General features: G+C 63.4%; 41 protein-coding genes, 2 tRNA genes, 2 pseudogenes and 1 other annotated feature. Of the genes and pseudogenes, 23 read left to right on the top strand and 22 right to left on the bottom strand.

Going from position 1 to position 48,552, the window contains the following annotated elements; translation table 11 throughout:
• The 3 genes from AC099J_RS30300 to AC099J_RS30310 form a co-directional block, all read left to right on the top strand.
• Positions 1-195: hypothetical protein (locus AC099J_RS30300; RefSeq protein WP_479619038.1), on the top strand; the 195-nt coding region annotated here is incomplete at its 5' end.
• A 1,484-nt stretch (positions 196-1,679) separates the two neighbouring features.
• Entirely contained in the window at positions 1,680-2,195 is a 516-nt protein-coding gene (locus AC099J_RS30305) for a hypothetical protein (protein WP_479619039.1), read from the top strand.
• A gap of 1,549 nt (positions 2,196-3,744) precedes the next feature.
• Complete coding sequence (locus AC099J_RS30310; protein WP_479619040.1) at positions 3,745-4,056, top strand: Rap1a/Tai family immunity protein; 312 nt, start codon at positions 3,745-3,747, stop codon at positions 4,054-4,056.
• On the opposite strand, the gene AC099J_RS30315 is transcribed toward AC099J_RS30310, so the two are convergent.
• From AC099J_RS30315 to AC099J_RS30325, 3 genes are all read right to left on the bottom strand, one after another.
• Positions 4,053-5,039 (bottom strand): tyrosine-type recombinase/integrase, encoded by a 987-nt coding sequence (locus tag AC099J_RS30315; protein WP_479619041.1) that lies wholly within the window; start codon positions 5,037-5,039, stop codon positions 4,053-4,055. The two genes, AC099J_RS30310 and AC099J_RS30315, sit on opposite strands and share 4 nt — an antisense overlap.
• 129 nt (positions 5,040-5,168) lie before the next feature.
• Positions 5,169-5,261: transfer RNA gene (locus tag AC099J_RS30320), tRNA-Leu, on the bottom strand.
• A gap of 67 nt (positions 5,262-5,328) precedes the next feature.
• Positions 5,329-5,402, bottom strand: a tRNA-Cys gene (locus AC099J_RS30325).
• A 225-nt stretch (positions 5,403-5,627) separates the two neighbouring features.
• On the opposite strand from AC099J_RS30325, the gene AC099J_RS30330 reads away from it, so the two are divergent.
• Positions 5,628-6,299, top strand: a complete 672-nt coding sequence (locus tag AC099J_RS30330) for a glutathione S-transferase family protein (RefSeq protein ID WP_479619042.1) — start codon at positions 5,628-5,630, stop codon at positions 6,297-6,299.
• A gap of 31 nt (positions 6,300-6,330) precedes the next feature.
• Here AC099J_RS30330 and AC099J_RS30335 read toward each other — a convergent pair whose 3' ends face one another.
• Positions 6,331-7,257: a LysR family transcriptional regulator gene (locus AC099J_RS30335; protein WP_479619043.1), complete on the bottom strand. Its 927-nt coding sequence runs from the start codon at positions 7,255-7,257 to the stop codon at positions 6,331-6,333.
• Between the two features lie 105 nt (positions 7,258-7,362).
• On the opposite strand from AC099J_RS30335, the gene hpaH reads away from it, so the two are divergent.
• Genes hpaH through AC099J_RS30355 form a run of 4 tightly spaced genes read left to right on the top strand, consistent with a single transcriptional unit; the run spans position 7,363 to position 11,485 of the window.
• Complete coding sequence (gene hpaH, locus AC099J_RS30340; protein WP_479619044.1) at positions 7,363-8,166, top strand: 2-oxo-hept-4-ene-1,7-dioate hydratase; 804 nt, start codon at positions 7,363-7,365, stop codon at positions 8,164-8,166.
• Between the two features lie 9 nt (positions 8,167-8,175).
• Complete coding sequence (locus tag AC099J_RS30345) at positions 8,176-9,648, top strand: aldehyde dehydrogenase family protein (RefSeq protein ID WP_479619045.1); 1,473 nt, start codon at positions 8,176-8,178, stop codon at positions 9,646-9,648.
• 14 nt (positions 9,649-9,662) lie between these two features.
• Entirely contained in the window at positions 9,663-10,538 is an 876-nt protein-coding gene (locus AC099J_RS30350) for a DODA-type extradiol aromatic ring-opening family dioxygenase (RefSeq protein WP_479619046.1), read from the top strand.
• Entirely contained in the window at positions 10,535-11,485 is a 951-nt protein-coding gene (locus AC099J_RS30355; protein ID WP_479619047.1) for a fumarylacetoacetate hydrolase family protein, read from the top strand. The genes AC099J_RS30350 and AC099J_RS30355 overlap by 4 nt, the downstream gene beginning before the upstream one ends.
• Positions 11,486-11,558: 73 nt before the next feature.
• Here AC099J_RS30355 and AC099J_RS30360 read toward each other — a convergent pair whose 3' ends face one another.
• Complete coding sequence (locus AC099J_RS30360; RefSeq protein ID WP_479619048.1) at positions 11,559-12,416, bottom strand: alpha/beta fold hydrolase; 858 nt, start codon at positions 12,414-12,416, stop codon at positions 11,559-11,561.
• A gap of 270 nt (positions 12,417-12,686) precedes the next feature.
• Between AC099J_RS30360 and AC099J_RS30365 the strand changes: the two genes are divergently transcribed.
• The 4 genes from AC099J_RS30365 to AC099J_RS30380 all read left to right on the top strand — a co-directional run bounded on the left by AC099J_RS30365 (position 12,687) and on the right by AC099J_RS30380 (position 16,318).
• Positions 12,687-13,508, top strand: a complete 822-nt coding sequence (locus tag AC099J_RS30365; RefSeq protein WP_479619049.1) for a universal stress protein — start codon at positions 12,687-12,689, stop codon at positions 13,506-13,508.
• A gap of 24 nt (positions 13,509-13,532) precedes the next feature.
• Positions 13,533-14,885, top strand: a complete 1,353-nt coding sequence (locus AC099J_RS30370) for an MBL fold metallo-hydrolase (RefSeq protein ID WP_479619050.1) — start codon at positions 13,533-13,535, stop codon at positions 14,883-14,885.
• Between the two features lie 127 nt (positions 14,886-15,012).
• Positions 15,013-15,426, top strand: coding sequence for a c-type cytochrome (locus tag AC099J_RS30375; protein ID WP_479619051.1), 414 nt, complete (start codon positions 15,013-15,015; stop codon positions 15,424-15,426).
• A gap of 121 nt (positions 15,427-15,547) precedes the next feature.
• Entirely contained in the window at positions 15,548-16,318 is a 771-nt protein-coding gene (locus tag AC099J_RS30380; protein WP_479619052.1) for a sensor histidine kinase, read from the top strand.
• A gap of 104 nt (positions 16,319-16,422) precedes the next feature.
• On the opposite strand, the gene AC099J_RS30385 is transcribed toward AC099J_RS30380, so the two are convergent.
• Positions 16,423-17,241 carry a universal stress protein gene (locus AC099J_RS30385; protein WP_479619053.1) on the bottom strand — a complete coding sequence of 273 codons (819 nt, stop codon included), beginning with the start codon at positions 17,239-17,241 and terminating at the stop codon, positions 16,423-16,425.
• Between the two features lie 40 nt (positions 17,242-17,281).
• Positions 17,282-17,440: a hypothetical protein gene (locus tag AC099J_RS30390; protein ID WP_479619054.1), complete on the bottom strand. Its 159-nt coding sequence runs from the start codon at positions 17,438-17,440 to the stop codon at positions 17,282-17,284.
• Positions 17,441-17,636: 196 nt separating this feature from the next.
• Here AC099J_RS30390 and AC099J_RS30395 point away from each other — a divergent pair, with 196 nt between their 5' ends.
• Both AC099J_RS30395 and AC099J_RS30400 read left to right on the top strand, forming a co-directional pair.
• Positions 17,637-18,383: a winged helix-turn-helix domain-containing protein gene (locus AC099J_RS30395; protein ID WP_479619055.1), complete on the top strand. Its 747-nt coding sequence runs from the start codon at positions 17,637-17,639 to the stop codon at positions 18,381-18,383.
• Positions 18,384-18,401: 18 nt separating this feature from the next.
• Positions 18,402-20,210 (top strand): PAS domain-containing sensor histidine kinase, encoded by a 1,809-nt coding sequence (locus tag AC099J_RS30400; RefSeq protein WP_479619056.1) that lies wholly within the window; start codon positions 18,402-18,404, stop codon positions 20,208-20,210.
• Here AC099J_RS30400 and AC099J_RS30405 read toward each other — a convergent pair.
• From AC099J_RS30405 to AC099J_RS30425, 5 genes are all read right to left on the bottom strand, one after another.
• Positions 20,196-20,972: a Crp/Fnr family transcriptional regulator gene (locus tag AC099J_RS30405; protein WP_479619057.1), complete on the bottom strand. Its 777-nt coding sequence runs from the start codon at positions 20,970-20,972 to the stop codon at positions 20,196-20,198. The two genes, AC099J_RS30400 and AC099J_RS30405, sit on opposite strands and share 15 nt — an antisense overlap.
• A gap of 170 nt (positions 20,973-21,142) precedes the next feature.
• Positions 21,143-21,622 carry a hypothetical protein gene (locus AC099J_RS30410; RefSeq protein WP_479619058.1) on the bottom strand — a complete coding sequence of 160 codons (480 nt, stop codon included), beginning with the start codon at positions 21,620-21,622 and terminating at the stop codon, positions 21,143-21,145.
• Positions 21,623-21,776: 154 nt separating this feature from the next.
• Positions 21,777-22,178, bottom strand: a complete 402-nt coding sequence (locus AC099J_RS30415; protein ID WP_479619059.1) for a TraR/DksA family transcriptional regulator — start codon at positions 22,176-22,178, stop codon at positions 21,777-21,779.
• Positions 22,179-22,268: 90 nt separating this feature from the next.
• On the bottom strand, positions 22,269-23,258 hold the full coding sequence (locus AC099J_RS30420) for a methyltransferase (protein WP_479619060.1): 990 nt from the start codon (positions 23,256-23,258) through the stop codon (positions 22,269-22,271).
• Positions 23,259-23,562: 304 nt separating this feature from the next.
• Positions 23,563-23,799 (bottom strand): hypothetical protein, encoded by a 237-nt coding sequence (locus tag AC099J_RS30425; RefSeq protein ID WP_479619061.1) that lies wholly within the window; start codon positions 23,797-23,799, stop codon positions 23,563-23,565.
• 441 nt (positions 23,800-24,240) lie between these two features.
• Between AC099J_RS30425 and AC099J_RS30430 the strand changes: the two genes are divergently transcribed.
• The 4 genes from AC099J_RS30430 (at position 24,241) to AC099J_RS30445 (ending at position 27,019) form a co-directional block, all read left to right on the top strand.
• Positions 24,241-24,660, top strand: a complete 420-nt coding sequence (locus tag AC099J_RS30430; RefSeq protein ID WP_479619062.1) for a TraR/DksA family transcriptional regulator — start codon at positions 24,241-24,243, stop codon at positions 24,658-24,660.
• 66 nt (positions 24,661-24,726) lie between these two features.
• The gene (locus AC099J_RS30435; RefSeq protein ID WP_479619063.1) at positions 24,727-25,230 is read left to right on the top strand and encodes a hypothetical protein; all 504 of its coding nucleotides are present in this window, start codon (positions 24,727-24,729) and stop codon (positions 25,228-25,230) included.
• Entirely contained in the window at positions 25,227-26,552 is a 1,326-nt protein-coding gene (locus tag AC099J_RS30440) for an SDR family oxidoreductase (RefSeq protein ID WP_479619064.1), read from the top strand. Before AC099J_RS30435 ends, AC099J_RS30440 begins: the two co-directional genes overlap by 4 nt.
• 2 nt (positions 26,553-26,554) lie before the next feature.
• Positions 26,555-27,019, top strand: a complete 465-nt coding sequence (locus AC099J_RS30445; protein ID WP_479619065.1) for a DUF2269 family protein — start codon at positions 26,555-26,557, stop codon at positions 27,017-27,019.
• A gap of 434 nt (positions 27,020-27,453) precedes the next feature.
• Here the strand turns inward: AC099J_RS30445 and AC099J_RS30450 are convergent, their stop codons facing one another.
• The 4 genes from AC099J_RS30450 to AC099J_RS30465 all read right to left on the bottom strand — a co-directional run bounded on the left by AC099J_RS30450 (position 27,454) and on the right by AC099J_RS30465 (position 31,373).
• On the bottom strand, positions 27,454-27,705 hold the full coding sequence (locus AC099J_RS30450; RefSeq protein WP_479619066.1) for a hypothetical protein: 252 nt from the start codon (positions 27,703-27,705) through the stop codon (positions 27,454-27,456).
• A 52-nt stretch (positions 27,706-27,757) separates the two neighbouring features.
• Entirely contained in the window at positions 27,758-27,958 is a 201-nt protein-coding gene (locus AC099J_RS30455) for a hypothetical protein (protein ID WP_479619067.1), read from the bottom strand.
• Between the two features lie 1,534 nt (positions 27,959-29,492).
• The gene (locus tag AC099J_RS30460) at positions 29,493-29,930 is read right to left on the bottom strand and encodes a helix-turn-helix domain-containing protein (RefSeq protein WP_479619068.1); all 438 of its coding nucleotides are present in this window, start codon (positions 29,928-29,930) and stop codon (positions 29,493-29,495) included.
• A 1,095-nt stretch (positions 29,931-31,025) separates the two neighbouring features.
• Positions 31,026-31,373 (bottom strand): hypothetical protein, encoded by a 348-nt coding sequence (locus tag AC099J_RS30465; RefSeq protein WP_479619069.1) that lies wholly within the window; start codon positions 31,371-31,373, stop codon positions 31,026-31,028.
• Between the two features lie 218 nt (positions 31,374-31,591).
• Between AC099J_RS30465 and AC099J_RS30470 the strand changes: the two genes are divergently transcribed.
• Complete coding sequence (locus tag AC099J_RS30470; RefSeq protein ID WP_479619070.1) at positions 31,592-31,858, top strand: hypothetical protein; 267 nt, start codon at positions 31,592-31,594, stop codon at positions 31,856-31,858.
• A 147-nt stretch (positions 31,859-32,005) separates the two neighbouring features.
• On the opposite strand, the gene AC099J_RS30475 is transcribed toward AC099J_RS30470, so the two are convergent.
• Entirely contained in the window at positions 32,006-32,464 is a 459-nt protein-coding gene (locus tag AC099J_RS30475) for a helix-turn-helix domain-containing protein (protein WP_479619071.1), read from the bottom strand.
• A 29-nt stretch (positions 32,465-32,493) separates the two neighbouring features.
• Here AC099J_RS30475 and AC099J_RS30480 point away from each other — a divergent pair, with 29 nt between their 5' ends.
• Positions 32,494-33,378 carry a hypothetical protein gene (locus AC099J_RS30480; RefSeq protein ID WP_479619072.1) on the top strand — a complete coding sequence of 295 codons (885 nt, stop codon included), beginning with the start codon at positions 32,494-32,496 and terminating at the stop codon, positions 33,376-33,378.
• A 113-nt stretch (positions 33,379-33,491) separates the two neighbouring features.
• Here the strand turns inward: AC099J_RS30480 and AC099J_RS30485 are convergent, their stop codons facing one another.
• The gene (locus AC099J_RS30485) at positions 33,492-34,496 is read right to left on the bottom strand and encodes a formylglycine-generating enzyme family protein (RefSeq protein ID WP_479619073.1); all 1,005 of its coding nucleotides are present in this window, start codon (positions 34,494-34,496) and stop codon (positions 33,492-33,494) included.
• A 731-nt stretch (positions 34,497-35,227) separates the two neighbouring features.
• Here AC099J_RS30485 and AC099J_RS30490 point away from each other — a divergent pair.
• Together AC099J_RS30490 and AC099J_RS30495 are read left to right on the top strand one after the other, a co-directional pair.
• Complete coding sequence (locus AC099J_RS30490; RefSeq protein WP_479619074.1) at positions 35,228-36,217, top strand: DUF4419 domain-containing protein; 990 nt, start codon at positions 35,228-35,230, stop codon at positions 36,215-36,217.
• A 322-nt stretch (positions 36,218-36,539) separates the two neighbouring features.
• Positions 36,540-37,092: pseudogene (locus AC099J_RS30495) on the top strand (transposase); the annotation flags it as partial.
• Positions 36,809-36,925: a sequence feature (AL1L pseudoknot), on the top strand. Its footprint overlaps the pseudogene before it by 117 nt.
• A 113-nt stretch (positions 37,093-37,205) precedes the next feature.
• On the opposite strand, the gene AC099J_RS30500 reads toward AC099J_RS30495, so the two are convergent.
• Together AC099J_RS30500 and AC099J_RS30505 are read right to left on the bottom strand one after the other, a co-directional pair.
• Complete coding sequence (locus AC099J_RS30500) at positions 37,206-38,198, bottom strand: diguanylate cyclase (protein WP_479619075.1); 993 nt, start codon at positions 38,196-38,198, stop codon at positions 37,206-37,208.
• Positions 38,195-44,179 carry a PAS domain S-box protein gene (locus AC099J_RS30505; RefSeq protein ID WP_479619076.1) on the bottom strand — a complete coding sequence of 1,995 codons (5,985 nt, stop codon included), beginning with the start codon at positions 44,177-44,179 and terminating at the stop codon, positions 38,195-38,197. Before AC099J_RS30505 ends, AC099J_RS30500 begins: the two co-directional genes overlap by 4 nt.
• A 732-nt stretch (positions 44,180-44,911) precedes the next feature.
• Here AC099J_RS30505 and AC099J_RS30510 point away from each other — a divergent pair.
• Positions 44,912-46,012 (top strand): YihY/virulence factor BrkB family protein, encoded by a 1,101-nt coding sequence (locus AC099J_RS30510; RefSeq protein ID WP_479619077.1) that lies wholly within the window; start codon positions 44,912-44,914, stop codon positions 46,010-46,012.
• A 361-nt stretch (positions 46,013-46,373) separates the two neighbouring features.
• Here AC099J_RS30510 and AC099J_RS30515 read toward each other — a convergent pair whose 3' ends face one another.
• Together AC099J_RS30515 and AC099J_RS30520 are read right to left on the bottom strand one after the other, a co-directional pair.
• Positions 46,374-47,543 carry a baeRF3 domain-containing protein gene (locus tag AC099J_RS30515; RefSeq protein ID WP_479619078.1) on the bottom strand — a complete coding sequence of 390 codons (1,170 nt, stop codon included), beginning with the start codon at positions 47,541-47,543 and terminating at the stop codon, positions 46,374-46,376.
• Between the two features lie 220 nt (positions 47,544-47,763).
• Positions 47,764-48,552: pseudogene (locus AC099J_RS30520) on the bottom strand (NADP-dependent phosphogluconate dehydrogenase); the annotation flags it as partial.

Genomic DNA, 48,552 nt, shown 5'->3' on the forward strand with positions numbered 1-48,552 from the left:
CATCAAGAAGGAGTCCAAACCGAAGAAGTTATCCACACCATGAGCCCCGCTGGGCTCGATCCAGGGTGGGTCAAGGTTCGATGGAAATGGTGGGTCAGGAATACGTGGAAATCAACAACCATGAACGCAATGTTCACCCAAGCCTTCGCTGCTATCTCCATCTCTTCTCTGCCATTAAGAAGCTGGCATCCGTAGCAAACAAGGTCCCTGAGAATGCCACTCTTAAGTCACCCCACACGGTTGCCGCTCAGCGTTCAGCGAAACTATATCGACACCTTCGGGTGGTACCAATGTCCTTGTAGAAACATTACACACCCGAGACAGATCTGACTAAGACAGTGTTCCTAAAGCGGAATAATCCCACTCCAGTCATTCATGTCGATGCTAAATCAGACAGTGCTGATCCAATGGTCAAGTCGTCTCCATCACCTCTTCTCCACAATTCACCAAACCTATATCCACCCGATATGCACAAGACTTCACTACCGACTGGGGACTTATTCTGTCAGTACGTCTAAGGACACTCTCTGACTACTTCTACTCCGTTTGTGCGTGTCACCGAAACGATCAAACCGCTGGTGACAATCTGCCCGCGACGGATGCACCCGCGAGTCTTGCCTGTCTCAGTTGGGCTGCTCCGTCCTAAACCAAGGATTCACAAGAGCTTAAGACCATCCTCTTCCTAGGAATACTGACCTTATTCATCGCCCTGCCCTTTGGAACTTTAGTTGTGCGTCAGTGAGATCGACCCAGCCAACACCATGGCAATGCAACTTCCCATGATCCTACGTTGAACCATGAGGCCCGCACGTGCAACTGGAATCCAACCCTGGCGCGCACCTGGAACCCGAGCACCAAACACACAAGGCCAGTTAACAGGGGCCGTCGCCGGCCCTCCTGTGGGATCGTTTTCGCCCTACTGCAGTTTATGGGTAGCCAATTCAAAAGGCTCCCATTTCTTGCCCCGCAATATCCCCATCGCAAATCGCACCCCAGTTCAATGCACCTAAGCATTCCTGCTGGCTTTCAAGCGGAACAAGACTGATTGGCGACGGGCCCGCAATGGCAAGTTCTTCAAGTCACCTATAGATAGTACCTCCAAGGGCGCGACAGTCATCTACGGCAGGACTGAATGTGCATTAGGTATTGACTGGTCCCAACTCCCTTAGCCATGCCTGAGATCATGGCTCGAGTTCAGGAAGTCACCAATCACGAGAAGTCAGCGTACGTCGGATAGAAGTCCTGGGAACTTCTCCCAGACTTCTCAGACATTTGAGACCGATATACTGAGTAGTCTCAACTTTCAAAATCGGCTATATCCAACCGATACACCAAGCCCCATTCATGGGGCGTTTTCTTTGCCCAACACAAACTAGCTCATGACCATCCTATGCATCTCAGATTCCGAAAGGGCCCAAGACGCCACTCACCCTTTGGATCGATGTGGAACGGTCCGCAACCCGACGAAAAACGAGGCCCAGGGTTCAACCCGCGAGGACCACGTCACTCACCTGGAATCATCATCGACTGTTACAGCTTGTGATCAGATTCAAGAACGCTTGAGGACCCAATCAGCCGAACCCGCGTGGTTCACAGTAGCGATCTCACTTCACAATTCCATCAGACATTCCTTCCAGGGGATCGGTACTGATATGTAAATTTCCTCAGGAACATCAACCATGCAACCGCTGCAGCATCACCCCCGTACCAAGAAACAAATCAAGGACATCCTCCATGGTTTGCTGTACAACCCCATCGACAAACAGATGAAGAAGCGTCTGGACGCGATCATCACCAAGAACACTGTGCTGGGAGGCTACTCCCACAAGTCGTTCATGTTCAAGAATGTGCTCTATAACTGCGACGACAGCCCACTGCCGGCCAAGATGAACGTCCTCGTTTCGGCCATGGAGTTCGAGATGCTTGACTATCTTGCCGAAGTCAAACACTTGAATAAAAAAGAACTCTCCCTAGTGATCGGTTATATCAATCAAGTCCTGCAATCATCCAATGACTTGTGCGATTACCTTCGCTTATTGCCAGATGCCGTGCAGGACCCCATTCGGCAATTGAATGACACATGCCCCTGCAAATCCGAGAAACTCGATGAAGACACGGTTGTGATGCTGCGGGAAAAAAACCAATCTTCTATTGAGATGATGCGCGCCCGTATGGTGATAAATCTTCTAATCTAGGCACCTGCGAGCCTTAGACAGAAAGCGGTGCATTACTCAAACCTAAAAGTACTCGCAGTCGATAAGACATCAATACCGCAGCGCCCATTTCCCACGCCCATCGAACATCTAACCGGCGCCGGTGTACGTTAGACCTTGACCGCGTCCATCACACACTGAGGTGCGGTCTAGGTAATGCAAGACTGGAGCCAGATCAATGTAACCAACGTTTGACTGGTTCGGTACAGTAATCTGGTGCGAACAGCATGCGCGTAGGAAACACCGTTGCGCGGAGTTGCATCAGCGAGGCCGAATTCACTGGTGCACATCAGATGTTCATGCCACGATAGCTGTAATAGATCAGTGCTTTGTCTCCACATTGTAGGTAGTCGCTACGTTCAGTACTTTACGGTTTCCCTTAAGCTGCAAAGATCTGGTGACGTGGGGGTGGTGGAAACCATTCCCGAAGTTACCCGGACCTCTGAGTCGCTGAAGCGGATGGGATTGGCTCCGCGCTGCTTCTGAAATAGATTAATTAACGAAGGATACTAATCAACGCAACAAACTACTACTGCTAATCTCCTTGTGAGGCACGACCGCCTAGAAAAAGCCAATTCCTCTTCAATCCTCCCCATAATTCTATGATTGCGATAAAATTTTCAAAACTATGTGATCTTCCCCGACGGAATGGTTATCAATACTGACAAGGGCAATACTCTCGCCAATCACCTAAATGAGAACGGTTATGTTTATGTCAGTCTGCGGAAGGACAATGGTGGGAAGACAATAGCGGTTCACCGCCTAGTCGCCCTCGCCTATATCCCTACCCCAGACGACAAACCGTTCGTCAACCACTTGGACGCTAATCGCAGCAATCCAAGACGGGAAAACAGTGGTGCACACAGGCAGAGCACATTAGGTATGCCTACACGCTAGGAAACATGAGCCAGAAGAAGAACTTCACAGAAGAAGAGACTGATTGGCTCCTGGATCAATTTATATTAGGGCGAATGAATATGACCGCACGCAGCCAAGATGGGAGTCGGTCTATCCCGACTTACTATCAATATTCGGAACCGCGTCCACAAGACAAATCGTCTGATTGAGTTTGAGATGGCGCTTGCGAAGCTAAAGAAGATCCGAAATACCGAAGCCAACTCCTCGAAGCGGCAACCAGTAGCGCAGTTAGATTTCGATGGCAATGTGCTGGCACATTACCCAAGCGCAACAGCCGCCGCTCGTGTTTTGAATAAAAGATCGTCCGGAACGATATGCAACGCCCTCAACCCAGCACTCCCACAAAGCGTTGCCTACGGATTTAAATGGAAATACGCGTAGTGGTACTGAGTCGGTGACAAAAGTCTCAACTCAGCAGTTTGACGTCACCGAACTTATCTGACCCTGCCTTCTACGGCAACAGCCTGGCTTTTGCCACCAGAAAAGAGGCCAAGAACCTCATGGACCGCTGGACCCTGGTCGTAGACTGGCGCGTTGTCGAATCCGACCAGCCGGTCAACTACCGCATCACCGAAGCCGGTGTGGTCGAAGCAGTAACCGAAACCATCCCATCATGAAAAAGACCCTCACCGCTCTGGCCCTGGGCCTGGCACTCAGCTCGACCAACGCCGCCATCTTCACCGGCAATCGGCTGCACGAATGGCTCAATGACAAGGAGATGCAACCAATGGCAGCCTCGTACATCGCGGGTGTCTTCGATGCCGGCGAGGCCACTCGGTTCTGCTTACCCCCTCGTGTGTCGGTGCGGCAGCTGTCGGACACCGTTCAGATGTTCCTGAAGGAGAACCCTACCATCCGGCACGAAGCGGCCGTCGATATGGTCGACACCGCGCTGTCGACCGCATGGCCCTGCAAGCCGCTCTAGAGCAAGTCCGCCATCTGTGTGGCCGTGGGGTTGAAGTACACCATGGCCTGCTTCGGGTTCTTCCACCCGAAGATCTTGCACAGGAACAGCACCTGCATGCCCGGCAACATGGCCACCCGAGTGGCTGCGGTGTGCCTGGCATCGTGGAAGGTGAAGCCAACCAGGCCAGCTCGCTTGCGGTACTTCATGAAGTAGGCCGACAGGGAGCTGGCCGTCATCCCCATCACCGTCGTAGCATCCCAGCCCTTCATGCGCTCCAGGATGCGTTGGCCCACCTTGGACAGCGAAACATTCCTGCCCGGTCCCGTCTTGGACTTGTGCAGCACGATGTGATCACCCTTCACGTCTTCCTTCTTGAAGGCGCAGATCTCCGACTCCCGCATCCCGGTCGACAGCGCCAGCAGAAAGGCATGTGCCACTGCGTTGCCCACTGTCCTGACCTTGCTTGGGTCGTACCGCAGATGCCGCAGCATTACCCGGATTTCCCGGAAGCTGATGACCCTCTCACGATGGTCAGGTTCGCTGGGTCCCACCACATCACGCATCGGGTTGACCTTGATCCACTGCCACTCCCGCCGTGCGATCTCAAAGACGTTGCCCAGCAGCGTCATGTCCCTGAGCACCGTGCCGGCCTTGTTCTTGGCCAGCCGTGAGTCCCGCCAGATCACCAGGTCCGCAGTGGTCACGTCCTGGAGCTTCTTGCTCAAGGGCAGCTTGTGCCGCTTGTAGGCATGCAGCCTGATCAGCTCCTTGGGGCCACCCTTCTTCTTGGGGCTCACCTTGACGCCGTATTCATCCAGGGCTTCCTGCAGCGTCCTGATGCTCCCCACCGTCTGACCGGCCGCAGCAATGATCTCGTTGCGCCTGCGGGCCTGCCAGTCCTCAGCTGCCCGCTTCGTTGGGAACGTGCCGGCATCCCGGACACCCCGCACCATGAGCTGCACACGCCAAGTGCCTTCGTTGGTTTTGGTTGGTACAGCCATGTGGGGAAATTTCTGGGTAAAAGTGGGGAAGCGATGTTCCCACAACTACCCCTGACGAAGAAAAGCCCCTGGGCTAGGGGCTTGATTTTCCTCACTTTTCTTTCCGCGAAGAACCTGAAAGTAGCTTTTTGGTGCCCCGAACCGGGCTCGAACCGGTACGCCCCCTTGCGGGAAAGCGGCGGATTTTAAGTCCGCTGTGTCTACCAATTTCACCATCGGGGCCTGGCCGCGCCGGGACGGCCAGCAACGAAAAGCCCCTGTGGCCGGCGGCTTCAGGGGCTTCGAAATCTGGAGGCGCGACCCGGAGTCGAACCGGGCTGGACGGATTTGCAATCCGTTGCATAACCGCTTTGCTATCGCGCCGAGCGTAAAAAAATGCGCTGTCGCGCACCTTTCGAATCTCTCTCGACCGGAAGGTTACCGGCCAGTCGAGCCCGCGATTCTATACCAGCTGCGTGCGCGATTGGCACGGCGCGCGGCGCGCCCTGCACCAGCCACCATGCTGCATTACATTGGCCGCCCGACACCCCAACCACCACGCCCGCCCCCACGGCACATTGCCCACGCCGGCCAAGGAGACTGTGCCCGATGCTGACCCTGTACCACTGCGTGAACGCGCGCTCGTTCCGCCCCTTGTGGGTGCTCGAGGAACTGCAGGCCAGCTACACGTTGAAAGTGCTGCCCTTCCCGCCGCGCGCGCTGCAGCGCAGCTTTCTGGCCATCAACGTGCTGGGCACCGTGCCCTTCCTCCAAGGCGACGGCGTAGCCATGACCGAATCCGCCGCGATGTGCCAGTACCTGGCCGAGACGCTGGACCCGGGCCATCAACACCGTCTGCATGTGCAGCCGGCCGAGCGCGACTACCCGGCCTACCTGAACTGGCTGCACCACGGCGAGGCCACCCTCACCTTTCCGCAGACGCTGGCGCTGCGCTACAGCCGCTTCGAGCCTGTGGAGCGGCGCATCCCGCAGGTCGCGGACGACTACACCAAGTGGTTCCTGGCCCGGCTGCGCGCCATCGATGCCCTGCTGACACAGCGCGAGCACCTGTGCGCCGGCCGCTTCACGGCGGCGGACGTGTCGGTCGGCTACGCGCTCATGCTGGGCGCGATCCTGGGAATGGTGGAGCGCTACCCGGCGGCCGTGCAGGCCTACTGGGCCCGGCTGCAGCGGCGCGAGGGCTTCCAGCGCGCCCTGGCCGCGCAGCACGACGCGGCCGTGGCGCAGGGCGTGTCGGTGCGCTCGTCGACTGAGACCTGACGCGCGCGGCCTGGCCCGCATCAGGCGGCCGTCAGGCGGGCTGCGTACCGCCGGCCGACCACTTTGGCAACCAAAACGCCAGATGCTCGGCAAAGCCCTGGGCTGCTGGCGACAGGCCACGCACAGCCGAGTGGTACAGGCAGACCGTGCGGATGGCTTCCGGCTCGACCACCCGCCGCATGACCAGCCCGAAATACGCCGCCAGCGGCTGTACATAGGCCGGCGCCAGCGTTGCCACGCGGCCCTGCGCCGCCAGGCCCAGCGCGGTGGAGATGTGGTCCACGATGTCGACCGGCGCGATGCGCGCGTCGTCGGGCGATCCCAGCCGCATCATCTCGACGCTGCGCTCGTGGTCGCGCCCGGCAGCCAGCAGCGCGTGCTCCCGCAGCGCCTCCCAACGGACGGACTTGCGCCGCGCCAGCGGATGCGTGGGTGCGCACCACAGCACCCAGGGGCTGGTGAACAGGGCCTGGCGATCGACGTCTGCGCCGACCGGCCGGTCGGGCCCCACGGCCAGGTCGACATCGCCACGGGCCACGCTCTCGACCAGGCCGTCCACCGGCAGGTCGCGGACGCGGACCACGACCTTGGGCTGATCCCGCGCGTAGGCGTGCATGGCGGCAGGCAGCGCCACGCTGGCGAGCACCATCGGCGCGCCGATGCGCACGACGCCGGCCGCGCGGTTGCGCACATCGGCCGCCGCGCTCTCGCTGTCGCGCACGTGGCGCAGCACCGTCTCGGCCGAGGGCAAAAAGTCGCGCCCGGCGCTGGACAGTGCGACGCGGCGCGTCGTGCGGTCGAACACGCGAAAGCCAAGCACAGCCTCCAGCTCGGCCACCAGCTGGCTGACCGCCTGCGCCGTCAGACCCAGCCGGTCGGCTGCCGCGTTGAAGCTGTGCGCCTGCGCCACCGCCACGGCAGCTTCCAGCTGGCGCAGGGTGAAGCGGGTCAAGGGCATGGGTTTGATTATCAACCGCTGCTTGTTAAAGACAGAGATTCGATTGCTTGTCTGCCCACCCCTGCGGCCCGCACACTCGCCGCACACCCACTACGAGACACATCCATGCTGGAGACATCGGTTCACGCCGCCCTGGCGCAAGAGCTGCAACACGCGGAACAGACGCGCACGCAGGTCGCACAATTTTCCAGACGCCACCCCGGCATGACCATGGCCGACAGCTATGCCATCCAGCGCGAGTGGATGCGGCTGCAGCGCGAGCAAGGTCGGCGGGTGATCGGCCACAAGATCGGCCTCACGTCGCGTGCGATGCAGATCGCCTCGCAGATCACCGAGCCGGACTACGGCACGCTGCTGGACAACATGCAGCTGCGCGATGGCAGCGAGGTGCAGGCCGCGCGCTTCATCGTGCCACGCCTCGAAGTCGAGTTCGCTTTCATCCTGGCCAAGCCCTTGCGCGGCCCGAACGTCACGCTGTTCGACGTGCTGAACGCCACCGACTACGTGGTGCCGGCGCTGGAGCTCATCGACGCGCGCATCGAGCAGTTCGACCGCGACACCCAGGCCCCGCGCAAGGTGCTGGACACGATTGCCGACAACGCGGCCAACGCCGGCATCGTGCTCGGTGGCCGCCCGATGCGGCCCGACGCGGTGGACTGGCGCTGGGCCGGTGCGCTGCTGTTCAAGAACGGGCAGATCGAGGAATCAGGCCTGGGCGCTGCCGTGTTGAACCACCCCGGCAACGGCGTGGCCTGGCTGGCCAACAAGCTCGCGCCGCATGGCGAGCACCTGGAGGCCGGCGAGATCGTGCTGGGCGGCTCGTTCACACGGCCGGTGGCCTGCGCGGCGGGCGACGTGTTCCATGCGGACTACGGCCGGCTCGGCTCCCTCTCCCTGCGCTTCATCTGAGGACCACCCATGACCGACATGCTGGACATCGCAGGCGTCACCGTCTCGCCCGACCACTACATCGCCGGCCGGCGCATTGCATCTGCAAAGCGTTTCCAGCTGCACTCGCCGATCGACCAACGCCTGTTGGGCCGCATCAGCGAGGGCATGCCCGAACACGTGGACGCCGCCATCGATGCCGCGCAGGCTGCGTTCCCGGCCTGGAGCGCGCTGACAGCCGCCCAGCGCAAGCCCATGCTGGACCGTTTCGCGGATGAGATCGGCCGGCGTGCCGACGCCTTCTGCCTGCTGGAGAGCACCGACGCCGGCGTGCTGCTCTCGCGCATGCGCCACGGTGTGGTGCCGCGCGCGATGCTGAACATCACCTGGTTTGCGCAGCACGCACTGGGCCTGCAGAACCGCCCCATCGAGACCGAACAGGCGCACCACATCGTCAAGCACGATCCGGCCGGCGTCGTGGTCATCATCACGCCGTGGAACGCGCCGCTGATGCTGTCGACCTGGAAGCTCGGCCCCGCACTGGCGGCAGGCAACACCTGCATCCTGAAGCCGCCGGAATGGGCGCCGCTGACCTGCTCGCTGCTGGCCGATGCGGCCCACGCCGCAGGCCTGCCGCCCGGCGTGTTCAACGTGGTGCAAGGCACCGGCGCCACCACCGGTGCGAGGCTGGTCAGCGACCCGCGCATCGCCCGCGTCTCGTTCACCGGCAGCGTGCCCACGGCCAAGTGGATCGCGCAGGCGGCCGGCGCCAACCTGGTGCCCTGCAGCCTGGAGCTGGGCGGCAAGAGCCCCTTCATCGTGCTGGAAGATGCCGACCTGGACAACGCCGCCGCCACCGGCGCGCTGATGTACCGCAATGCCGGCCAGGTGTGCCTGGCGGGCACGCGCTTTCTGGTGCACGCGAACATCGCCGAGCGCTTCGTCGCCACCATGCGCGGCTATGTGGAAAAACTGGCCGTGGGCGACCCGCGCGACGAGTCGACCGAGGTCGGCCCCATCATCCACCCGCGCCAGCTGGAGCGCGTGCAGGGCTTCGTGCAGCGTGCCGTGGCCGGTGGCGCCAGGTTGCTGTGGGGCGGCGAGCCGCACCCGTTCGGCGCGCAGTACTTTCAGCCGACCATGGTCACCGGCCTGCAGCAGAGCGACGAGATCGTGCAGAACGAGGTGTTCGGCCCGGTGCTCACGCTGCAGACCTTCCAGACCGACGACGAAGCCCTGGCGCTTGCCAACGGCACGGACTACGGCCTGGGTGGCGTCTGCTACGGCGAGACCGAGCACGCCACGGCTGTGGCCGAGCACGTGCGCACCGGCTTCATCTGGGTCAACAGCTTCGGCATCCGCGACCTGGCCGCACCGTTCGGCGGCATCAGGCGCAGCGGCGTGGGCCGCGAGGGCGGCGACTGGAGCTTCGAATTCTTCTGCGATGTCAAAGACGTCGTGGTGCCGAAAAAGCCCTTCCGCGCCAGTTTCAGCAAGCGATGAACAGGAGCCACACCATGGGACAGATCGTCGGCGCGGCCCTTGTGTCGCACCACCCCGGGTTGATGCAGTGCGAAGAGTTCCGCCGCGCCATGGGCGCCGGTGAAGACTCCGACCTGATCGCCGGCTATGCGCGCCTGCGTGCGCACATCGCGGCGGCCAGGCCCGACGTCGTGATGATTTTCGACAGCCACTGGTTCACCACCGGCTACCACCTGATTGACGGTGGTGCGCGCTACAGCGGCACCTACATCTCGGACGAGATGCCCTGGTACCTGCACGGCGTGCCCTACGACTACCGCGGCCACCCGCCACTGGCGCTGGACATCGAAGCCGTCTCGCGCGAGCGCGGCGGCTACAACCGCGCCATCCAGCACCCCGAGCTGGGCCGCCAGTACGCCACCGTGAACCTGGTCAAGCACCTGCGGCTGGAGCTGTCCGACACGCCGGTCGTCACCGTCAGCTCGTGCCAGAACTGCACCTGGCAGCACTTTGTGCAGTCCGGCGAGACCATTGGCGATGCCATCGGCCGCAGCGGCCTGCGGGTGGTGCTGCTGGCCTCCGGCGCGCTGAGCCACAAGTTCAACGGCATCGACTGGAAGCCCACGCACCCACGCATCTTCCACGAGAGCAATGTGTCTTCGCCCGAGAACATCGCGAGCGACAAGCAGGCCATCGCGCTCATGGAAGAGGGCCGGCACGACCAGATCCTGGAGTGCTGGGACGAGGACTACCGCAAGAAGCCCTGGGAGGCCTTCGGCGCCCACTACCTGCAGATGCTGGGCGCCATGGGCGGCAGCGCGTGCCGCGCCAAGGGCACGCCGCTGTCGGCCTACGAGAACGCGCGCGGCACCGGCAACATCCACATCTGGTTCGATACGGAGGCAGCATGAATTTCGAATTTCCCTTCCACCAGTTGCCCGCCGTGATGGTCGGCCCGCGCGTCGAGCGCCGCCGCGTGCTGGTGGGCGGCAGCGCCTATTGGGGCACCATCGTCGAGGACGGCGCCAACGCCGGCCAGTTGCGGCTGGACGACGGCCGCCTGCTGGACGCCGAGGCGCAGGCCTACCTGCCACCGGTGAACCCGAGCAAGATCATCGCGGTGCACATCAGCTACAGCTCGCGCAGCTTCGAGACGCGCAACAAGCCCAAACCGACCGAGACGCCGACCTACTTCACCAAGCCGCCGACCGCGCTGAACGGCCACAAGGGTCAGATCCTCAAGCCGGCCGACTGCAAGTACCTGAACTACGAAGGCGAGTACGCCGTGGTGATCGGCCGCACCTGCCGCAATGTGACGCCCGATGAAGCCTGGGACTTCATCGAAGGCTTTTGCCCGGCACTCGACATGGGGCTGCAGGACTTTCGCGACACCGACCAGGGCAGCATGCTGCGCGTGAAGGGCGCCGACACTTTGCTACCCATCGGCCCCGGCATCGTGCGCGGCGTGAACCTGTTCGCGCAGACGCTGCGCACCTACATCGACGGCCTGGTGGTGCAAGAGGCGCACATCGGCGAGGAGACGATCTGGGGGCCGCACTACGTGATTGCCGACATCGCGCGACACATCACGCTGGTGCCCGGCGACGTGATCCTGATGGGCACGCCCTGCCATTCGCGCAGCGTCGACCCGGGGCATTTCGTGGAGTGCGAGATCACCGGCATCGGCCGTGTGGGCGGCACGGTGGTGGCCATCGACGCGCCGCGCGCCGCCGCGCTGGGCGTCGGCCACATGCCGACCGACACCCCCGAGGTGCGGCGCGTGGCGCTGGGCTTTGACGAGCGCGTGCCCGAGCAGTTCAAGGACAACCTGCGCCGCGCGAAGCACCACCACGCGTGAGGGCTGGCGTTGTGGGTGCAACGCAGGCGGCGCCTTGCGCGGCCGTGCGCGCAGCCCCTGCATGCGCCCTTGGTCAGCGGCCTACCGAGCGGTCCAGGAAGGCAATGATCCGCGCCGTCACCTCGTCGCGGTTGGTCTCGTTCAGCAGCTCGTGCCGCGCCTGCGGATACAGCTGCACATCGACATCACGCACGCCGGCGTCGCGGTAGCGCTGGCCCACCAGCTGCACCGCCGCGCCTGCGGGCCCTGCAATCGGGTCGGCGTCACCGGACAGGATCAGGATCGGCAGGTCCGCGCGCACCTGCGCAATGGCGGCCGGGTCTGCCGCACGCCGCAGCGAGTCGATGCCCGCAAGAGGTTGCGCGACGAAGCCACACGCCGGATCGGCGCAGTACTTGTCGACCTCGGCCGCATCACGGCTCAGCCATTCGAAGCCGGTACGGTGCTCGAACGCCTGGTTGAACGCACTGAGGTCGACCGGCCCCTCGGCGCTCAGCGCGGTGGCGATCCCCGCAGGCTCGCTCGTGCCCAGCAGCACAGCGGCCTGCACATCGGCAGAGTGCTCCAGCAGGTACTGCTGCGTCGCAAAGGAACCCATGCTGTGACCGATCAGCACGAGCGCCAGGGCAGGATGGTCGGCGCGGATGCGCAGCCCCAGTTGGTGGAGATCGTCCACCCAGCCCGGCCAGCCGTCGCGGCCCCAGTGGCCGTAGGCGCCGGCGGCCGTGCGCCCCGAGCCACGGCCATCCGGGGCGTGGACCAGGTAGCCGGCGGCGGTCAGCGCTTCGCCCAAGCGCCGGTAGCGGCCGGCATGTTCACCCAGGCCGTGCTGCAGCTGGACCACTGCGCGCGGCCTGCCGGCCGGCGCCCAGCAGTAGGTCTGCACAGCAATGCCGTCGCGTGAAATGAAGCTGATGGTGCTGTCGTGCACGGCGTGTCTCCTTGGCGCGCGGGCACGGCGTGCCTCGGCGGCGCGATTGTAGGAACGCACGGGCGAGCCAGCGCCATCGCCCACGCTGTCAGGGGCTTTTCGGTTGGGCAGGCTGCCAGCACGCATCGTTCGCCGCGCTGCATCCACCGGCGCCACGCACCGCGCTCGTCACAGGCCCCTCGCCCGTCGTCCACCCAAGAATTGATGCAGCGCAAGACCATGGCCGGCAGGGCCCCCTACCGTAGGGACGTCCTGTTGACCCACGACGCCATGCCCACGCCCCGCAAGATCCTTTTGCACCTGGACCACACCGCGCGGATGGGCGCGCGCATCGAGGTCGCAAGAGCGCTGGCCGAATCGCTCGACGCAGAGGTCGACTGCCGCGTGTGTTCCATGTCCGAGCTCATGCTGTACCCGTTGTCGATCGGTGCCGCAGGGCCGGTGGTGGAAACCATGCACAAGACGCAACAGGCCAGTCACGACAAGTTGTACCGCTTGTTCACGGCGCATGGCGGCGGCTCGCCGCGGCTGAGATGGATCGAGCCCGATGGTGCCGGCCCCAGTGTCTTTGCGCGGCACGCCTATTACGCCGATCTGATGGTGCTGGGCCAGCGCGACCAGCACGATCCCATGGACCATCTGCTGCCACCTGACTTCCTGCCCGGCTTGCTCATCCACAGCGGCCGGCCTGCGGTGGTGCTGCCCTACGCTTGCACGACGACACCGATCGGCCGCTCCGTGCTCGTGGCGTGGAACGAGAGCAGCGAATCAGCGCGGGCGCTCCATGCTGCGCTCCCTTGGTGCCGCACGGCTGGCAGCGTCCACGTCGTGGTCTATGGCGAGGATGTCGCCCAACAGCTCGCGCGGGTCGATGTATTCATGCGTTCGCATGGCATCGCGAAGATCACCCTGCACCGTGGGGGCGGCCAAGACGACATCGGCAACCGGTTGCTGTCCCTGGCGGCGGACCTGGGTGCGGACCTGCTGGTCATGGGCTGTTACGGCCACAGCAGGGCGCGTGAGTGGGTGCTGGGCGGCACCACGCGAACCATTCTGGACAGCATGACGCTGCCGGTCCTGCTGGCGCACTGACCCATCTTTTGAAGGGCCACCGTGATGCGAATCGATTTCCTGGGCGGCACCAGCACCGTCACCGGCTCGAAATACCTGCTGACCCATGCAGGTCGTCGGCTGCTGCTGGACTGCGGCCTGTTCCAGGGCTTCAAGCAGCTGCGACTGCGCAACTGGGACACGCTGCCGGTCGACCCTGCCAACATTGACGCGGTGCTGTTGACGCACGCCCACCTGGACCACAGCGGCTTCGTGCCGCGACTGGTGCGGCTCGGCTTCAAGGGCCCGGTCTACGCCAGCCAGGCGACCCGCGAGCTGTGCGAGTTGCTGCTGCCTGATTCCGGCCGCTTGCAGGAGGAAGACGCTGATTTCGTCAACCGCCATGGTCAGACCAAGCACAAGCCAGCTTTGCCGCTGTACACGGAGCAGGATGCCCGTGCGGCACTGAGGCGCTTCCAGGACCTTCCGTTCAACGAGGAATGTGCGCCGTGGCCCGACTGGTCTTGGCAGTTGTTCAGAGCGGGCCACATCCTGGGTGCGGCCAGCGTTCGCATTGGCTGGCCGGGCGCGAGCCTGCTCTTCTCCGGCGATCTGGGCCGCAGCGACGATCTGCTGATGCGCCCGCCCGAGCCAGCCCCGCCGGCCGACTATGTGGTGGTGGAGTCGACGTACGGCAACCGCCAGCATCCGGTGACAGACCCGCTGACAGATCTGGCCAGCGTGGTCAGCCGCACGGCAGCACGCGGCGGAGTCGTCGTGGTTCCAGCCTTCGCGGTTGGCCGGGCACAGACACTGCTCCATGCCATTCAGGTGCTCAAGGAAGCGCGACGCATTCCCGACATGCCGGTCTACCTGAACAGCCCCATGGCGGCGGACGCGACGCGCCTGTACCAGCGCCACGCCGACGAACACCGGCTGAGCGCGGAGCAATGCACCGCAATGCAGCGCCAGACCATCATCGTCAACACCATCGAAGAATCGCGTCGACTCAACAGCCTGAGCGTGCCGTCCATCATCGTCTCAGCCAGCGGCATGGCAACCGGGGGCCGCGTGCTCCACCACATCAAGGCCTACGCACCCGAAGCCAGGAACACCATCCTCTTCACCGGCTTCCAGGCGGCGGGGACGCGCGGGGCAAGCATGCTGGGTGGCGCGGATGCCGTCAAGATTCACGGCACCTATGTTCCCCTGCGCGCGGAGGTCGCCAACCTGGACAGCTTGTCGGCCCACGCCGACCGCGCTCAGTTGCTGACCTGGTTGGGCGCCCAGCATGCACCGCGGCGCGTGTTCATCACCCACGGCGAGCCGGCTGCGTCGGACGCGCTGCGCTTGGCCGTCCAGGAGCGGTACGGCTGGACCTGCACCGTACCGGACCACCGCGATGCACTGGAACTCTGATCGATGGCGCCTCGCACGTGCTGGCCGGCGTATCGATGCCTGACCGGCACAGCGTCGGGCCCACCACAGCGGCAGCCGCTCGTGTACCAGCGAACCTGACCCGCGCCAACACACTGGAGACACTGGGATGACAACCGACGCGCACCGTGCGACTGGACTCGCCACTGCCTCAAGGAGGCGTTTCGTCCGTCTGGGTCGAATGCGAACATGGCTGAACCCCGAGGTCGGCCATCGTGTCGCGGCACTTTTTCTGGCGGGCGTCTTCCTCTCGCAGGCGGCTGGCGCCCAGACGCGTGGCCAGTTGCTCTACGAGACGCACTGCGCCGAGTGCCACACCGTGCAGATGCATTGGCGCGAACAGCGGCTGGTACAGAACTGGGACGGCCTGCGCGGGCAGGTTCAGCGCTGGCAGTCGATCGCGGCGCTGGGTTGGACCGAGCAAGACATCCGGGATGTCGCACGCCATCTCAATGAGCGCTACTACCAGCTCGTGGAACCGACGGTCCGCAGTGCCGTCGACGTCCAGGTGTCCAGGCACTGATCTACCGCAAGCCGTGCGCTCGCCCTGCGCCTAGACTCGTCTCAAGCACTGTCCCTGCGCTCGCTCAGCGACGGGCTGCCGAGCACTCCCTGGCACGCGCACCCGATACCGAAAGGCACCCATGACGCACCAACCTCACAAGCGCGGCCAGTCGACCCTGTCGCTGAGTCTGTCGGCCCGCTTGCAGCGCGCGCGCATGGAGGAGCGGTCCCATCTCGCACAGGAACTCCACGACGAATTGGGCGCTTTGCTGATGGCGGCCAAACTGGACGTCGCCAGCCTCAAGACGCGGTGCAGTCCGATGAGCGCCGATGTCCAGTGCCGCTGGCAGCACCTGACCGAGTTGCTCGACGCGTGCGCTTCCCTGAAGACGCGTGTCGTCGAGGGGCTGCGTCCATCTGCGTTGACGGATCGGTGTCTTGCAACCGCGTTGGCCCGCCTGACCGATGACTTTGGTCGCAGCGCCAATGTCGCGGTCGTGATGCATCTGGAAGACACGCCGTTGGATGAAGCCGAAACGTTGGGCGTCTACAGATTCGTGCAGGAGTGCCTGACCAATATCGGCAAGCACGCGCATGCGACGCAGGTGACGGTCGAGCTGCTCAACGGGCCGCACCGGCCTGTCGTGGCCGTGTCGGACGACGGCGTCGGGTTCGATCAGCGCAGCATCGCGCCATTCGCCCACGGACTCACGGGCATGCGCCATCGCATCGACGTTCTGGGGGGTCACGTCACCATGACCAGCGCTCCAGGGCGCGGCACGCGCGTGGTGGCAACACTGGCGCAGCGTGGGCATGGCCGCAGCGACAGAGCGAAGCCGCTCGCGTCCTGTCTGCCATCGTTGTTGAGGGACGGCCTGCAGAACATGCGCGTACAGCCATCTCCGACTTGACCACCGCCCACCCGGTCCCAACCGATCTGCCCTGATCGCTGGCCATCGCGGGCCGGGCGGCTTCGCGCAGGACCCACGCGTGCGTGGGCGATCTGTGCCCACACTCAGTGGGCCATCAGCACAGGAATCGTCATGGTTCGCAGGATGGTGCGACTGGCTCCGCCCAACACCCATTCGCGTGCACGGGAATGGCCGAAGCAGCCCATCACCAGCATGTCGGCGCCGAAGTCGGCCGCCCGGGACAGCAGATCGTTCCCGACATCCCCTTCCGCGCCCTCGCTCGCATGCACCACAAGGTTCACGCGGTGGGCCGAGAGGTAGTGCTGCAGGCGCTGCAGCGACACGGTCGCCTGCTCTCCGTAGCAGACGGCGTGCACACTTTGCGCCCTGCACAACCAAGGCAACGCTGCGCTGACGGCACGCGCGGCCTCGCGCGTCTCCTTCCACGCAATCAGGACCCGGTGGCCGACGGTGTGAAAACTGCCCGCGAAGGGGACCAGGAGGACTGGGTGGCCACTTCGAATGACCTGGTGGGACACGAAATCGGTCGGGGTCTCCATGGCCGATGCCACCGCATCGTCACGTTGCCCGAGGATCAGAAGGTCTGCGTACATCGCGCGGCTCTCGAAACCGCCGATCGTGTCGCCGGGCACTGCCTCGCTCCGCATGCGCCCCGATGCGGCTGCGGCGTCGGCGAACCGGCGGATGGCCGCGGCCTTGCATTCCTCATCGAACCGCTCCAGGCCAAGGGCACCTGCAGACCCTTCCAGCCCCATGGGATAGCGCAGCATGGACGGCGTGACGCTGTAAATGCCGGTCACCGTGGCATGGAACGTCTCGGCCATGTGGGCAGCCAGTCGTGTGCGCTCGGTGCACCGCTCCGAGCCGTCCAGATGCAACAGGATCGATTTGATATCCGACATGCGTTTGCCCCTTCCATGTTGTGCCGAACGGCCGGCGGGTTCAATGGCGTCCGGTCTGGCGGATCTGCTCCAGGCACAGCAGCAGCCGGTGGTGGGCCTGGAGGTCGGCGTCGACCGTGAACGTGACGAGATCCTCGGAGTCCACGAGCAGCACGGCAGCGTTGCCGCTGTGCGAGGTGCTACGGTGTGTACTGGACATCGCGTTCTCCTTCAGCTGCGCAAACTCTACGTTGCCTGGCCTGGGCGACATTGACGCCGCGCAATGTCTAGGCAGCAACACCAGCCTGGGAACACCAGTCATACCGTTTGTGCAAGCCAATAGTTGGCAGTTTCTTCGTTTATGTGGGTATGCCTCCCTATACTGCCTGGCCTTTCCCCCAACCAGCACCAGACCTTTGGGCACCGCAATCCACATCGCTGTTCTCGATGATGAAGTCGACATCACGACGCTGCTGGCCAAGTACCTGCGTAGCCACGGGTTCCGTGTGACGCCGGTGCACACTGGCCCGGCGCTGATGGCGCTGCTGGCTGCCGACCCCCCCGCGCTGGTGCTGCTGGATCTGGGGCTGCCGGGTGAGGACGGAATCGCTGTCGCCAGGGCCGTGCGCGAGCGCAGGGCCTGCGGCCTCGTGATCGTGACCGGTCGCGGCGACATCGTGGACAAGGTGGTGGGCCTGGAAGTGGGTGCGGATGACTACGTCACCAAGCCGTTCGACCTTCGCGAACTGGTGGCCCGGGTCAAGGCCGTGCTGCGGCGGTTGATGCCGAACGAATTGGACGAGCCCGGCATGGCCGCATCTTCGCCTTCGAGCCCCGCGGCTGCAGAAGTGCTCGTGTTCGGCGACTGGCGCCTGGCAACCGCTAGCCGCTCTTTCACCCATGCCCAGGGACGTGACGTGGCGCTGACCACCGGGGAATACGAACTGCTTTGCGTGTTCGTCCGCCATCCGGGGCGCGTGCTGTCCCGCGACTTCCTGTTGGAGCACACGCGCCACCGCGAGGCAGCCCCCTTCGATCGAACGATCGATGTGTTGGTCGGGCGGTTGCGCAGGAAGATCGAGGCCGACCCTGAAGATCCCCAGATCATCAAGTCGGTGCGCGGCGCGGGCTACATCCTGGTGACGTCCGTCTCGCGGGCCTGAGAACTTCCGCGCTGCGCCGTGACAGCATCCACCCCTCCACCCACATTGGCGCTGCCTGCGGGGATCGACGAGAGCACCGTCTTCCGTTCGCTCTTTGGCGCCTATCCTGACGCGCTGCTGGTGGTCGATGGCAGCGGTCGGATCGTGATGGCCAACCCCGCTGCAGCCGCCTTGCTGGCGTATACGACCGTTGAACTGGTCGGTCTGCACGTGGAGACACTGGTTCCCGACAGCATCCGCCCGCGCCATGCCGCCTACCGTGAAGACTACCAGCGCGCGCCGCGGTCGCGCCCCATGGGCACGCACATGGAACTGGTCGCCAAACGCAAGGACGGCACCGAGGTGATGGTGGAGATCGCCCTCAGCCCGCTGCAGGACCACGGGCTTCCACTGGTCGTCGCGGCCATCCGCGGGATCGGCGCCTATCCCCGCGTGCAACAGGCACTGCAGCGCGCGCGTTATAGCGAGTTCCTGGCCACGTTCGGCCGCGCGGCTGTTGACGCGCGCAGTCCACAGGCGCTCCTGGACATGGCGCCCGCCATTGCAGCCGAGGCTCTGCAGGTCCCGCTGTCCATCATCAAAATGCTCAGTGAGGACGGCCAGACGTTCGTGGTCGCCAGCGGCGTTGGCTTGCTGCCAGGCGAGCAGGTCGGCGCCCGCGTGCCGGCCGAGCCCGGCTCACCGCCGGGTTTTCTGCTGATGCAAGGCGACATGGTCACGGTGGAAGACTACGCCACGGAGACCCGCTTTGCCGTGCCGCAGGCCTACCTTGACGCCGGCTTCACCAGCGCGCTGGCCGTACCGCTGTACGACCGAGGCCGCGTGATCGGCACCTTGAGCGTGCGCTCTCGGGACGCCCAACGCTTCGGAGATGAGGAGCGGCGGTTTTTGGGTTCACTGTCCAGCCTGTTGTCCACCAGCCAGCAGCGGGCACGGTCGGAAGAAGCGCTGAATCACGCGCAGCGCTTGGAAAGCGTGGGCGAACTGACAGGCGGCATCGCGCATGATTTCAACAACCTGCTGACTGTGATCCAGGGCAACATGCAGGTGCTCGAAGAGTTGCCCTCGCTTGCCAACGACGACGATGCACAGCAGATGCTGGGCGCCGTGATGCGGGCCGGCCGCCGCGCCGCAGAACTGACGGGCAAGCTGCTGGCGTTTTCGCGCCGACAGCTTCTGCAGCCAAGCGCGGTGGATCCGGAGCCGATGCTGCAGTCACTCGCCGATATGTTGCGTCGCACATTGGACCAGCGCATCCGCATCGAGGCGCACACCGAGCCGGGCTGCCCACCGGTGATGGCCGACGCTGTTCAGCTGGAGTCCGCACTGCTCAACATCGCCATCAACGCACGTGATGCGATGCCGCACGGCGGAACGTTGACCTTCAGCGCCGAGCGGTGCACGGTGTTGCCGGAACCCGCAAGGCTCGCCCTGGACGCCCCGGCCCCGGCGGCGGACCAGTTCGTGGTGTTCCGGATCAAGGACACCGGCACCGGCATGCCCGAGCAAGTGCGCGAAAGAGCGTTCGAGCCGTTCTTCACCACCAAGGACGCGGGACGCGGCACCGGGCTGGGCCTCAGCACGGTCTACGGCTTCGCCAAGCAATCGCTCGGGGCGGTCACGATCGAAAGCGCTCCGGGGGCGGGGACCACCCTCGTGCTGTACATGCCTCGGCCACGGGGGGATGGCGCCCAGGCCCCCCACGCTGTGCCTTCCGATACCGAGATGCCGTCCGGCCTCAAGGCCACGGTGGTGCTGGACGATGCCGCGGTGCGCAAGGTGGTCGAGACTTGGGCCTTGGGGCCGCGCGCATCAGTGCAGCAATGACGCGGACCCGCACCGCTGCACGAAGACGGTCAGCGCGTGTGGATCGGGGATGCGTACATCACGCCGGCCTCGTTCAGCAAAACAGATGATCTTGTCGCGGGCCAGCCTGGAAAACGCGCGGCTGACGCTCTCAAGCGTCATGCCCAGATAGTTGCCGATTTCGGCGCGGGTCATGCGCAACGTGATCTCGTCGGTGCGCAGGCCGCGCTGGGCCAGTGCGTCTGCCATGTTCCGCAGGAACTCGGCCACGCGCGCATCGGTGGGCAAGGTGCAGACCGACATCAACGAATCGCGGTCGCGTGCGATCTCGCGGCTCATTGCCTCGTGGAGCAGTTTGAGCAGCTCGGGCGTGCTCACGCAGGCTGCGAGCAATGCGTCATAGCGAATGACCCAGACCTCGCCGGTGTCCAGCGCGACGGCATCGCACGCATAGCTCCCTTCGGCAATGCCATCGAAGCCGACCCAGTCGCCGCGCAACTTGAGCGCAACCACCTGTTCGCGTCCATCGGCGGTCAGGTTCACGACTTTGACAAACCCCGAGCTCATGAAGTACAGGTTGGCGAACCGTTCACCGGACTGGTAGAGGGTGTCGCCTGCACGCACCATGCGCCGCTGCAGTTCCAGAGAACTGCTGAGCAGTTCCAGGCTCTGCGTGATCCGCTGGTGGAACGATATGGTGGGAGCGCGGTGCAACGACTCCTGCGGAGCGCTCGCAAGCTGGCTAGGTACATCATGGGAACCGAAGGCGCTGGTGGGGTTCAATGTGTTCTCCCGAGCCGCTGGGGCGGGCGGCGTGGACCCATGCTAGAGACCACTGCGCAACAGCATGACAACAGCCCAACGCAAGCAGTAACACTGCGTGAATGCTCTGTGTACATCCAGGCGCCTTGCACCTGTTTGGCGGCGCGCGCTGTGCAGCTGCGGCCAAGACGTCAGTCGAACATCTGCAGCACCAGGGCCTGCAACAGTCTGCGGCGCTTCTGCGGCGCAGGGTCGTCATCTTGCAGCAGGTGCGCCAGCACTCTCGCCTGCCGTGCGGCGGCGATATGACCGCTGGTCACGGGGATATTGGCAGCGCGGGTCAGTTGCGCGACCACGCTTTCCGGCAGGCTGTCGCATTCGACCACGGTGTACAAACGGCTCAGCAGCACGGCGGCGGCGCCGATCTTGTCCGCTGTGCTCGCGACTGTCAGGTCCGTACGGATGATGGCCACACGGGCGCCCAGTTCGACGGCGGCATCGCGAAACGGTTCGATGATCTGCAGGCGCAGATTGCCGCACAGCAGGCCCAGGTGATGAGACCGAAGCGGTTGGAACGGTGACACTGCGCGCGCCGCGGAGTGCAGCCACGCCGCGCGGGTCAGCACGGCGTCGAGATCCGGACGGGGCTGCCGTCTGCTTTCGTTCACCATGGCGGACGCCCGCGCTTTCGCCCGTTGCGCACGGTGCGCCGCCCCGACTGAGCACATGAATGCACGATACCCACCAGACCAAGAAGTTGCGACGTCCACGTTAGTGGCACCCCGCATTCAATGTCTGCGCTGCGTCAAAAAATCCATCGCAGGTTCACACCGGCCGGTGGTGCAGTCCCGCTGAATGTTCGTGCGATGCCTGGCAGGTGGTGCAGCGCACGGCCGACGGCTGCGCGTGCAGCCGCTGCACATCGATGGCTTCGCCACACACGATGCAGATGCCGTGCTCTCCCGCCATCAGACGCGCGAGGGCGGCGCGCACGTCGTCGAGTTCGGCGTGCATGCGCTGCGCCTGGGCGTCACCCATCAGCTCGTCTTCCGCGCGCTGCGCGCCCTCCTTGAAATCGGTGACGCCACGTTCTTCCGGTGCGTTGGCCACATCCAGCGTGGCCCGTTGGATGTCGGCCAATCGTGCCAACAGCTCCTCCTGGCGCGCGTGCAGGGTTTGGTAAGCGCCGGCAAGTCCGACGGAAGGGGGAGTACGGCTGGTGTTCATGAGACGGAGCTTGCGCCGCATGGACCCCTAAAGCCTTGATCGGCGTCAGACTTCATGCGTACGCCGAAGGCCGCCGTATGGCGACGCTGCTCACCGGTGAGGCCTCTCCACGCACAAGCCGACGGCGGCGATCCTTTCGACGTCCACATAGGCGTCCACGACCAGCTCGTCGCCGAACACGTCCGGGTCGATCTCCTCGTACGTCCAGCGCCAGCCAGTGGCTTTGATCGCGTCCTCGATCTGTTCCAGAAACGTGTCGTTGCCGCCTACGATGGGCGAGCCCGAGTACACCATCAGGCGCCCACCAGGACGAAGGCGGGCCAGGCCTTCCTGAACGATGCGCACCGCAAGTCCCGTTCCCCAACGCCCACCGCCGTGGCGGTAGGTTCGCGCTGCGGCATCGTGCAGGTAAGGTGGATTCGCCACGATGCAGTCAAAGTCTCCGCTGATCTGCGTGTAGAGGTCGGACACCACGAACTCGGCGGCAATGCCGGCCAATACCGCGTTGGCGCGGGCCATTTCAAGCGCCATCGGGTTGATGTCCGCAAGCACCAGCCGGGCGCCGGTGCAGGTGCTGGACGCGGTCATGCCGCCGGGGCCCGCACCGCAACCTATATCGAGAATGCAAGCATTGCCCGGCAGCGGAACTCTGGCCAGCTCGTCTCGAATGAACCTGGCGAAGCGGTACGTATCGGGCCCGAGAAACACAGCGTCCTGGTCCTGGGTGGGATAGGCCGAGTGCGCAAAAAGTCGGCCGCCCACAGTGGCAAAACGAACCTTGCTGGCGAGCCGGCCATCCGCACGATCCTCCAGCAGGCCGCCCATCCGCAGCAGGCCCAGCACCTCCGGATGGATGCTGCGAGCGTTGAAAGGCCGACTCCAGCCGAAGACTTCGCGCTGATTGCCCGCGCCTTCTGCGCCAGGTCGGGCATTGACGATCTGATGCGTCGCAGGCGTGGGGGGCACGAAGGCATATCCGCTGGTCTGCAGCCATTTTCCCAGGGCCACCAAGGCCTGCACGACCGGGCGATCGGCGATGGAAATGGGGAGCTCAGTGGGCATGACGGAGCCGAAAAGCATTGCGTGTGATGTGCCATCCAAGGATGGTGGCCAGCTTGTGAGAGCGCATGTCGAAATGTCCGGTTGAAACGAGCCTGATCCGGGCAAACGGCGTACCCGAATACGCACTGGCTGCCGGTTTGTGGCGCTAGTGTTGCGGCCCGGGCAGCGGGCGCCAGCCGTACAAAGTCCCGATGCGGTGACGGAAAAGTTCGGCAGGACGCCTTCGACAGTATGGTGCGATAGCTGTCGCAAGCCGCCCTGCGCTGGCGGCCGATCCGGTGCTCAGGCTGTGCCGCTTGCCCTGCGCGAGGGGGTTGCAGGATCAGCCTTTGACCGGTTGCTCCTGCTCCTGCGCCTGCCTGCCGCCCGTCTGTTCGGACGCGGGCGGCGATGGCACGGTGGTCACGGTCACCGACACCGGGTCGCTGGCGGGAAAGCTCTCCTCGATCCCGTGGTCCAGCGCATCTTCGGTCGGCTCCTCAGGCAGCGGCTTGGCCGGATCGGCCGGCGGGTGGTGTGCGGCCGTGGGAAAGGGCCAGGGGCGATCGGAATCAGCCATGTCAGGCCCCTCCGATGCCGGCGTTGACCTTGCCTGTGCCTTGGCAGCTCGTGCAGGTGGCCGGGCCGACCTGGCCGCGGCCGCCGCACTCACGGCAAATGGCTTCGCCCGTGCCTGGCGTGCCCGGCGGCGCGTCGTCGCCAGGCGCCATGGGGGCTGCGGGGGCCGTGGAGGGTGGCACGGCAGGGTCTGCCGCGCGCGGGGTATTGGTTGACAGATCTTGGTTCATGCACGTGTGGGGCAATGCGCGTTCCCTGCGCGCCGGGGCTGGCTGCAGCCGCTGCATCGGCTGGGCCATGAAGAAGTTGCAGCACTTGTTACCGCCGCCGCGTACGCATGCCGTGTCGCCCTGCGCGCCGACAAAGCCTGGTTCCCCCTCCGCCCACCGTCAGCGTGGAAGGCATGCGCCTTGCCCAGCATCACGATGAAAGGAACACCACAGTGACCCAACCGACTGAACCCCAGCTGGCCGAACTCGAACGCCAACTGAAAGCGCGAGAAGCCGAACTGCAGCGAGAAGTGCGCGACCTCGATGCCGAAGCCAACGAAGGATCGGGGCAGACCACCTCCAGCGGCACCGGCATGGCGGGCGACCCGGGCGACGAGGGCGACCGCAGCGAACACGCCATCCGCACCGCCGTGCGGCACGCCGAGAAGGAACGCGACCAGCAGGAACTGCGGCAGATCGAGGGCGCGCGCGAGCGCATGCGCGACGGCAGCTACGGCGCGTGCGTGGACTGTGGCGCGGACATCCTGACGGCCCGGCTCCAGGCGCTGCCCTCGGCAGAACGCTGCATCCCCTACCAGGAGGCCTACGAGCGCGGCCACGACGATGGCGCGCGCATTGAACTGGGGTCCTGAGCGGCCGAGCCCCCTGCGCCACCGCTCTGCCCTGCGCCCGCCCCTCTACACATTCGAAAGAACACCATGCACGCTTCTCTCAACCGCGCGTCCGCCTCCACCACGATCGCGCACAGCCTGGTGGCCGGCACGCTGGCCGCCTTGCTGTCTGCCGGCGTGCTGGGCGCGGCCGGGCGGCGCGAGAACGGCTCGGCCGCCGCGCCCCTGAACGCCGTGAGCCACTGGTATTGGGGCGACGAGGCGCTGCACCGGCAGAACGTCGACGTTGCGCACACGGCATCGGGCTACGCCACGCACCACGTAACGTCGGTGTTCTGGGCCGGGCTGTACGCGCTCGCCGCGCGCAACAGGCCTGCCCTGCGCACCGGCACAGGCGCCGTGCTGGGCAGTGCCGCGACGAGCGCGCTGGCCTGTTTCGTGGATTTCCGGCTGACGCCCCACCGGTTCACGCCGGGCTTCGAGCACCGGCTGTCCAAGCCTGCCCTGGCAGGCGTGTACGTGGCCTTCGCCCTCGGTCTGGCACTGGGAACGCTGGCGGTCTACCGAAGCGCGACACGCCCACGGCCATGAGCCTCGCATCCCCGGCCACCCGTGTGCGCCCGGCCAAGGTGCTGATCGTCGGTGCAACCGGCCTGATCGGCGCCGCGCTGGTACGGGCGCTCACCGCGCGGGGGCACCAGGTGATCGCCGCGGCGCGCGGCACCCGCTCCCTGGCCGATGGCAACCAGATGACGACGATCACCGCTGACATGGCCAGCGTGCCCGCAGCACGCTGGTGGGCGCAGCAACTTGCCGGGGTGGACGTGGTGGTCAACGCCGTTGGCATCTTTCGCGAGCAGGGCCGCCAGAGCTTCGAAGCCCTGCACACGCGGGGGCCCATCGCGTTGTTCGAGGGTGCCGTCCAGGCCGGGGTGCCGCACGTCGTTCAGCTCTCGGCGCTGGGCAGCGACGCGCATGCGGTGACGGCTTATCACCGCAGCAAGCACGCGGCCGACCAGGCACTGCGCGCGCTGCCGCTAGGCGCGCTGATCGTCCAGCCCTCGCTGGTGGTGGCGCCACACGGCCCGAGTGCGCGGCTGTTCCGCCAACTGGCCGCGCTGCCCATGCTGGTGCTGCCGGCATCGGATGCGCGGGTGCAGCCGGTTTATCTGGACGATCTGGTCGAGGCCATCGTGCGCTGGGTCACAAGCCCAGCGGCAGGCTGCATGACCCTGGCCGCGGTGGGACCGACCCCTCTGACGCTCAAGGCGTACCTTGCAGCGCTACGCGTTGCGCTGGACTTTCGACAACCGGCCTGGGTGTTGCGCGTGCCGCCCTGGCTGGGCATCGCGGCGGCGGATGTGGTGGGCGTGCTGCCCGGCAGCCCCATCGACGGCAATGCGGTCCGCATGCTGCTGCGCGGCAACGAAGGCGACGCGAGCGGCATCGCCGCCCTGCTGGGCCATGCGCCGCGGCCGGTGGCCGATTTCATCTCGCCCGGCGAGCGTGTTGAGGCGGCGCGCGCGGCGCTGCTGGACACGCTGGTGCCGCTTGCCAGACTCAGCGTGGCGGCGGTCTGGCTCTGGACCGCAGCGGTCTCATTCGGCCTGTACCCAGTGGCCGACAGCCTGCAACTGCTGGCCGACTTCGGCCTGCGCGGCCCACTGGCCCTGGCTGCGCTGTACGCCGGCGCCCTGCTCGATCTGGCCCTGGGCGTGTTGACGCTGGCAGCGCCTGCGCGCTACATGGCGCGCGTGTGGTGCGCGCAGTTCATCGTGATCGCGGGCTACACCGCCATGATCACGTTCACCATGCCGCAGTGGTGGCTGCACCCCTACGGGCCGCTGTCCAAGAACCTGCCCATGCTTGCGCTCATCGCCGTGCTGTGGGCGCTGCAGCGCAGGCGTTTGTAGCCATGGAATACATGCTGGCCAAATGGCTGCACATCCTGTCGTCCACCGTGTTGTTCGGCACCGGCATCGGCACGGCCTTCTACCTTCTGGTGGCCAGTTTGAGCCGCGACGTCGCACTCACCGCCGGTGTGACGCGCTGGGTGGTGCGCGCCGACTGGCTGTTCACCGCCACCACCGCCGTGCTGCAACCGCTGACGGGGTGGTGGCTCATGCACCTCGCCGGCTTTACACAGTCAGCACGCTGGCTGCACTGGTCCATCGCCCTGTATGTGCTGGCGATGGCGTGCTGGCTGCCGGTGGTCTGGCTGCAGATGCGGCTGCGCGACATCGCGGCCCAGGCCCAGCACGACGGCACGCCTTTGCCGCCAGGCTATTGGCGCTACTTCTGGGGCTGGTGCGCGCTGGGGGTGCCGGCATTGCTCGCCTTCCTCGGCATCTTCTGGCTGATGGTGGCCAAGCCTGCGTGAGCGTGGCACCCCCAAATCGTCCCCGAAGCCCCCAGGATGTCGAGAGACGCCATGAGGCGTCTTGAGACGAAAAAGCCCCGGCTGGCGGGGCTTTACGCGATTTTCTGAGGCTGTATGCGCCTCCTTGAAATCAGTTCCTGGCGGAACGGAGGGAGCCTAATCTACGCGCGTGTGCCAATACCCTCAACGGCACCATACTGCAGTTGGTAAGAAATGCCCCCAAAAGTGCCCCCACGCGCAGTGCACAGCAAAATTCGCAGGTTTGTTGCAAATAAACGACGGAATTGAGTCGCCGCATCACCATCCTCATGCACCAGGTTCCGTCGGTTACCGGAGCCCTGTACCTCCTCACGGGCATAGATCAACCGGCCGACTCCTGAAGGCAAAGTCCGCTCTGCGTGAGTTTCAACGAAGCCGCCGTGCCCTAAGAGGGTTCAAGCTTGAAGTGCGACGCCGGCAATGAGATCCGCAGCTTCGTGCCGGGAATGGAAGGAGAGAGCTTTGCGCGGCCGGTGGCTGAGCATGTGCTCCATGGCCGTGAGTTGCTTATGACTGACCCGGCTGAGGTCCATGCCCTTGGGCACGAACTCGCACCAAGCCGTTGGCGTCGTTGAGCGACGCTGCCAGGGACTGCGCGAGTCGCAGAACATGTCCATCCTGAGCTGGGCACTGAGCGCTTCGTGCATTGCCATCTCCTTCCTGGTCGTGCGTCATGGTCTTGCGCAGATCTCCGGGATGCTATTGAGGCCACGCTTGACGCTCGAGCACATCTGCGCGGAGGTTGCCATCGGGCTTGACCAGCAAGGTGTAGCCGCTTAGTTGTTCGACCAGTGTGCCCACCGAGTTGCGGTCCATGGCACCCTTGATCAGATCGCCTCCCCAATGACCGGGCACGATGCGCGCAGCCACTTCGGACGGTCGCGGGCAGATGTCGATCATGTTGGGCAGGCCACCCTTCCGCGCAGTGCACTCGCGCCGCTAAGCAGGCGTTGTGGCTCTCGCGCAGCAGGCAGGCCAATTCGGTACGCAGCGTGGTGGGCGGCATCGCACAGTAGATCGTCTCGTGCGACACCGGCATGGGTAGCGCGGGCAGCGCGAGCTCTGCCTGGATCGCTGCCTTGTTCGTGCGCGGCATTTTGCCTGCGATCTGCTGGGGCGATCAGCGGCAACGCAACCGTTCACCATCGTGCGCCACAATGGCGAGTCGTTATCGTTGCCCAACTTGCGGCGCGTGTCAGCGCCCACGCATCGGTTGGCCTGCGAGCGTGCCTGGGCAACGTCGGACTGGTAGCTGCTCACCAGTCCCATCGGCGTGCTTTTGCTGCAGTTGATTTCGCGGTGAATGGTGCAGCGGCTGAAGTTCAGCTGCGCGCAATGGCCTAGCCGCTGAAGCCGCGCTTTCGGCGGGGCCTCAACCACCATCCGATCGGCGGGCGCTACGTGCGAGTAGTTGGGCCCATTGGGGGCGATACCACAAAGCGCCATGTCGCACTTCAAACTTGCGACCGCCCTGCCCCAATTTGGACATACGCCGAGCGCCTAGAAAGTTTTTCAGACTCGTGCGGTCGTATGCGCGCACATTGGGTCTTGACTCGATTCAACTCTTTATTTCCATTATCATGAAGGCGGTATGTTTTTCGGAAACGATAAATGAACCGACCGCGTGTTGGCCAGCAGGCGGGATTTGGAAGCGGAGTTACGCCCGCGCCGTACCCAATGCAAGTGGCGGTGCGGACAGGCAAGTATTGCCTCTTTAGCCAGTGGTTGTGCACTCGTATTGACAGGCTTCGGTACTAAGGCGTCTGTAGCTCTCGAGTCTAAGAGCGGTTTCCCGTATGGCGACTCCACATAAGATGTGAAACGGGGCTATACATTAAGCTTCAGAAACCTCACAATTGCCGCGCGTCGCGCTCGACGCACAACTTGCAAAGTAGATTAGCAAAAATTTCGTTCGGCAGAATGCCATCCAACAGCAGAAGATTACGTGAAGCATCTACGTTTCAAGATCCAACGAACATGGAAACTGGTGTCTACCTAGGGCGCTGCCCATTCGAATTATGATCGAGTTTGGCGGACTGCTAGCCTATACATAAGCGTAAGAGTCGCCGGGCAGATAGCGCCTAAAGCCAGACGATTCTAAAGGCCCAGGCCACGCGACTGCCTTATTCTCAAGCAATGGGCCTAGATTACTCCTGCCTCGGACAAGATTTCGAGCATCGAACGAACGATCGGCGAAGCGTACTATTCCAGGTCTGAGCCCTAGGCTCCAGTTACAGCATTTTATCGATGGCTGACGGAGGCACGTCAGCGACCGTGAACCAACTCGATATTTCTACATTTCGTAACATCTTCGACCTGCCCGGCTGCGTTTTAGGGCTGCAGCATTGAAGCGTTCAAGATTTAGGTGCTGGTTCGAGCGAATCAGGAGGACATTGGCGATTTGGCATGGCCAAGATCTGAACCATTCGTCCCTTCAAAGGTTCCGCTTTCGAACATCGGGACCCAACGAATGCCGTTTCAACAGCCGATGGATGGTCGACGATGTTACAGGCCGGCCCGTACGCCGGATGAATGCCACTCGAACCTCTGCGACGCTGAAGCTTCCTCCCGCCTCCAGTCGCTTGACGTACGGGCTTAAGAACTCGATCTCATCCGTTTCGGACATGCTGGAGTTTCGCCGTCCGCCAGAGCCACGCATGGAGAAGATAGGCTCCCCCTCCCGGCGCCACCTCGAATGAAGGACGTGGACGGTTTCGGTACTCCACCCTAGGATCTCTGCAATCTGCGCGGCCGAACTACCCAAGGTAGCACGCAAAAGTACGCACTGGATGCGGCGGAATTCCTGAATACTGCTTGCGTGTTTCAGACAGTCGGCAATGCGTTGTACATCTGCAACATCAAAACCATTCATATCACTCGGCTCAGTAACTTCGGAGCAACCGATCTTATCGTTCGAACGCCAGAAAACAGTCTTGTGCAGAGCCGATTTCTTATGTTCCGACAATTCCAGTTATCAGAACTTGCACGCCTACGAGGCCTTAAACATGCTCGCCCCTTCCGAGTCAATGGTTAGTCAGTTTAAAGTTGCAACAATATGCGCACCGCTAGGATGCGGGCCGCGGTTTGGGTGCCCACAGCTTTTTGCAGAAACCGGCACGACATGATGAGCTGATGATGTTTTAGTCCGACGCAGCGGCGCGAATTATTTTGGGATATATAGACCCGCCACCACCGCCAGCTTACGATGCGAATCGGCGCATTGAAGTGATGAGGTGGATTTTTAGCGGGGCCTACGCGTCTCGCTTATTACGACGAATAGACCTTCAGAACTACTCGTTTTGGCTGAGGTCTGAAGCTTTCGATGTCGTTTTTATTTCCGGAGCGACTACGCGTGCTGTCAAAGCAGCCCTAGAGCTGTAGACTAGTAGGAACGATTTTAACTACGCCGGCCCGCTAATCAGAACGTTCATCGTCGCCTGTCAAGTGGCGCTAGCGTTAGATGGTCGGTGTTCATTCTTTGCCGGCTATACCACGACTAATGCTTCACCGTTCCCCTGGAAGCCAAAATACCACCCCGGGCCGATCAAAATCTCCGTCTGCATCAAACCTATCGACGCGGAGTAATTCGCCAAGGCTCACATCTTCAACAGCAGAGATGCTTCCATGCTTTCCTTGCGGAACTAGTTCAGAATGCACCTATGCAATCCAGACTGTAGCTTTCAGGCGACGTGGACTGTGACTGTTCACTCCGAAGAACTCGTCCCTATTTAGCGGCATGAGACTATTGCTATGTGTCAGTGCGCGCCCTCCCCGCCGCGTCGGGACGATTTTTCGACCAAGCGCGCTGACTAGTCGTAGTTGTGCGACATTTAGCTTGGCCGTTTCAACTTCGAAGCCACAGGCTGGTTATTCCGGAGAAAACGGAGGCCAGCTGTGCCGTGCCCAGCAGTTGTGGGAACACATCCAGCGGCCTGTTGAGCCTTGCGTTGCGCGAGGTCTACCTTTCCTAGAATGTCGGCGATGGCGTCCAGGTCGTCCTGGCTGTCCATGCTCCAGTTTGTCGCCCTCGGGCGGGCAGTGGCGGAGCAGCCTGTTGGAGTTCGCGCGGGTGCGCGCGGGGGCTGCCAACTGCTGGTGAGCGCATCTCCTTGCCTTGTTCGTTGGTAAAGCTCTTGCGTGTCGGATCGGGAATCGCGTTGAACTTGGCGATGGGGCCAGCCAGCGCCGAGCTTTCCGTTGCGTCGTCAATCTTGCCCAGCAGCACCAAGCGGCTTGAACGCTCCACCAGCACGCCCCTGAAGGACTTGTTGCCCGCCACCAAATGGAGAATGCCCTCCCAACTACCCGGCATCATCCGCGCACTGCGGGCTGCGCAGTCGCTCTGAAGGCGCGGCGCCTCAGTTGGAGAATCTGCAGAGCGCGTGATGCGAAGGCTTTCGTCTACACCCTCGCCCAGGGCAAGTCCAACCCAAGTTGCGAGGACCGACCTGAAGAGGCGAATCCGTTGGCCGGAACCGCAGTAGTTTCGATGCTGGGTGGTGGACCGGCTGAAGCTACAGGAAGTCAAAGACGGTGAAATCTTCCGTCGCGTGCGCCGCGAAAATCGCATTGATGGGCCCCTGGCAGCGGCAGCCGAACGTGACATTGTTGTGGCGCGATGCCTGCTGGCTGGCCGGCAATCCGGGTTTGTCACGGAAGCCGGTCGTCAGAACAGGCCGCTTCCTGACGATGGCCTCAACGGGGCACCAGCGCATGACAACCGTGTTGGGTTACTTTCGCTCCGAAAGCGCTGTGTCCGGAAAGCTGCGCAAGATGATGGACGATCCAAAACCTACCTGAGACGGTAGTAGCGTCAAAGCGTGGAAGGGAAATTTTCCCCGGCAACCCGGGCCGTGCCCTGAGGCCATCATCGATAAATGGATCCGTAGGGCTCCGGAAGTCACCCTCGTTGGTAGAGGAGCCGTCCCCCCAAGCGCCTCGAGTCGCTCAATCGGCGGTTTCTGCAGGGTTCTTTCGAGACCTGCCGCCAGCGAGGGTTGCGGACGAGAACTCCCGTACGTTTAGGCCCTCCACCTCCTCCATCACCTGGCGGAGCAACGGCGACACCGAGGCCCCTGTCGGCGACTGGACGTAGCAAAGCGCCAGCATTGTCAGCGGATGGACGCCTAGCGCGCTTGCGATCTCGTCCACGATCGCGAGCGATGGCGCGCGGTCGCCCCGCTCGAGCATCCTCACGTATCGCGATGATGTCGCTCCCTCCAATGCCTCCTGCGACATGCCCTGGGCGACCCGAGCGGTGCGCAGCACCTTCCGAAAATTGGCATGAGGTCGAGGTTTTGTTTGGCTCCTTGTCACGCTGGAATTAGCGCATCTAGAATGCAGCCAGAACAGGAACAAAAGTTCCTCTATTTTCGGTCGATCTGACCGCGGGCGGTCGACGTTCATTCAGCGGATGCATTCGAGAAAGGCGTGTGATGCCAAACGTCAAATCCGGCTCCCAGCAAACCCCTCAACTTGGGTGGCAGGGCAAGTCACTTGCAGTGCGGGTTGCAGAAGGTCTGCCCTTCTGGATCCTGAGCGAGGTCAGTGGTCGTCATCAGCTTGTTACTTCAGAACGAGACCTGAAGGCGGAACTTAACGGTGACGAAATCTTTGACACCGTCTTGGAAGTTCAACCGTGGGCCGAGGGGGAGTGGTCCGTTCGTAGCGCCGATCGCGTGCTGGCTCGCCAAGCCGAGGACGGTACGAGCCATACCTTGGTGCTTCAATCAGACATGGACCGTTGCCCGTACGACGGATCAAACAGACCAGCTGGTCGCGATCAGCTCCTCTGGATTCGTCGAAGAAGAACCAGCACGGTCGAGGAGCGGAATGCGCGGCTTGCAGAGCTTGCTGATCGCTTCCCGTACATGTTTGATCCCTCGGATCGGGAGAGCCTAACTTTCTACAGCGGGTGGTTCACGGGCTTTTCGGAGCTTTGCTTCCAAGTGGATGCGCTTCTCGGAGGCGACAAGCGGGGTTTTAGGTGGGCGGTCGCCAAGGAGAAATTCGGTGCCGCTCGCTACGTGTACTTGATCGACGGGCGCGTCGTTCTTCTACCAGACAAGCATCGATACCATGAACGCTGGAGCGCAGAGGAAGGTCCCGTTGACGCGGTCGCTCACGAGATCCGAATGAAGGTCGCGCAGGCGCGGGACGCCACCGAAACAGCTTGCATGGTGTGTGGTCAACCGGCCCGGCTCAGCGGGCTGAAGGGCTGGGTCCTGTGTCTGTGCGAACAGCACAGCGGCGACGAGATCGTTATTGACGTTTGGGAGTTGTCGGGAATGCATTTCGAACGGCCCCGCCGTCAAAGATGAGGTCGTGGCGGTAATCGAGGTGCGCTGACGAGGCTACCGAAACTCGGTGCGCCAACACCGTGGCTCTCTGCAGTGCAAGGACCACGCTATCGATCACATGTCGGCACCACCCGTTACGGCGCCTCGAGCACGATCCGGATGCCAACCAAAACGTATCGGGTCTCCGGAGTGTTCCAATTCCGGTAACTACATCGCGCGTACAGCGGCCACGTGTGCCACGACCCGCCACGCCGGACTTTGACGTCGCCCTGTTCGGCCCCTTGTGGATCGTTCTTCGGAGAGGCGGCGTAATAGTTCTGCCCGTACCAGTCGGCCGTCCACTCCCACACGTTGCCCACCATGTCATGCAGCCCGAACGCATTGGGCGCAAGTGCGCCTGCCGGGGCCGTGAAGGCATACCCGTCGCGAAATGGAAACGCCCGTTGAGACCACTGTGGCCAATGAACGGCGGTGTCAGCATCAAACACGTTGGCCTGTCCATGCAACGACCTAGGCACTGGATGCCCGGAACCAAGACAGGCGTATTCCCACTCGGCTTCTGTCGGCAGCCGGTAGCGCCGGCCCTCTAGTTTTGTCAACCAGCGCACCATCGCCTGTGCGTCGTTCCACGTCACGTTGACGACCGGATGGCTGTCGTCCTGTGCAAACCCCGCGTATTCCCACGAGTAGCGTGGGTTGCGCCCTGCGAACGCGTCGCCGCGTGCAGTGGCTTGGGGATCGTAGTCAGGGTCGTAGCCGTAGCCACCAGTTCCGTCGGCGATGGATTCAGGTACGTACCTTGAGCGCTGCACGAACGTGCGGAACTGGCCACGTGTGACCTCGGTGCGTCCCATGTAGAACGCGCGGGTGATCTGCACTTGGTGAAGCGGTCGCTCATCCCTAAGATCTTCCAGGCGATGGGGCTCGGTTCCCACATAGATCTCCTGCAGTTCGTGCAGCGCGTGCTCGGCGCCCATCGCAAACTCGCCTGGTGGGATCCGGACAAATTGCATTCCCAGGCTGTTGACCAGGATGTCGATCTCACCCGTGCCGCCGAGCACGCTGCAGCCCGAACTGCCAAAAACTGCGCACAGCCATGCCGCCGAGCGCAAGGTCTGGCCTGATGAAAGCAGGCGCATTTGTTTTCCCCAGTGAGGCACTCAACGCATGAAAAATGAATCAGACGCCGTACCTTGACCCAGCGAGTCGGCACGCAACCTCTGGGGCCATACAACTCGCAACTGCCTGACGAGCGTGCGCAAGCGCATAGAGCCAGACAGCCCAGGGGCGGCCATGCCTTCGGTGAACTTCAAAGGCCAACCGGGTCCGTAGCTCAGCAATTTTGGCGGCATCCCCCGTTTCAGTCGGCACACTCGGTTCTGAGCCGGCTTCGTAAGACCTTGCGTCCGCAAGAATTGATTCTTTCCACTATCCGAAGCCGCTTCAAGCCCCTCCAGCGCCAGGGCGGAAGACGCCGCGGCACCTCCGAGGGCGTCTGGGCGCCGGGCGAAAAGGTGGGCCTCGCCGCATGGTAAGCCACGCTGTCGCCAGATGCCGGATCGATCATCCTCAAATCGACGGATGCCAGGCCAGCCCTTCCAGAAGCTTCAACATGGAGGGCGTTGACGTGAGCGTCGCTGCGCAGCATTCTTCGCGTCAAGGTCGCCCCATTGCAAGTCGGTGCGACCTGAAGGTGGTCCGCGTCAGCAGTTCCTAAACTCATTGAAGCGGGTGCCGCAGTCGCAAAAGCCGATCTTGCCCCGTTTGCTGCCCCCAACTCTCTGGATTGATCATGACAACCTTTGCACTCTCCGAGGTTCCCCGAGGCACGCCTCTCAGACGGCTCGACGCCCGCGCAAGTGTGAGCAGCATGCTGGCCATGCGCGTGGAGGCCATGGGGGACCCCGCTCAAGAGCTGGTTTTATGCGACACCATCCATGGTTTTGCCAAAGCAGCTTGCACTGCCTTCTACCAACATCATCCGCTTGTCATCCGGCCTGACGACGTCTGGTTCTGCATCGCCCAGGGCTTTGCAACACACGTCGGGCAGAACACAGAGAAGCTTCGGTATCGGCTGGTCCAGCACGACGGCAAGGAAAAGCTCACCGTGGTCCGGGAGGATTTCGTTCTTGGTCAGGAGAACCCTTGGCCGGAGGTGTTCGCTTCCTTTTCTGATCAGATCGGAGCGCGGGTTGGCAAACTGATCGACGTCGTCAGCACACGCTTTTCCACTACAACGGGCGTCGAGCGCGCCGCGTTCGACGTGTGTTGGATGGACACTTTTCAAGGGTATTTCGAGTACGAGTCACTCTGCGGCTGTGGCATTCCCGAGATCACGTTGCTCGGAACGCCCGAAGATTGGTTGTCGATGATCCCGCGGGTCAAGCAACTGGCCGAATATGGCCTGGGAACCTGGAGTTCAGCGCTCACGCCCATCCTGGAAAAGATTGCCGACACGGCCGCAGGGGAAGTCGACATCCATTTCTGGCGGTCATTTTTCCGGTACGAGAGCGGATCGGGTCCGGCCGAACTCACGGGGTGGATCGTCACCTTGTTCCCCTACCTCATTGTCAATTGGACAACTAAAGCGGTGGCCCCGAACCGGTATCTGGCGACATGGCAAGAAGGCTTCCTTCGGGCGCAGGCGCGCGGTCGTGGCCAACTCGAGTTCGACATGGTGGAAGGCCCCAGCATCGACGCCATCCCGCAGGGACTTGCCAGCGCACCATTTCGTCTGGTCGACCTGAGCACCGGGTCTACGCACGACATGAGATTCGTCGCAGGGATGTTCGGCGTCGAGCAACACTCCCGAACACAGGCGCTCAGCACTTCATTCGGGTGGGCCGTCGTGTACGACTGAGAGACAGAAGTAAGGGATGGTCGGCTGAAGGATCCGCGCGAAGCCGACACCCGGTTGACGGCGCTCGAGGCTACGCAGGAGCTCGAGGCGACGGACTGACGCGAGGCGGCGTTGCTGGGCGGCGTCAGAAATGGATTCGCCACCGCCGGCAGTGGCGCGGATCGATCATTCGGCAAGCGATTGGCGGAAGAAATCTGGCTCGGCCATCGGCAACACTCCGAGAATCAGGATCTGAAGTGAGCATTCTCGGGGGGCGTGCAGCCAGAGGAACTGAACAGCCCCGGATTTTGAGGAGGCTCCTTCGATTGAGAATGGAGCCAACATGAAGAAGGCCCCGAAGTTTTCCGCCGAGGTGATCGAGCGTGCGGTGCGCATGGTCTTCGACGCTAAGGACCAGTACCCGTCTCAGTGGGCGGCAATAGAGTCGATTGCGGCCAAGATCGGCTGCACGGGCGAGACGCTGCGCAAGTGGGTTCGCCAAGGCGAGCGCGACAGCGGCGTGCGCTGAGGTTCCACGACGGCCGAGCGGCAGCGCATCAGGGAGCTCGAGCGCGAGGTGCGCAAGACCAACGAGATCCGGAAGCTGGCCAGCGCGTATGTCGCCCAGGCGAAGCTCGACGGCCATCACAAGAGGTGAACGCCTTCATCGACGAGCACCGCGCTCGGTGCGGGGTCGAGCCGATCTGCACAGCGCTGCAGGTCGCCCCGTCGGCGTATCGCCAGCACGCAGCGCGCCAGCGCGGTCCAAGCGTGATGCCCAGTTGCTGCCCGAGGTGCAGCGTGTGTTCGAGCAGAACCTGCAGGTCTACGGCGCCGACAAGGCCTGGCGCCAGTTGCACTGCGAGGGTCTGGCAGTTGCGCGCTGCACCGTCGAGCCTCAGCCGGCTGCTTGAGCTTGCCGATCCCCCGTGCCTAGGCCTCACAACCCGATTTCGAGGAACGCTCATTCTGATCATGCGCGCTACACCTAGCGACCTGGCTCAAGGGCTCAGTGGGCGGCCTCTGGTGTGCAGATGCTGGCGAGCACGACACCATAGGCCTGATTGCGCCCTCGCGACTTAGCGATATAGAGTTGGGCATCCGCCTCACGTAGCAAGGCTGCAGCACTGCTGTCGCCGTGGGGCATCTTCGTGCAAACACCAACGCTGATCGTTAGCAGGCGCCCCACATCCGATCCAGCGTGATCAATCTTTACGTCCAGCACCTGCTGTCTCACCTGATTGGCCAACTGCAAGGCGCCAGCCGCGTCAGTCTCGGGCAACAACAATACGAATTCTTCACCGCCGTACCGGGCCACCATATCTGCAGGACGCTTGATGGATGCCTTCATTGCCGCCGCGACGCGCCGCAAACAGTCATCGCCTGCCTGGTGACCATAGTGGTCGTTGTAGCGCTTGAACAGGTCCACGTCCACCAGCGCAACGCTCAATGCTGTACCCGTGCGCACCGCTCGGTCCCATTCAATCTTCAGACGTTCGTCGAAGTAGCGGCGGTTGCAAACGCTGGTCAAGCCGTCGATGTAGACCCACTGCCGCAGCAGGTCGGCCTGACGCTTCATCGTCAGGTGCGTCTTGACCCGGGCCCGCACCACCCTGGGGTTGATGGGCTTGGAGATGAAGTCGACGGCGCCGACATCCAAACCGCGGGTCTCCGCCTCCTCGTCGTTGTGAGCGGTGACGAAGATCACCGGGATGTCCTTGGTCGTGTCATCTGCCTTCAGGCGTTGGCACACCTCGAAGCCGTCCATGCCCGGCATGACCACATCGAGCAGGATTAGATCGGGAGGCTGACTCCGGCACATGGCCAATGCCTGCTCGCCGCTGATGGCCATTGACACCTTGTGATCAGCAGCGAATGTCTGGTACAGCGCCTGAATATTGGCACGCTGGTCGTCGACAATCAGCAAGCGGGGCCGCGCATCTGCGGCTTCAGTACCCGGGGTCAGCAACTGGACAGCGTCGCCGGTGGGATGATTCGTCATGAAGTGCAGTCCTTCAACCAATTGTTGCAGTGGGTCAGCGCAGTCTTGAAGTCAAGACTCTCGACCGCTTCGTCCAGGGCGTCCAGTCGCGGGCCCGCCGCTACGGGCAGACGTGTCCGCAAGGTCTTCACGGTCTCGATCGCTTCCAAGTCTGAAGCTGCGAGCATCGTGGAGACCGCAATCAGTACACCCGACAGCACCTCGTTGTCTGCAGCGGTCAGGGGCGCAGCCGTGGGGGCCGGAACAACGTTGGCCATGTTGGCATCATCCAGCGTCGCGCACAGCGCTGTCAGCTGCTGCAAAGCCGTGCCGATGAACGCTGCCACATCCTTCACGGAGGCGGCGGTATCGGCAGCCGTCGGATCGGCGGTCAGCACTCTTTCGGCCTCGCCGGCGCAGCGTGACAGCGCCATGGCTCCCACTGTCGCAGCAACGCCTTTGAGTGTGTGAATTTCGCGGGCTACGTCGGCCAGCGCGCCCCGCTCAAGCTGTGCTAAAAGCTGGCCGGGCAACGAAGTCAGGTCCTTGACGAAGTCGCGCAAGGTGCGCCCATACACCTTCCGATTCCCGCCCAGCCGGCCCAGCGCAGCCTCAATCTCGACACCAGCCGCTGCTGCTGCATGCAGCGTGGACGTTCCGACTGTGGCGCCGGCTTTAAAAACGGGCTCCGCCGACGCTATGGCTGTGCGACCGACCAGGCGGCGAAGTACGTCTACAAGGTGATCCAGATCGAACGGCTTTCCGATATGCTCGTTCATGCCCGCAGACAGGCAGGCTTCGCGGTCCGACGCCATTGCATTCGCGGTCATAGCGACGATGGGCAGCTCCAGCCGAGCGAGGTCCTGGCGGATGCGGCTGGTGGCGGTGAAGCCGTCCATCACCGGCATCTGCAGGTCCATCAGCACGGCATCGAACGGTGGATCGGCGGCGGCGACAGCCTCCACGGCTTCGAGCCCGTTCACTGCGATCACTACCTCGGCCCCCTCGTCCTCCAGCAGCTCGCGTGCAACTTGTTGGTTGTTGGCGTTGTCCTCGGCGACTAGCAAGCGCAGACCAGCAAGCCTTGACAACTGCACGGTCGCCATCCTCACAGGAAGGGCTTGTGGGCTGCACACGGCACGTGCGGCGACAAGCGCGTCGTGGAGCATCGAAGCCGTCACGGGCTTGACGAGGAAACCGTCGATCAGGTCCTGGTCTTGGGGTGTGCGCTGTGCCAGTGTGTCGCGGCCGTGCGCGGTCACCATCACGATAGCGGGTGCTGCGCCTGCGATGTCGCGGATACCGCGAGCAGTCTGCCAGCCGTCCAGGCCCGGCATCTGCCAGTCCACGAAGACGGCGTCGAACGGGGCACTGGCTTCTCGAAGAACACGAAGGCCGGCCTCCCCGCTGTCAGCCACGACTGCCGACCACCCCAGCGCGAGTGCCATGCGCTTGGTGACATCGCGCGCCACAGGGTTGTCGTCGATGATCAGGGCCCGTACGGGGACGCTGGCGTGGCCCCTCGCATCGATGCGCTCGTCCTGCAACGTGAACGGTGCCAGCGGCAACTCGATCCGGAAGTAGAAGCGGCTGCCCTTGCCGACAATGCTGTCTATCTGCAGCGTTCCGCCCATCAACGCGACTAGGCGTTGGCAGATCGCCAACCCAAGGCCCGTGCCTCCAAAGCGGCGCGTGGTGGACGCCTCGGCCTGGGTGAAGCCGCTGAAGATCCGCTCATGGTGTTCGGGAGCGATGCCGATGCCGGAGTCGCGCACACCGATCTCGAGCACCACCGTGTCGTCGTTGGAGGCGACCATGTCGACGGACACCACGACTTCGCCATTCTGCGTGAACTTGATCGCGTTCCCACCGAGGTTGATCAGCACCTGCTGGAGCCGCATGGCATCGCCGAGCAGGTCGCAGCGCAGTTTGGGGTCGACGTCGAAGAGCACTTCGATGTTTTTGCCACTGGCGTTGGCCGAGAGGATCACCGACAGATCCCGCAGCAGTTGATCCATTCGGAAAGGGTGCGGGTCCAGCGTCATTTTCCCGGCCTCAGCTTTGGAGAAGTCGAGAATTTCGTTCAGCAGTCCCAGGAGCGAACGCGCGGCACCCTCCGTCTTCACAGCGTAGTCGGCCTGGCGTGCGGTCAGATCGGTCTTTTTCAGAAGCGCCAACATGCCGAGAATCGCATTCATCGGCGTGCGGATCTCATGGCTCATGTTGGCCAAAAATTGGCTCTTTGCGACGTTAGCCTGTTCTGCCTGGGCCGTGCGGTCCTGCAACTGGAGCTGGACCTGCTTCATCTCGGAGACATCGACCACCACCGAGATGAACCCGCGGATGTGCTCGCCGTCGCGGTCGGGCAAGTAGTGCAAGAAGTAGTGACGCATGGACCCGTCGGAGACCACGCGGGACCGTTCAACTCGTTGTTCTTCGCCGCGCAGTGCCGCCAGGATGTGCGGTTCGTTGCGCGCATACGCTTCAGGACTGAGCAATTCGCTCTGTATGTGGCCGATCATTTGCTCTGGGTCCAGGCCCATCCAGTCTCGATAGGCACGGTTGGCGATCGTGCAGCGCATGTCCGTGTCCCAGTGGGCGAGCGGCCCGGGGAAGCTGTCGATCACTAGGCGCATCAGACGCTCGCGCTGTTGGAGTGCGAGTTCAGCTTTTTTCCGTTCGGAGATGTCGGTGTAGGTCGTTACGAAGCCGCCGTTGGGCATTGGCGCGCCTTGCACCTCGACCGGCAAACCGTTCGGTCGGGCTCGCTCGAATCGATGATGCACCGCAGGCAACCTTGCCCGTTCGACAATGGCTTGCACGGTCTGGTCGATGTTGCCGTCTCCGTACTCCCCGCGCTTGGCGTTGTAGCGGATGAAGTCCTCGAAGCGGGGATTTGTCGGTTCGAAGAGTTCATCCGGGAAGCCCAGCAACTTGCGGTATTCTGTGTTGGAGGCCACCAGCTCCAGGTTCCTATCGAACACGCTGAGACCGCAAGGGAGGTTCTCCAGGATGCTGGACATCACTTCGTTCTTCGTGCGCAGCTCCGCTTCCAGTGCGCGACGCGCCGTGATGTCCTGGAACGCGCCCACGAGGCGCTCCGCCTTGCCTTTGTGTGTCTCGACCTCGCCGATAGCGCGAACCCATATCAACCTTCTGCTAGCAGTGATGAGCGGCAGTTCAAGGTCCCAGCCGTGGCCGCTGGCCAGAGCGTGAGCTACGGCCTGCTCGATCTGTGGCCGCGCTTCAGGCGCGTAGAAGCAGATGGCCTGGCCCATCGACGGCTTGAATCCGGCTGGTACGTCGTGGATCCTGCACGTCTCGTCGGTCCACTCGATGTCACCTGAGGCGATGTTGAGCATCCAGCCACCGACACCCGCCACGCGCCCCGCGCTGTCAAGGAACGCCTTGCTCGCCCGCAGCCGGTCTTCGGCGATTCGCCGCTCGGTGATGTCGAACGTTACGCCAATGATGCGGACGGGTTCGCCGTGCGCGTTGCGGACGGCTTGCGCGTGCGCGCGCAGGTAGTGAAGTTCACCGCCTGGCCACACGATGCGGAACTCGGCATTGGACCGACTGTCGGTCGCGGCCTGCTGCAGCGCAGCCTTCACGTGCGGCAAATCATCCACATGCACCCGGGCATACCAGAGATCCTTGGGCTTGTGCTGTTCACTGCGACGGCTTCCGTAGAGACGGAACATTCGATCATCCCACTGCACCTTGCCTGTGGCTGGATCGAGCTCCCATACGCCAATGCCGGCGCTTTCGGCGGCGAGCTCAAAACGCTCGCTGGAATCGCGCTGGGCCTCCTCGGCCTGCTTGCGCTTGGTGATGTCCAGGCGGGTGCCGGCCATCCACCGAGGGCGCCCGTCATCGCTGCGGCTGAAGAGTTTGCCGCGGTCGAGTACCCAGACCCAGTGGTCATCCTTGTGCCGCACGCGGATTTCGGCCTCGTAGTACGGCAGATCGCCGGTGAAGTGACGCTCCAACAGTGCCGAGGAAAAGCTCATGTCTTCCGGATGTGTGAGGCTCCTCCAGGTGTCGATGGTGCTTGGACCCATTTCGGCCAGATTGCGGCCACAGATGCCGGCCCATCGTTCATTAAACTTGCACTCGCCGCTCTCGACGTTCCATTCCCAGGTGCCGACGTTCGTGCCTTCAAGGATGTTGGCCAGCTGCTTGCGCTCACGGTTCAGCTGCCGCTCAGTCTCCTTCCGCGTGGTGATGTCGAGGTGGATGCCCGAAATGGCGGTCGGTCTGCCCTGGTCATCGCGCTGGAACACGCTGCCACGACTGAACACCCAGAACCAGTGCCCGTCGCGGTGCTGCATGCGGAACTCCGTCTCGTATGCCGCGGTCTTCCCGTCGACATGCTCTTGCCGCGCCAGCAAGACGCCCGGCCGGTCTCTGGGGTGCACCAGGTCCATGAACGACACACTTGTTGCTTGGCGAAACTCATCGAGCGTGTAGCCCAGCATGGACGCATAGTTCAAGCTCACGCTGTCTTCGCCAGTCTCGAGGTTGCTCTGCCAAGTCCCTGCGCCCGTGCCTTCGATGATGCTCTGCAGACGCTGCCGCTCCTGGTCGAGTGCCAGTTCGGCACGGCGGCGCAGTGTCACGTCCTGCAGGCCGGCGACGACTCGTAACAGCGTACCGTCCACGCTGCGCTCCACCTTGGCCGACAGCAGGACATCGATCACATCGCCGGAGCTGGTGATCATCTGGAGTTCGAGGTCATCCTGTCCGCTCTGGTCTATCGAAGCGGGCAGCCCCTCTGACAGCACATGCTGGCGCGAGGCTTCGGTGAAGAATTCAATAGATCGCCGACCAAGCACGTCGGACCTTGCATAGCCAAGTTTTGCAAGCCAGGCATCGCTGACGACGACCAGACGCCCCTCGAGGTCGACGGCGTGCAACATGGCCGGTGTCGTCTCGTAAAGGCTTCGAAGAAGGTGCTCGCTTTCCGTGACCTGAGCTAACAGCGCTTGAACTTTTTCCTGGCGCTTCATCCCGCTCTGTATCAGGCGGACGATGACAAGCGAAGTTGCGGCAAAGAGCAATAGAAAGCCTGCGGTCCAGGCCGCTGTCTGGCGCCAGAGCGTCAGGATATCGGTTGTGGCGAGGCCGACGAGCACGTACAGCGGGTACTTGGGCAGACGCCTGTAAGCCGCCTGGCGGTCGACGTCGTCAAAGCCCGACGGCGCCCGGTAAGTTCCCTCGTTGGGGTTCGCCTTGACTGCACTCACCAATTCGGCGGACAACTTGCTCCGCTTTGCCAACTCCGCCGGCGCGTAGGACAGTCCCTGAGGCGCCGACAGCAGACCCAAGTCTCCGCTGCGCAGTCCGGCGCGGCCCCCCAATCCCACGTCAACCCCGGACAGGATTGCTTGCAGACCTCGAACCGGAATGATCGCTGCGGCCACGCCCACGAACGCTCCGTCAGGGCGTCGCAAGGCGCGAGCCAGCACCATTGCCGATTGGCCGTCGACCATGTTCATGTAGGGTCCGTACAGCGTCACTGCCGAGGCCGGGTCGCCCTTCAACCGCTGGAAGTAGTCTCGACGCGAGATGTCTAGGTTGAGACATCGTCGAGTTTGTGACGCGCAGATCTGTTGGCCCTGCACGTCGAAGACTCCGATGCGCAAGATTTCCGGGACCTGCGCGGACTCCGCATCGACAACTTGCCACAGAACTCGCTGATCGACTCCCTGCGCCGTCAACTGACGCTCAACCTGATTCGCGGTCGAGGTCAAGGCGAGCCCAGCCTTGTCGAGCGTTGAGGAGACGTTCAGTTCGACCAGTCGCACTAGCCCGACCACCCGCGCCTGCGCTTCTGCCAGCTCTCTGAGCCGACTCTGCGAGAGGAGGAACACGCACAAGCCTACAGCTAGCAGGTTAAGCACCAAGGCGCCGAGGAACGGCAGGCGACGAAGCATCGCAGATGCCGTGCGGTCACCACAAATCAAGCCTCCCGAGGCGATCGCTTGCGAGGTTGGTTTCATGGGCGTCGTGGCTCGGTTGCAGGGCATCGGAGCGCGCATACGTGCGCGCGGGCTGACTTCCAACCCTCGATTGACCTCGTGAGCTTACGAGAAGCGCCCAAGGCCAAGTCGACGAAATGACCAAGAACTCCCCACCTGCTCGGGCGATCGCGCTAGCGTTGTGGACTCGCAGCGACCCAAGCCGAGGAATTCAAGCGCACCATCGCCCGAAAGGAAGACATGAAAGACAAGCCCGGGCGCGGAACACTGACAGCCGCACACTCGGAGGATCCGCGGCGCATCGACGCGTCGGCGCGTTGGTCACGTCGCCAACGAATCAACGGCCGCTGCGCACCGATCGCAAACCCCACTGTGTCTTCCAGGCCTGGGACGGAGTGCTGGACGCGCTGCACGACACGCAAGCGCATGCAGTGGCGGAGCTTGGGATCGTGGCGCCCCAGTCGATGCCGCCAGCCCAGTCGCAGATGGGCGGGGTTGAAAGCGCCGTCCCGCCCGCGACCTTGAGCGCAGCCCAGATCGCTGGCGCTTGTGCCTCTCGCGAAGAGCCCGCTATTCTTCGACGCGGAATCTCTCCTCTCACGATGGGGTTCATCGTCGCAGCATTCCGTTTGCAGGCTCACGGCTTACACCCTCTCGGGCGGTCAGCTTCGAGCGAGAGAAATTGCCGAGGCGCTCAATTGGCTCAGTACCAAAAGGAGGATCGCGATCATGTAGCTGGGCAAGTGGTTCCAGATGGGTAAACAGACGGTGGTAGCTTGGTCGGACGACTTCGCGCCCAGTATGGGTGCCGCCATTTCTTACTACACGCTGTTCTCGCTGGCGCCCCTTCTGGTGCTGGTGATTGCCATCGCCGGGCTGGCATTCGGCGTGGAGGCTGTCCGCGGCCAGATTTCGAACCAGTTGTCGGGCCTGATGGGACCCGACACTGCCGAAGCCATCGAGGGCATGATCGAAAGTGCGAGCCTCAGCGATAACGGCTGGTGGGCCGGTGCTTTGAGCGTCGTCATCCTGATCGTGGGCGCGACCAGCGTGTTTGCGGAGTTGCAAAGCGCGCTGGATCGCATCTGGCACGTGCCAGAGTCCGAGAAGCCCAGTGGAATATGGGGCATCCTGCGCGCTAGGGTGTTCTCGATGGGCCTGATCCTGGGGCTGGCGTTCCTGCTCATGGTGTCGCTGGCCGTCAGTTCTGGCCTGGCGGCCTTCGGTGGTTACCTGGGAGGGCTGCTGCCCGGCCAAGAGGCTCTGCTCCAGATCGTCAACATCGCTGTGTCCGTCGCTGTGATGAGCGTGTTGTTCGCGATGATCTTTAAGTTGATGCCTACGGCCAAAGTCGCATGGCGCGACGTGTGGGTCGGTGCCCTGGTCACCGCGGGGTTGTTCGAGGCTGGCAAATTCGGCATTGGGCTGTATCTCGGCAAGAGCGGGCTGTCGGAGTCGTTCGCGGGTGCGGGCGCTTTGGTAATCCTGCTGGCCTGGGTCTACTACGCAGCGCAAATATTCCTGCTGGGCGCAGAGTTCACCAAGGTTTATGCGGGGCGGAATGGTGCTGGCGAAAACCCGTCACCGGACGCGGATGATCGGCCAGCGGATATGCCGGTGCCCACGAAGAGCACTGTTGGGGCTGCGCATACTCCCGTTTCGGACCGCACATCAACGACGAGGCTAGACACAGAGAGCGCCGGGGATGTGCGTCAACGGCTGGTGCGCGCCAGCGCCAACGTGCTGCCACAACTCGTGTTGCTAGGTGCCCTGGCATTGCTGCGGGTGATGATCGAAACTCGCGTCAAGAAGGAGGAGCGACTTCTACGGGTTGCACGCAAGCAAAAAACGTGAGTTGCTCAAGCTCTCGCTGCCGCTATACGTTCACCTTCTGTGGAGTTAGCTCATTCCAAAGCGGCGCCGCAGTCGTCTCTCGCTGCGACCTGACGTATCGGCGTCTTGCGCGGTTGCGGCCCCACATGCTCGACGAGGCTCAGTCGATACCCCTTCACCAGAGAAACTTCCAGGTATTGCCGACGTCGATTCGACGAGTTCAGGGATTTGAACGCACCTTCACCGCGCCCGTTTGACATGACGGTGTTTGGCCGCCTGGACCGCTTTCAGCGATGTGCCTTCCGTCCGCTTGCTTGCACGGCTACGCGCAGGCGGTGGTCTGGCCTGAATGCCGTGTTCCCTGACGTCGGGGGGTTCGACGTCAGTGGCGAAAGCTCGCGGCCACGCCGGTGCGGCAGGGCATGCGCCGGGCCGGCAGCACATGGACTTCGCCGCCCATCTTCTCCACCAGCGCGCCCAGGTCGTCCAGCACGTCGTCCACGCGCGGACGGCCAAGATCCGCCGCATCGATGCGGCCGGTGCTGACGTCGATGCGGCCGGGCAACTGGCGCTCTGCCTCGATCAGCAGACTGGCCACACGCCCGCCCGCCGCCGCGTAGGCCACCTCGTCCAGGTTCGCGCTGCCCAGCCCCTTGGCGCTCGCCACGCCATACGCATCCGCCCAGGCCACCTGCCGGGCCTCGTGCTGGGGCTGTGCGACCTGCCACGCGCGTTCGCACAAGACCTCTGCCGAGAGCTCTTCCGGGTTGCACATCACGCCCGCCGGCATCAGCCATGGGTTCTGGCTGACCAGGCGGAACAGGTGGTGGTGCTCCGGCAAGGCCGCCAACATCAGTGGCAGGCCGCTGGGGCGGGAGTGGTGTTCCAGCACGGCGCGGTCCACGGCGCGAAAGAAACGCGCGACATCCTTGTCGATCTCTTCGGGGTTGCCACCCTGACCGTGGTGCGTTGCCATATGGCCGCGGCCAATGCCGCCATGCGAGGACACCGTAGCCTGCGGGCCGGCGCGCTGTTCGCCCAGGGCGTCGGTCATCGTGGCCGGCACGCCGGGCGCCAGTGCCATGGGGTCGAGCGCATGGCGGTCCCCTTCGAACAACTGCACCCGGCCCAGGCTCAGGCCCAGCACCTGGTAGCGCGCCGCCGACTGCACCAGCAGCCGCAGGGGCTTGGTGTGGAAGCTGTCGGCCACCACTGCCAGCGCGGCCACCGGGCGCTGCAGCACGAACACACGGAACAGGCCCGGTGCGCCCAGCACGGCCAGGCCGTCCAGGGTGTGGTTCCAGAATTCCCGGTCCTGCGCCAGCGCCTCGAACGGGGCCAGCAACGTGCGGGCAGCGTCGGCCGTGTGCTGCTGTCGCAGCGAGGTCTCCAGGGCCACCAGCAGATGGCGAAAGCGGATCGGGTCCTCGCCGTTGCCCGGATGCTGCCGATGGGTCGGCTGGTAGAGGGACAAACAGGGCTGGCCCTGGAACGACGCCAGTTCGGCGAGGCGCCCCTGGGTCAGCGGATCGGGTGTGTGCAGGGTCTTCAATGCGTACCTTCGGAGTGAGCTCGGGCTGGCCGACACACCTTAGGCGCGATGGACGGCCAGGTCTGTGCGCTGGCGCACCCGGAACGCAGAATGCACGCACCCGGCATTCAGGCCGCCAGGCTGCTGCGCCGATGTGCAGGCGCTCCCGCAACCGATGCGCATGGCCTACGATGCCCTTCCACCCACCGCAAGCAGCCAGCGCTCTCGCAAGGCGCTGCCTTTAACGCGGGGGATCGTGCCCCTTGGCCTGCGCCTGACCATGACCGCCGAACGCATGCCGCATCGACGATTGCACGCGATTGCCAAAGTTGGCGTCGCCGCGCGAGCCGAAGCGTGCGTACGGCGCCGCGCTGAGCGCGGGCACTGGTACGGCCTCGTCAATGACTGCCTGGACTGTCCAACGTCCTTCACCGGAGTGGACACACGCCCCTGGTAGCGGGCGAGCGTAGGGTCCTTGGCCAACGAACCGCTGTCAGGTCCAGCAGCCAAGAACCGGTCACTCTGCCGCGGCGCCATAGCTCGACGATCTCTGCCATGTCGAAGCTTGGTAACGCTCTGCATGGCGAAGTGGCGTTGTCTGAGCGTCTGCGCTTCGCAACGGCCGTCCGGCATCAGCGCGGTGCAGGATGTTCAGCCCTTCAGCGTAGGCAGCCATAAGCGCATACTCGATTCCGTTGTGGACCGTCTTGACGATGTGACCTGCGCCACGCGGGCCGCGGCGCAACCAGCCTTGCTCTGCACTGCCGCTGACGGTGGTACGACCCGCTGTGCCACAGCGGAGCCAGCACCCGGCGCCAACGTCACGAACAGCGGCGTGAGACCCGCCACGGCCAGGTTCTCGCCGTCCACCGTCAGGCAGTAGCCCTCGGTCGATACCCGCTACCCCGCCCCCGGTACCCACATCGACCAGAACGATGCCGCAAGCTGCCAGTGCGGCAACTCGACGCAGGTCGTGGTGGTAGTGGGCGTTGCCGCCATCGACGACGGTGTCACCCGGCTGGAGCAGGGG

It is taken from the genome of Rhodoferax sp. RT4P68, from assembly GCF_056521305.1.

What these genes read in the sequence shown, in the direction of transcription:
- AC099J_RS30310 (WP_479619040.1), top strand. Translation starts at nt 3,745, where the DNA reads ATGAAAAAGACCCTCACCGCTCTGGCCCTGGGCCTGGCACTCAGCTCG.
- AC099J_RS30375 (WP_479619051.1), top strand. Translation starts at nt 15,013, where the DNA reads ATGACAACCGACGCGCACCGTGCGACTGGACTCGCCACTGCCTCAAGG.
- AC099J_RS30455 (WP_479619067.1), bottom strand. Translation starts at nt 27,958, where the DNA reads ATGATCGACATCTGCCCGCGACCGTCCGAAGTGGCTGCGCGCATCGTG.
- AC099J_RS30350 (WP_479619046.1), top strand. Translation starts at nt 9,663, where the DNA reads ATGGGACAGATCGTCGGCGCGGCCCTTGTGTCGCACCACCCCGGGTTG.
- AC099J_RS30335 (WP_479619043.1), bottom strand. Translation starts at nt 7,257, where the DNA reads ATGCCCTTGACCCGCTTCACCCTGCGCCAGCTGGAAGCTGCCGTGGCG.
- AC099J_RS30465 (WP_479619069.1), bottom strand. Translation starts at nt 31,373, where the DNA reads ATGATGCCGGGTAGTTGGGAGGGCATTCTCCATTTGGTGGCGGGCAAC.
- AC099J_RS30380 (WP_479619052.1), top strand. Translation starts at nt 15,548, where the DNA reads ATGACGCACCAACCTCACAAGCGCGGCCAGTCGACCCTGTCGCTGAGT.
- AC099J_RS30500 (WP_479619075.1), bottom strand. Translation starts at nt 38,198, where the DNA reads ATGACGAATCATCCCACCGGCGACGCTGTCCAGTTGCTGACCCCGGGT.
- AC099J_RS30490 (WP_479619074.1), top strand. Translation starts at nt 35,228, where the DNA reads ATGCTGGCCATGCGCGTGGAGGCCATGGGGGACCCCGCTCAAGAGCTG.
- AC099J_RS30390 (WP_479619054.1), bottom strand. Translation starts at nt 17,440, where the DNA reads ATGTCCAGTACACACCGTAGCACCTCGCACAGCGGCAACGCTGCCGTG.
- AC099J_RS30315 (WP_479619041.1), bottom strand. Translation starts at nt 5,039, where the DNA reads ATGGCTGTACCAACCAAAACCAACGAAGGCACTTGGCGTGTGCAGCTC.
- AC099J_RS30345 (WP_479619045.1), top strand. Translation starts at nt 8,176, where the DNA reads ATGACCGACATGCTGGACATCGCAGGCGTCACCGTCTCGCCCGACCAC.
- AC099J_RS30385 (WP_479619053.1), bottom strand. Translation starts at nt 17,241, where the DNA reads ATGTCGGATATCAAATCGATCCTGTTGCATCTGGACGGCTCGGAGCGG.
- AC099J_RS30415 (WP_479619059.1), bottom strand. Translation starts at nt 22,178, where the DNA reads ATGAACACCAGCCGTACTCCCCCTTCCGTCGGACTTGCCGGCGCTTAC.
- AC099J_RS30425 (WP_479619061.1), bottom strand. Translation starts at nt 23,799, where the DNA reads ATGGCTGATTCCGATCGCCCCTGGCCCTTTCCCACGGCCGCACACCAC.
- AC099J_RS30450 (WP_479619066.1), bottom strand. Translation starts at nt 27,705, where the DNA reads ATGCACGAAGCGCTCAGTGCCCAGCTCAGGATGGACATGTTCTGCGAC.
- AC099J_RS30485 (WP_479619073.1), bottom strand. Translation starts at nt 34,496, where the DNA reads ATGCGCCTGCTTTCATCAGGCCAGACCTTGCGCTCGGCGGCATGGCTG.
- AC099J_RS30410 (WP_479619058.1), bottom strand. Translation starts at nt 21,622, where the DNA reads ATGGTGAACGAAAGCAGACGGCAGCCCCGTCCGGATCTCGACGCCGTG.
- hpaH (WP_479619044.1), top strand. Translation starts at nt 7,363, where the DNA reads ATGCTGGAGACATCGGTTCACGCCGCCCTGGCGCAAGAGCTGCAACAC.
- AC099J_RS30355 (WP_479619047.1), top strand. Translation starts at nt 10,535, where the DNA reads ATGAATTTCGAATTTCCCTTCCACCAGTTGCCCGCCGTGATGGTCGGC.
- AC099J_RS30510 (WP_479619077.1), top strand. Translation starts at nt 44,912, where the DNA reads ATGGGTAAACAGACGGTGGTAGCTTGGTCGGACGACTTCGCGCCCAGT.
- AC099J_RS30330 (WP_479619042.1), top strand. Translation starts at nt 5,628, where the DNA reads ATGCTGACCCTGTACCACTGCGTGAACGCGCGCTCGTTCCGCCCCTTG.
- AC099J_RS30475 (WP_479619071.1), bottom strand. Translation starts at nt 32,464, where the DNA reads ATGAACGTCGACCGCCCGCGGTCAGATCGACCGAAAATAGAGGAACTT.
- AC099J_RS30445 (WP_479619065.1), top strand. Translation starts at nt 26,555, where the DNA reads ATGGAATACATGCTGGCCAAATGGCTGCACATCCTGTCGTCCACCGTG.
- AC099J_RS30435 (WP_479619063.1), top strand. Translation starts at nt 24,727, where the DNA reads ATGCACGCTTCTCTCAACCGCGCGTCCGCCTCCACCACGATCGCGCAC.
- AC099J_RS30480 (WP_479619072.1), top strand. Translation starts at nt 32,494, where the DNA reads ATGCCAAACGTCAAATCCGGCTCCCAGCAAACCCCTCAACTTGGGTGG.
- AC099J_RS30370 (WP_479619050.1), top strand. Translation starts at nt 13,533, where the DNA reads ATGCGAATCGATTTCCTGGGCGGCACCAGCACCGTCACCGGCTCGAAA.
- AC099J_RS30460 (WP_479619068.1), bottom strand. Translation starts at nt 29,930, where the DNA reads ATGAATGGTTTTGATGTTGCAGATGTACAACGCATTGCCGACTGTCTG.
- AC099J_RS30420 (WP_479619060.1), bottom strand. Translation starts at nt 23,258, where the DNA reads ATGCTTTTCGGCTCCGTCATGCCCACTGAGCTCCCCATTTCCATCGCC.
- AC099J_RS30440 (WP_479619064.1), top strand. Translation starts at nt 25,227, where the DNA reads ATGAGCCTCGCATCCCCGGCCACCCGTGTGCGCCCGGCCAAGGTGCTG.
- AC099J_RS30505 (WP_479619076.1), bottom strand. Translation starts at nt 44,179, where the DNA reads ATGAAACCAACCTCGCAAGCGATCGCCTCGGGAGGCTTGATTTGTGGT.
- AC099J_RS30305 (WP_479619039.1), top strand. Translation starts at nt 1,680, where the DNA reads ATGCAACCGCTGCAGCATCACCCCCGTACCAAGAAACAAATCAAGGAC.
- AC099J_RS30365 (WP_479619049.1), top strand. Translation starts at nt 12,687, where the DNA reads ATGCCCACGCCCCGCAAGATCCTTTTGCACCTGGACCACACCGCGCGG.